The 45,660-nt window shown below is 73.2% G+C and carries 39 protein-coding genes; 17 read left to right on the top strand and 22 right to left on the bottom strand.

What is annotated here, in order from left to right; translation table 11 throughout:
• Positions 1–81 precede the first annotated feature (81 nt).
• From minC to MFF61_RS06290, 5 genes are all read right to left on the bottom strand, one after another.
• Complete coding sequence (minC, locus tag MFF61_RS06310) at positions 82–807, bottom strand: septum site-determining protein MinC (RefSeq protein ID WP_373324637.1); 726 nt, start codon at positions 805–807, stop codon at positions 82–84.
• A 70-nt stretch (positions 808–877) separates the two neighbouring features.
• Complete coding sequence (locus MFF61_RS06305) at positions 878–1,708, bottom strand: tellurite resistance TerB family protein (RefSeq protein ID WP_238234224.1); 831 nt, start codon at positions 1,706–1,708, stop codon at positions 878–880.
• Positions 1,709–1,806: 98 nt separating this feature from the next.
• Positions 1,807–3,636 carry a DEAD/DEAH box helicase gene (locus tag MFF61_RS06300; RefSeq protein ID WP_238234223.1) on the bottom strand — a complete coding sequence of 610 codons (1,830 nt, stop codon included), beginning with the start codon at positions 3,634–3,636 and terminating at the stop codon, positions 1,807–1,809.
• An 87-nt stretch (positions 3,637–3,723) separates the two neighbouring features.
• Complete coding sequence (locus MFF61_RS06295) at positions 3,724–4,338, bottom strand: OmpA family protein (protein WP_238234222.1); 615 nt, start codon at positions 4,336–4,338, stop codon at positions 3,724–3,726.
• Positions 4,339–4,747: 409 nt separating this feature from the next.
• The gene (locus MFF61_RS06290; protein ID WP_238234221.1) at positions 4,748–5,152 is read right to left on the bottom strand and encodes a helix-turn-helix domain-containing protein; all 405 of its coding nucleotides are present in this window, start codon (positions 5,150–5,152) and stop codon (positions 4,748–4,750) included.
• A 432-nt stretch (positions 5,153–5,584) separates the two neighbouring features.
• Between MFF61_RS06290 and hmuQ the strand changes: the two genes are divergently transcribed.
• Entirely contained in the window at positions 5,585–5,914 is a 330-nt protein-coding gene (gene hmuQ / locus MFF61_RS06285) for a heme-degrading protein HmuQ (protein ID WP_238234220.1), read from the top strand.
• A 28-nt stretch (positions 5,915–5,942) separates the two neighbouring features.
• Here hmuQ and MFF61_RS06280 read toward each other — a convergent pair whose 3' ends face one another.
• Positions 5,943–7,181: an MFS transporter gene (locus MFF61_RS06280; protein WP_283205972.1), complete on the bottom strand. Its 1,239-nt coding sequence runs from the start codon at positions 7,179–7,181 to the stop codon at positions 5,943–5,945.
• A 217-nt stretch (positions 7,182–7,398) separates the two neighbouring features.
• Here MFF61_RS06280 and MFF61_RS06275 point away from each other — a divergent pair, with 217 nt between their 5' ends.
• Together MFF61_RS06275 and MFF61_RS06270 are read left to right on the top strand one after the other, a co-directional pair.
• Positions 7,399–8,895 carry an undecaprenyl-phosphate glucose phosphotransferase gene (locus MFF61_RS06275; protein WP_238234219.1) on the top strand — a complete coding sequence of 499 codons (1,497 nt, stop codon included), beginning with the start codon at positions 7,399–7,401 and terminating at the stop codon, positions 8,893–8,895.
• Between the two features lie 75 nt (positions 8,896–8,970).
• Positions 8,971–10,734, top strand: coding sequence for a calcineurin-like phosphoesterase C-terminal domain-containing protein (locus tag MFF61_RS06270; protein ID WP_238234218.1), 1,764 nt, complete (start codon positions 8,971–8,973; stop codon positions 10,732–10,734).
• Positions 10,735–10,768: 34 nt separating this feature from the next.
• On the opposite strand, the gene MFF61_RS06265 is transcribed toward MFF61_RS06270, so the two are convergent.
• Positions 10,769–11,599, bottom strand: a complete 831-nt coding sequence (locus MFF61_RS06265; RefSeq protein WP_238234217.1) for a chemotaxis protein CheA — start codon at positions 11,597–11,599, stop codon at positions 10,769–10,771.
• Between the two features lie 181 nt (positions 11,600–11,780).
• On the opposite strand from MFF61_RS06265, the gene recO reads away from it, so the two are divergent.
• Together recO and parC are read left to right on the top strand one after the other, a co-directional pair.
• On the top strand, positions 11,781–12,521 hold the full coding sequence (gene recO / locus MFF61_RS06260; protein WP_238234216.1) for a DNA repair protein RecO: 741 nt from the start codon (positions 11,781–11,783) through the stop codon (positions 12,519–12,521).
• A 54-nt stretch (positions 12,522–12,575) separates the two neighbouring features.
• Positions 12,576–14,822, top strand: a complete 2,247-nt coding sequence (gene parC / locus MFF61_RS06255) for a DNA topoisomerase IV subunit A (RefSeq protein ID WP_238234215.1) — start codon at positions 12,576–12,578, stop codon at positions 14,820–14,822.
• Positions 14,823–14,861: 39 nt separating this feature from the next.
• On the opposite strand, the gene rpe is transcribed toward parC, so the two are convergent.
• From rpe to MFF61_RS06210, 9 genes are all read right to left on the bottom strand, one after another.
• The gene (gene rpe / locus MFF61_RS06250) at positions 14,862–15,545 is read right to left on the bottom strand and encodes a ribulose-phosphate 3-epimerase (protein ID WP_238234214.1); all 684 of its coding nucleotides are present in this window, start codon (positions 15,543–15,545) and stop codon (positions 14,862–14,864) included.
• 75 nt (positions 15,546–15,620) lie between these two features.
• The gene (infA, locus tag MFF61_RS06245; RefSeq protein WP_012335131.1) at positions 15,621–15,899 is read right to left on the bottom strand and encodes a translation initiation factor IF-1; all 279 of its coding nucleotides are present in this window, start codon (positions 15,897–15,899) and stop codon (positions 15,621–15,623) included.
• A gap of 422 nt (positions 15,900–16,321) precedes the next feature.
• Complete coding sequence (locus tag MFF61_RS06240; protein ID WP_238234213.1) at positions 16,322–17,452, bottom strand: branched-chain amino acid ABC transporter substrate-binding protein; 1,131 nt, start codon at positions 17,450–17,452, stop codon at positions 16,322–16,324.
• Between the two features lie 129 nt (positions 17,453–17,581).
• Positions 17,582–17,935: a DUF6867 family protein gene (locus MFF61_RS06235; protein WP_238234212.1), complete on the bottom strand. Its 354-nt coding sequence runs from the start codon at positions 17,933–17,935 to the stop codon at positions 17,582–17,584.
• Positions 17,936–17,963: 28 nt separating this feature from the next.
• Entirely contained in the window at positions 17,964–18,740 is a 777-nt protein-coding gene (locus tag MFF61_RS06230) for an ABC transporter ATP-binding protein (protein ID WP_238234211.1), read from the bottom strand.
• Complete coding sequence (locus tag MFF61_RS06225; protein WP_238234210.1) at positions 18,737–19,351, bottom strand: LysE family translocator; 615 nt, start codon at positions 19,349–19,351, stop codon at positions 18,737–18,739. Before MFF61_RS06225 ends, MFF61_RS06230 begins: the two co-directional genes overlap by 4 nt.
• On the bottom strand, positions 19,348–20,199 hold the full coding sequence (locus MFF61_RS06220; protein WP_238234209.1) for an ABC transporter ATP-binding protein: 852 nt from the start codon (positions 20,197–20,199) through the stop codon (positions 19,348–19,350). Before MFF61_RS06220 ends, MFF61_RS06225 begins: the two co-directional genes overlap by 4 nt.
• Positions 20,199–21,614: a high-affinity branched-chain amino acid ABC transporter permease LivM gene (gene livM / locus MFF61_RS06215; RefSeq protein WP_238234208.1), complete on the bottom strand. Its 1,416-nt coding sequence runs from the start codon at positions 21,612–21,614 to the stop codon at positions 20,199–20,201. The genes MFF61_RS06220 and livM overlap by 1 nt, the downstream gene beginning before the upstream one ends.
• Positions 21,614–22,531, bottom strand: coding sequence for a branched-chain amino acid ABC transporter permease (locus MFF61_RS06210; protein ID WP_238234207.1), 918 nt, complete (start codon positions 22,529–22,531; stop codon positions 21,614–21,616). Before MFF61_RS06210 ends, livM begins: the two co-directional genes overlap by 1 nt.
• Positions 22,532–22,732: 201 nt before the next feature.
• Here MFF61_RS06210 and MFF61_RS06205 point away from each other — a divergent pair, with 201 nt between their 5' ends.
• Positions 22,733–23,185 carry an SRPBCC family protein gene (locus MFF61_RS06205; protein ID WP_238234206.1) on the top strand — a complete coding sequence of 151 codons (453 nt, stop codon included), beginning with the start codon at positions 22,733–22,735 and terminating at the stop codon, positions 23,183–23,185.
• Positions 23,186–23,225: 40 nt separating this feature from the next.
• Here the strand turns inward: MFF61_RS06205 and MFF61_RS06200 are convergent, their stop codons facing one another.
• From MFF61_RS06200 to MFF61_RS06190, 3 genes are read right to left on the bottom strand one after another with little or no spacing between them, the layout of a single operon-like run.
• Entirely contained in the window at positions 23,226–24,119 is an 894-nt protein-coding gene (locus tag MFF61_RS06200) for a transglutaminase family protein (protein ID WP_238234205.1), read from the bottom strand.
• A complete protein-coding gene (locus tag MFF61_RS06195) occupies positions 24,116–26,647 on the bottom strand; it encodes a circularly permuted type 2 ATP-grasp protein (RefSeq protein WP_238234204.1) in 2,532 nt (843 codons plus the stop codon). Before MFF61_RS06195 ends, MFF61_RS06200 begins: the two co-directional genes overlap by 4 nt.
• Complete coding sequence (locus MFF61_RS06190) at positions 26,644–29,889, bottom strand: transglutaminase family protein (RefSeq protein WP_238234203.1); 3,246 nt, start codon at positions 29,887–29,889, stop codon at positions 26,644–26,646. The genes MFF61_RS06195 and MFF61_RS06190 overlap by 4 nt, the downstream gene beginning before the upstream one ends.
• A gap of 271 nt (positions 29,890–30,160) precedes the next feature.
• Between MFF61_RS06190 and MFF61_RS06185 the strand changes: the two genes are divergently transcribed.
• The 3 genes from MFF61_RS06185 (at position 30,161) to MFF61_RS06175 (ending at position 34,299) form a co-directional block, all read left to right on the top strand.
• Entirely contained in the window at positions 30,161–31,294 is a 1,134-nt protein-coding gene (locus tag MFF61_RS06185) for a zinc-binding metallopeptidase family protein (protein WP_238234202.1), read from the top strand.
• Between the two features lie 415 nt (positions 31,295–31,709).
• Entirely contained in the window at positions 31,710–33,443 is a 1,734-nt protein-coding gene (gene ilvD, locus MFF61_RS06180; protein ID WP_238234201.1) for a dihydroxy-acid dehydratase, read from the top strand.
• The gene (locus MFF61_RS06175) at positions 33,430–34,299 is read left to right on the top strand and encodes a tetratricopeptide repeat protein (protein WP_238234200.1); all 870 of its coding nucleotides are present in this window, start codon (positions 33,430–33,432) and stop codon (positions 34,297–34,299) included. The genes ilvD and MFF61_RS06175 overlap by 14 nt, the downstream gene beginning before the upstream one ends.
• Before the next feature lie 64 nt (positions 34,300–34,363).
• On the opposite strand, the gene MFF61_RS06170 is transcribed toward MFF61_RS06175, so the two are convergent.
• On the bottom strand, positions 34,364–34,987 hold the full coding sequence (locus tag MFF61_RS06170) for a glutathione S-transferase family protein (RefSeq protein ID WP_238234199.1): 624 nt from the start codon (positions 34,985–34,987) through the stop codon (positions 34,364–34,366).
• Positions 34,988–35,230: 243 nt separating this feature from the next.
• On the opposite strand from MFF61_RS06170, the gene fliF reads away from it, so the two are divergent.
• The 6 genes from fliF to MFF61_RS06140 are packed head-to-tail and all read left to right on the top strand — an operon-like array spanning position 35,231 to position 42,747.
• Positions 35,231–36,952, top strand: coding sequence for a flagellar basal-body MS-ring/collar protein FliF (gene fliF, locus MFF61_RS06165; RefSeq protein WP_238234198.1), 1,722 nt, complete (start codon positions 35,231–35,233; stop codon positions 36,950–36,952).
• Positions 36,952–37,620 (top strand): hypothetical protein, encoded by a 669-nt coding sequence (locus MFF61_RS06160; RefSeq protein WP_238234197.1) that lies wholly within the window; start codon positions 36,952–36,954, stop codon positions 37,618–37,620. Before fliF ends, MFF61_RS06160 begins: the two co-directional genes overlap by 1 nt.
• A gap of 1 nt (position 37,621) precedes the next feature.
• Positions 37,622–38,932 (top strand): MotB family protein, encoded by a 1,311-nt coding sequence (locus tag MFF61_RS06155; RefSeq protein ID WP_238234196.1) that lies wholly within the window; start codon positions 37,622–37,624, stop codon positions 38,930–38,932.
• Entirely contained in the window at positions 38,929–40,182 is a 1,254-nt protein-coding gene (locus tag MFF61_RS06150) for a MotC family chemotaxis protein (protein ID WP_373324628.1), read from the top strand. Before MFF61_RS06155 ends, MFF61_RS06150 begins: the two co-directional genes overlap by 4 nt.
• A 2-nt stretch (positions 40,183–40,184) precedes the next feature.
• Positions 40,185–42,239 carry a flagellar hook-length control protein FliK gene (fliK, locus tag MFF61_RS06145; protein WP_238234227.1) on the top strand — a complete coding sequence of 685 codons (2,055 nt, stop codon included), beginning with the start codon at positions 40,185–40,187 and terminating at the stop codon, positions 42,237–42,239.
• Positions 42,190–42,747, top strand: a complete 558-nt coding sequence (locus MFF61_RS06140) for a transglycosylase SLT domain-containing protein (protein WP_238234195.1) — start codon at positions 42,190–42,192, stop codon at positions 42,745–42,747. Before fliK ends, MFF61_RS06140 begins: the two co-directional genes overlap by 50 nt.
• 41 nt (positions 42,748–42,788) lie before the next feature.
• On the opposite strand, the gene MFF61_RS06135 is transcribed toward MFF61_RS06140, so the two are convergent.
• Positions 42,789–43,466, bottom strand: coding sequence for a response regulator transcription factor (locus tag MFF61_RS06135; RefSeq protein ID WP_238234194.1), 678 nt, complete (start codon positions 43,464–43,466; stop codon positions 42,789–42,791).
• A gap of 275 nt (positions 43,467–43,741) precedes the next feature.
• Positions 43,742–43,951 (bottom strand): hypothetical protein, encoded by a 210-nt coding sequence (locus MFF61_RS06130; protein WP_238234193.1) that lies wholly within the window; start codon positions 43,949–43,951, stop codon positions 43,742–43,744.
• A gap of 99 nt (positions 43,952–44,050) precedes the next feature.
• Here MFF61_RS06130 and MFF61_RS06125 point away from each other — a divergent pair, with 99 nt between their 5' ends.
• Positions 44,051–45,313 carry a hypothetical protein gene (locus tag MFF61_RS06125; protein WP_238234192.1) on the top strand — a complete coding sequence of 421 codons (1,263 nt, stop codon included), beginning with the start codon at positions 44,051–44,053 and terminating at the stop codon, positions 45,311–45,313.
• Between the two features lie 201 nt (positions 45,314–45,514).
• A partial coding sequence (locus tag MFF61_RS06120; protein ID WP_306423381.1) for a DUF4865 family protein occupies positions 45,515–45,660 on the top strand: 146 nt, incomplete at its 3' end.

Below are 45,660 nucleotides of genomic sequence, written 5' to 3'. Positions count from 1 at the left end.
ACTACCAGTACCTTCGCCATTCGACACCTCGTTCGCGTTGGGGGCGGTCCTTCTCGGCCGCCTTCTGTCGGTTCGCCCCAGTCAGTCCAGGATCGCGGTCTTCATCGCGTCGCCGTCGAGCCAGACGTGCACGGGCTTGCCGCGCAGGGTGGGATCGATGTCGTCGGCGATGCGGTACAGGCCGTCGATGGCGAGCAGCTCCGGCTCGAAGCGGCTGCACACGATGCGGGCGTTCGGGCTGCCGGCGGCGCCCGCGATGGCCCGGCCGCGCAGCGCGCCGTAGACGTGGATCGACCCGCCCGCGACGATCTCGGCGCCCGAGGCCACCGAGCCCATCACGGTGACGTCGCCCTCCGGAAACAGGATCGCCTGGCCCGAGCGCACCGGCGTGTCGAGCACGAGCGAGCCCAGGGTGGTCGGGCGCTCGGGCTGGGCCGCCGTCGCCGGCGCCGCAGCCGCGCCGGCCTCCGGCGGCGCGATCTCGGCGCCGGGACGGCCGCCGCTCAAGGGCGGCGGCAGGCCGGCGCCCTGGCCGGCCGCGCCCGCGCCTTCGAGCCCCATGACCGGGATCTCGCGGGCGGCGAGTTCGCCCAGGAGGGCGAGCAGCTCCTCGCGGCCCGGCGCGAGCGCCGTGACGTCGAGGATGATGGCGCGCCCGGCGAAGAAGGCCGGGGAGCGCCGCACCAGGGCGTCGAGGTCTGACAGCCAGACCTCGACGGGCGCCTCGGGGGCGAGCACCACGGCCAGGAACGAGCGGCCGCGGAAGCGGATCGGCGGTCGGGAGTGATTCGGGTTCGGCACGGGTATACGATTCGTTACCGTCCCATTCCGCGCCCGCGATGGTTAGCGATTGGTTAAGATGGCACGAATTCGTTCATCATTCCCTAACGGCATGAATCACGGTCGCGTCGAGGTGGCGGACGAGTCCGGGATCGAGCCCGAGGCGGCGGGCGAGGTGGTCGAGATAGGCGCGCTCCTGGGGCGTATCGACGTCGATGGCCATCAGGGAGGCGGCGTAGATCTCGGCCGCCTCCTCCGGCGTGCGGGCGAGCCGCGCCACCGCCTCGACGTCGAGCGGCGCGCGCAGGGCGTCCATCAGGAAGGCCTTGTCGTCCGCATCCAGGGCGTGACGGTCCATCTCGCCGAAGATCCGGGCCTGCTCGGCGGCGTCGATGTGGCCGTCCGCCTTGGCGGCGGCGATCATGGCGGTGAGGAGCGCGCGGCTCACCGCCTGCTCGTCCGCCGGGGAGGCCGGCTGGAAGCGGGTGCCGTGCAGCATCGCGGCGGCCTCCTCGGCGGAGGGCAGGAAGCCGCCGGTGCGGCCGGGCCGAGAAGCGGCGCCGACCGGCGCGGCGCCGAACGGCGCGGCGCCCGCGGGCGATCCGGCCGCGCGGGCGGGCTGGCTCGCCTGCCATTGCTGGTAGGCCTGGTAGGCGAGGGAGGCGACCATCGCGAGGCCGCCGATGCGCCCGGCATGGCCGAAGGCGCCGTGCCCCGCCCGGTGTCCCTTGCGCGACCCGAGCACCAGGGAGGCGAGGCCGCCGAGCATGGCGGCCTTCGAGCCCGAGCCGCCGACCGAGCGGGCGATCTGCTCCAGCGGCGAGCCGCCCGGGGCCTGTCCGAAGCCGCCCGAAGGGTGCCCGTAGCCGCCGCGCCCCTGCGCGGGGCCACCGAGGAACTGGTCGAGGAGGCGCTTGGCATCGAACATCGCGGTCGGGCTCCGGCTCGGGCGTGCGGGAGGTTCCAACGTGGGAAGCCGGGGCGCCCGGACAAGGGCGGCCGTCCGGAGCGAAGGCCCGCGGCCGGTCAGCGGCCGGCCGCCCGGCGCTCCCCGGCCCAGCGGCGCCGGGCCGTCCAGGCGTAGCGCGCGTCGCCGTCGAGGAGGTGCAGATGGTCGCCGAGCCGGTTGCGCTCCAGCCACGCCAGTGCGGCTTCGAGATCCTCGGCCGTCATCGCGGCCCGCGCCTTGTTGCCGAGGATCCGCTTGAGCACGGCGTTGTAGCGGTGGGCGAGGCGCCCGCCCGCCGGTGCGCGCAGCTCCGCCTCGTCCTCCACCGCCTGGGCGGTCACCATCGCGGCGACGCGGGCGCGCAGCTGCCGCTCGACCGCGGACGGGGGCAGGGCGGGGGCGGGCACGGCCTCGGGGCGCACCAGCGCCAGAGCCGGGCCGGGCCGCAGCATGGCGTAGCGCAGGCCGAGCGCGTTCGATTCGAGCGGCACGATGCCCTCGTCGCCGTCGGGCATCGGGCGAGGCTCACGCGCGGCCGCCGGGCGCTCGGCCTTCGGGCGGCGCAGGGCGGTGAGCTGCTCGGCCTCGATCCTGTCGCGGAAGCGCGCGAACAGGGGATCGTCCGGGTGGAAGACCAGCGCGTGCTGGTCCTCGTAGGGGCCGGCCTGCGGATCGACGCGGGTCGCCCGCGCGATCATCTGTTCGAGCCAGGGCCGGCTGCGGATGTGGGTGAGGGCCGCCACCACAGCGACCTCGGGGGCGTCGAGCCCCTCGTAGGCCATCGCCACGGTGACGAGCACGGCAGGCTCGGGCGTCAGACGGAAGGCCGCCAGCGCCGCCGCGGCGTCGGGCTCGGAGGAGACGGCGAGGCGCACGTCGCGCTCCGCCTGGGCGCCCGGCATCCAGCCCCGCAGCATCGCGCAGTAGCGCTGGGCGCTCGCTTGGTCGGGCGCGACGACGAGGAGCTTGCCGAGGCCGCGCGCCGGCTCGGCGGCGGGCAGCCCCCGGGCGAGGCGGCGGGCGGCGCGCAGCCGGCGGGTGGCGAGGAAGGCCTCGTGCAGGAGGTCGCGGGCGAACCCCGTGCGCAGGGCGGTGAACAGGGCCGGGCGCGTGGTCGGGCCGGGGGCGGGGCCCGAGAGGCGGTGGGGGCCGACCCGCGCCTGCCCGTCCGCCCGGCCGCCCTCCAGCCAGCTCGCCTCGCCGTCGAGCGCGCCGAAATTGACCGGCAGCACCGCCCGCTCGGCGAGCGCCTGCGCCCGCGAATAGCCGATCACCGCCCAGCCCGGGGCGGCGATGTCCGGCACGGGCGCCCGCCCCGGCTCGTCCCGGTAGGGAAGCCAGAGGATGCGCCGGCCGTCGGCCCGCTCCAGGGTGCCGGAGAGGAGGAGGCGCAGGCGCGCATGGCGCAGCAGGGGCGCGAGCGCCCGGCTCCAGGCCGCCGCCTCGCTCGCCGGATCGCCCTCCGCCAGCGCCGGAAGATGGTGGATCTCGTCCACGACGAGGAGCGTGCGGTGCCGGGTGATCTCGGCGAGGTGGAGCGCGGGTGCGGCGGCCACCGCCTGGTAGGTGGTGACGTAGCCGGCCAGTCCCCGGGCGGGATCGGGCGCGTTGTCGGCGGCCCGCACCGCGAGGGCGTGGCCGAGGGCGGACCGCCAGAGCGGATCCGCGAAAGCTTCCTCGGCCTGGAGGCGCAGCGAATCGCGCGGCACCACCCAGACCACGCGCTCGACCGCACCCGCCGCGACGAGCCGCGCAGCCGCGATCACCGGCAGCAGCGACTTGCCGCCGCCCGGGGTGACGGCGGCCAGGATGTCGGCGATGCCGCCGGCCTCGCCCCGCGCCATCGCGGCCACGAGTTCGGCGAGGCTGCGCTGGTGGCTGCGCAGGGGACGGGACGGGGCGCTCACGGCGCGGGGACGCGATTCATCCCCGCCAGCATGGCCGAGCCCGCCGCGCTTGTGAATCCCGGAGCCCGCTCGCCGCGCCCGCGGCGCTCACTCGCGCGAGGCGGACTTGACGCTCGACAGGTTCACGGCGACGACCCGGCGGTTCTTGGCCGCCAGCGGGTCGGCCGGATCCTTCGGCCGGCTCTTGCCGTAGCCGATGCTGATCAGGTTCGCGGCGGGCACGCCGTAATTCTCGACGATGTAGCGCTTGACCGCGAGCGCACGGCGCTCGGACAGGACTTGGTTGCCCCGATCCGAGCCTTTGCCGTCGGTGTGGCCGGCGATCAGGATGGTGTGGCCGGCCAGTTCGCGCCGGGCGAGGGTGGCCCCCAGCATCTTGACCACCGGCAGCGCCTTGGCGTCGAGGCGGGACGAGTTGAACGCGAACGGCACGTCGAGATCGATGTGGGGCCGGCCGTCGGAGACGGCGGCGAGCTGCTCGCGTTCGAGCGCCGAGAACGAGGTCCGGTTGCGGAACGCCTCGAGCCGCGGCTCGTCGGCGCCGTTGCGGATGGCCGTGGACAGGCTGCGGGTCGGCGCCGGGGGCAGCAGCGCGCGCAGGATGTCCTCTTCGGTGACGGACTGAGCCCGCGCGCCCAGGGCGGAGCCGGTCAGGGCCGCGCAGGCCACGATCAGGCCCAGCAGCACGCGGGGGGTATGCACGCGAGGGATCGGCAGGCCGGTGGATCCAGACACGGAACGCTCCTGTGCAGAACCGGCGGCGCGGACGCGACACCGCGTCCACCCTTCCACTATGCCACAGGCCGCGCGGCGCGCATGTGCGTCAGCGCACGCACAAGCGGACAAGGCCGGCGGCCGGCTTCGCCCGGGTCCGCTCAGCACCCGCCCTTGCATTGGACCCGCGCCTCGGCCGGCACCGGCGCGCCCATCAGGGCGGTGCCGGCCCCGAGGCCGAGCAGCACGAGGACGAAGAGGAGACGGACACGACGCATGACCAGGGCCTCCCAGGCGCGGAGCGGGTCGGCCCAGCGCCGACGGCATGCCCGCCAGTAAGCCCGGCCTCGGCCCGGCCGGCAGTGCGTCCCCGCACGCGGCGGCGCCCGCCGCCCCGCTACTCGATCGCCGCGACGCCGGAGCCCTGCGGCCGGCTGAGCCGCGCGGCGGACCGCACGATCGCCAGCACCTCGCGGCGCAGTTGGTCGTCCTCGATCTGCACGTAGGCGCGCAGGACGTCGATGGCACCCTGCGTGCTGAGGAAGCCGAAGACATTGTCGTCGCGGGCGGAGGCGTCGCCCGGCTCCTCGAAGAATGCCGAGACCGGCACCTCCAGCAGGCGGGCGATCTCGCGCAGGCGGCCCGCCCCGACGCGGTTCTGGCCCTTCTCGTACTTCTGGACCTGCTGGAACGTCACGCCCACGGCATTGCCGAGGGCGGTCTGGCTCAAGCCCTTCGCCTTGCGCAATGCGGTGATGCGGATGCCGACGAGGCGATCGACCTCGGTAGTCTGCTTAGGCATAGAAACCCGACACCCTGTCCCACAGACCGCACGGCACAGCCGCCGGCCTCCCCGAAACTCTGCCGCGCCTGAACGGATCCCGCCAGCCGGCGCCGGACCATCGGTCCCGCGCCGCTGCCGGACCGGGTCGCCGCTCCGGCTCCGCCGCGACCCGTTGCCGCCCGCACGGTCGGGGATTTCCGCCCGACGTGCCAAGCTCCGCCTCGATGGATCTGCCATGCAACCTAGCCTCCGTCTACACGCGACGGATGAATTCCCAAGAGGAATACTCCCGAAAAACTACCGAGGCGGCGCAGGCCAGTCGAGTCAGCCTTGACGGGGGTGGTCCCGGACCCGGCGAGCCGCCCGCTTGATTGACCGCGCGGAATGGCCTTGAGTCGCGCGTACCCGGGAGGCGGCCGTCGGGCGACGCTCCCGCCAAGGAGACTCGCGATGTTCTTCGCCATGAACCGGTTCAAGGTCTACAAGGATGCCACGGCGGAGTTCGAGCAGGTCTGGCTCGGCCGCGACAGCCATCTGGGCGAGATGCAGGGTTTCGTGGAGTTCCACCTGCTGCGCGGGCCGGAGCACGATGACCACGTGCTCTACGCCTCGCACACGGTCTGGGCCTCGCGCGCCGATTTCGAGGCCTGGACCCGCTCCGAGCAGTTCCGCAAGGCGCACAGCAAGGCGCCGGGCACCAAGCCGCTCTACCTCTCGCATCCGCAATTCGAAGGGTTCGAGGCAGTGCAGACCCTCGGCCGCGCCGAGGCGGCCGAGTAGACCGCGCCGCCGCGGATCCCGGCTCCGCTCAGCCGATCCGCGGCGGCGCGATCCGCGGCAGGAAGACCGCCAGGAGGCCGATGGCCGGCAGGAAGGCGCAGAGCGCGTAGACCTGCTCGATGCCGGTGCGGTCCGCGAGTTCGCCGAGCAGCGCCGCGCCGAGGCCGCCCATCCCGAAGGCGAAGCCGAAGAACAGCCCGCCCACCAGCCCGACCCGGCCGGGCAGCAGCTCCTGGGCGTAGACCAGGATCGCCGGCATGGCCGAGGCGAGGATCAGGCCGATCGGCACCGTGAGCAGCACGGTCCCGAGCAGGGTGGCGTGCGGCAGCGCCAGCGTGAAGGGCAGCACGCCGACGATCGAGCCCCAGATCACCACCTTGCGTCCGAAGCGGTCGCCGACCGGCCCGCCGAGGACGGTGCCGGTCGCCACGGACCCCAGGAAGACGAACAGATAGACCTGCGCCTCCTGCACCGACACGCCGAAGCGGTGCAGCAGGTAGAACGTGTAGTACGACGTGAAGCTCGCCATGTAGAAGTATTTCGAGAAGATCAGCACAAGCAGGATCGCCACCGTGCCGACGATCCGGCCGCGCGACAGCACGGCCGGGGCGACCGGCCCGCCCCTGCGCCCGCGCGCGGCGCCGCGGGCGAGGCGGCCGCGGTACCAGCGCCCGACCAGGCTCAGCACCACGAAGCCGGCCAGCGCCGCGAGGGCGAAGAGCGCGATGCTGCGCTGGCCGTGCGGCACCACGATGAAGGCCGCCAGCAGCGGGCCGGCCGCCGTCCCGGCATTGCCCCCGACCTGGAACACCGACTGCGCGAGGCCGTAGCGCCCGCCCGCGGCGAGCCGGGCCACCCGCGAGGCCTCGGGATGGAAGATCGCCGAGCCGGTGCCGACCAGGGCCGCCGCCGCGAGCAGGACCGGGAAGCTCGACGCGACGGACAGGAGCAGCAGCCCCGAGAGCGAGACCAGCATGCCGCAGGCGAGCGAGAACGGCAGCGGACGCCGGTCCGTGAGCAGCCCGACCACCGGCTGGAGCAGCGAGGAGGTGAGCTGGAAGCCGAGCGTCAGCAGGCCGATCTGACCGAAATCGAGGGCGTAGGCCTGCTTGAGCAGCGGATAGATCGCCGGTAGCAGCGACTGGATCAGGTCGTTGAGGAGATGCGACAGGCTCAGTCCCGCGAGCACGGCTGCGGCCGGTCCGGCCGCTCCCGCCGGCGCCCGCACCTCTCCGGGCATCCCGTCCCGGCTCGCCCGCGCGTCCATCCGCCGGCCGCTCCTCGTCGCTGCGTCCCCGTCCTCTCTACACCGGCTGTGCTCGCCGGCCTCTGCCGGCTTCCGCAGGGCAGGGTTGCCCGCTCCGGCACACCCGTCCCGGCCCCGCGCTTGCCCCGGTGATCCCGCCCGGCCGGCGCGGACCGCGACAGCGTCCCGTTCCGGCACGGGCGGCCCGGAGCGGCACAGCAGGCAGACGACGCGGCGCATGCGACACGAGCGGTTCCCCCCCATCGTCACACCCGGCCCGGCCGGGCCGGAGCGGCGCGCCATCTGGACCGCGCTGCTGCCGCGCCGCCGCCGGGGGGCCAAGCGGCTCGCCATCGGCACCGCCGCGGCGCTGGCCGACCTCGCGGCGATCGTCGGGACGGGCCTCGCCGCCCATCTCCTCTACCACTTCCCGTTCGCGCAGGGGACGGTCCCGCTCGCCGCGACCCTGCAGGCCGCGCTGCTCCTCGGGCTGTTTGTCCTCGTGCCGAACGTGGCGCGCGGGGAGTACAGCATCGAGACGTGCCTGTCGGGCCAGCCGCACCTGCGCCGCACCGCGACGCTCTGGCTCGTCGCCTGGACGCTGGTGCTGCTCGTCGGGTTCCTCACCAAGACCAGCGGCCAGTTCTCGCGGGTGGTGGCGGTGGCCTACTTCCTGGCCGGGCTGCCGCTGCTGCTCGGCACGCGGATCCTGACCCTGCGCCTCGTGCAGCGCCTCGTCACGCCGCGCTCGGACACGGCCCGCCGCGTCCACCTGATCGGCTACGAGGCCGACATCGCGAGCTTCTACGCGACGCATGACAGCGAGGCGCTCGGCCTGCGGGTGATCGGGGCGAGCTACCTGCGCGCGCCGCCCGCCGGCGCGGACGAGGACGCGCGCCGCCGCCAGTTCGGCGAGGATCTCGACCTCGCGGTCTCGGTGGTGCGCTTCCTGCGCCCCGACGACATCTTCGTTCTCGTGCCCTGGAGCGATGCCGAGGACGTGGAACGGTGCGTGGACGCCTTCCTGCGGGTCCCGGCCGCCCTGCACCTGCGGCCCGGGCGGGTGATGGACCGGTTCGAGGACCTGCGCCTCGCACGCGTCGGGCGGCTCAGCGGCATCAATGTCGGGGGCGCCCCCTTGAGCCCGCTCGAGGTCGCGCTCAAGCGCGCCTTCGACCTCGTGCTCGCGGGCCTCGGCCTGGTGCTGCTGTCGCCGCTCCTCGTGCTGATCGCGATCCTGATCCGGCTCGACAGCCCCGGCCCCTGCCTCTTCCGCCAGAAGCGCTACGGCTTCAACCAGGAGGCGTTCTCGGTCTTCAAGTTCCGCAGCATGCGGGTGGAGGCGGGCGCGACCTTCCGGCAGGCGACCCGCGGCGACGACCGCATCACCCGGGTCGGGCGCTTCCTGCGCCGCTCCAACCTCGACGAGCTGCCCCAGCTCCTCAACGTGATCCGGGGCGACATGTCCCTCGTCGGCCCGCGGCCCCACGCGCTCGCCCACGACCGCAGCTTCGAGCGGCGCATCGCACTCTACGCCCGGCGCCACAACGTGCGCCCCGGCATCACCGGCTGGGCGCAGGTCAACGGGCTGCGCGGCGAGACCCTGACCGATGCCGACATGCGGCGCCGGGTCGAGCACGACCTCTACTACATCGACAATTGGTCGATCTGGTTCGACATCCAGATCATCGCGATGACGGTCTTCGCCCGCAGCGCCTTCCGCAACGCCTACTGAGCCGGCGTCACGGGACGGTCAAGGACCTCTGGTTCATACTGCGTCCCAACCGTGGGCAGAACCGGGGGACAGGCCATGGTCGATCGGACGACCCTGACGCGACGCGAGACCGTCGCGGGCGCCGCGGCGCTCGCGCTGCTGCCGCAGGCCGCGGCCGGCCAGGGCGGGGCGCCCGCAAAGGGCGAGGCGCCCGGAGCGGGTGAGGCGCCCGGAGCGGGCGCCGGGCAGGTCACAGGCGTCGTCTACGAGGATCGCGGCGGCCTCGGCCGGCGGGGGCCGGGCGATCCCGGCATTCCGGACGTGCTGGTGTCGAACGGGCGCGACGTGGCGCGCACCGATGCCGACGGGCGCTACACGCTGCCGGTCGGGGACGAGACGGTGATCTTCGTCATCAAGCCGACCGGCTACGCCCTGCCGCGCGACGCCGACAACATCCCGCGCTTCTCCTACATCCACCAGCCGGCGGGCAGCCCGGCCGGGCTGAACCTGCGCTACGCCGGCCTCGCACCGACCGGGCCGCTGCCGGCCTCGGTCGATTTCGGCCTCACGCGCAGCGAGGAGCGCGGCGATTTCGAGGTGATCCTGTTCACCGACCCTCAGCCGGAGAGCCATGCCGAACTCGGCTTCGTGCGCGACACCGCCGTCACGAGGGCGCTCGGCCTCGGCGCGGCCTTCGGCATGACCACCGGGGACGTGCTGTTCGACGACCTCTCCCTCTACCCGCGTCAGAACCGCATCATCGGACGGGTCGGCATCCCGTGGTTCCACATCGGCGGCAACCACGACCTCAACTTCGAGGCGCCGGATGCCCGCCACAGCCGCGAGACCTTCAAGCGGATCTACGGCGCGCCGTCCTATGCCTTTCACTATGGCGGCGTGCTCTTCCTGATGCTCGACAACGTGCATTATCTCGGCGCCGCCACCGGCACGCCGGCGCGGGGCGGGCGCTACGAGGGCCGCATCGGCGAGCGCCAGCTCGCCTTCGTGGAGGCGGTGCTGCGCGAAACGCCCCGCGACCGGCTCGTCGTGGTGGCCATGCACGTGCCTCTCCTCACGGACCTCGATCCCGACAGCCCCGGGATCAACACCGTGGACCGGGAGGCGTTGCTGCGGCTGCTGGCCGGCCGGCCGAGCCTCAGCGTGGCGGGTCACACCCACACCACCGAGCATCACTATCTCGATGCGTCGGGCCGGCGCGTCGCCGAGGGGGCGGAGGGGCATCACCACCACGTGCTCACCGCCGTGTCCGGCTCGTGGTGGAGCGGGCCGCCGGACCGGCGCGGCATCGCCACGGCGGACAGCCGCGACGGCACCCCGCACGGCTTCCACGTCCTCAGCATCAAGGGGGCGGCGACCTACACCACCCGCTACGTGCCGGCGAGCGACGATGCGGGGCGCCAGATGCGGATCCTGCTGGAGAGCCAGTTCCGCACGGAGGACCTCGCGCGGCTGCCCGACACGCGGCTCGCCGACCTGTTCGGCTCGCCCGTGCCGGCCGAGAGCGTGGGCGGCACCGACCTCGTCGTGAACCTCTTCGACGGCGGCCCGCGCAGCCGGGTGCGGTACCGGATCGGCGACGGCCCCTGGCAGGCGATGGCGCGGGTGCGCCGGCCCGACCCGTTCGTCGCGGCGCTCTACGCGCGGTTCGCGGCGACCAAGAAATCCTGGGTGAAGGCCGAGCCGTCCTCCCACATCTGGACCGCCCGCCTGCCCGCCGGCGTCGCGCCGGGCTGCCACCGCCTCAGCGTGGAGGCCACCGACGAGTACGGCCGCCTCCACCGCGACGGGATAGTGCTGGAGGTGCTGGGTGGGGAGAGCGCGCCGGGCCGCCGGATCTGACGGCGGGCCGGTTCGCTCAGACGCATTTGGGGAATCAGAGGCGCTTGGGGAAGTTGATCACCGCGTCGCCGACCGCGTCCACCGTCTCCTTGATGGCGCGCCCGGCCGGCGCGAGGTCGGGGACCGGGAGGCCCAGGAAGGTCTTGGGCTCCGGCTCGGCCGGCGCGGCGGGCTCGGCGGCGGCGGTCTTGGTGGGCTCGGGCGCTGGCTTCTCGCGGCGCGCGACCGGCTTCGGCGCGGGTTTCGGGGCAGGCTTCGGGTCGGCCTTGGCCACCGGCTTCACGGGCTTGGCGGGCGGCTCGGCTGCGGCCGTCGCCGCGGGTCTGGCCGGGGGAGGCTCGGGGGCCGCCACGGCAGGCGGGACCGGAGGCGCCGCAACGGGCGCGATGGCGGCGGCTTTGACGGCCGGGGCGGGCGGCGGGGCGGCCTCGCTGCGCACCACGGGCGGCGCGGGCGGCGCCTTGAGCACCACGGGCTCGGGCTTGGGCGGAGCGACGGTGCCGGTCACGAGGCCGTCCGGCTGGCCTGCCGGGGCAGGCGGCGCAGCGGCGGGAGCGGGCGGCGGGGCCGCCGCGGCGGGCGTCGCGGGCGGGATCGCCACCACCCGCACCGGAACCGGGGTTTCAGCCTTGAGGGCGGGCAGCCCGTCCTTGATCTCGGGCATGTCGGCGACAGGCCCGACGCGGATGCCGGTGCTCGGCGGTGCCAGCAGGGTCTGGACCTTGGGGTAGGCGGCGAGCGCCAGCCCCCCGCAGGCGGCGAGGCCCAGCCCGGCCGCGGCCGCGAGCAGCGCAGGGCGGCGCGACACGGGCCGCTGCGCCGCCTGCGCGCGCCGCTCCGACGGATCGATCTCGACGGACATCATGCTCCGCTCCCGTAGCTCGCCCTCCGCACCGAAGAAAGGCGCGGCGAATCAGGCGCGAATTTGTCAAGAAGCGCCCGATTGTCGGGAAATAGCCGTGACAACTCACGAATTCGTTAGCGTTCGCGCGTGACCTCAGCACCCGGGCGTTCAATCCGGGCCCGTCCGCGCCTATCTTCGGCGCATGCAATGGACGGACGAGGGCCTCGTGCTCGGGGCGCGGCGGCACGGGGAGACGAGCGTCGTCCTCGAACTGATGACGGCCGGGCACGGCCGGCATCTCGGCCTCGTGCATGGCGGGCGCTCGCGCCGGATGCAGCCGGTGCTGCAGCCCGGCAACCTCGTGCGGGCGGTGTGGCGCGCGCGCCTGGATGACAGCCTGGGCCACTTCACCGTCGAGCCGCTGGAGAGCGCGGCCGGGCGGCTGATGGGGTCGCGGCTCGCCCTCTACGGCCTGTCCCACGCGGCGGGGCTGCTACGGCTCTTGCCCGAGCGCGACCCGCATCCGGGCCTGTTCGCGGCGGCCCGCATCCTGATCGCCCATCTGCACGATCCCGGCATCGCCCCGCCCCTGATGGTGCGGTTCGAACTCGCCGTGCTGGCCGAACTCGGCTACGGGCTCGACCTCTCGGCCTGCGCCGCCACCGGCTCCAACGCCTACCTCGCCTACGTCTCGCCCAGGAGCGGGCGGGCGGTGAGCGCCGCGGCGGGCGAGCCCTGGCGCGACCGGCTCCTCGCGCTCCCCGACTTCCTGGTCGACCGCTCGGCGGGCGGCACCGGGGCGACGCCGACGCCGCGCGACGTTCGTCAGGGGTTTACCTTGACGGGATATTTCCTCGACCAGCACGTCTGGCATCCGCGCGGCCTCGCGGCTCCGGAGGAGCGGGAGCGATTCGTCGCACTCGGGACCGCGGATGCCGGCTGATGTTCGTGTTATGTTCCGGCCTTCTGGCCGACCACTGACGAGTAGACGGGTTTCATGGGCAAGCCGTTCGAGCCGCCATCCGACCGCGACGGGATCGAGAACGTCGCGCTGAAGGCGGCGCTGGAGGAGCGCTACCTCGCCTACGCGCTCTCCACGATCATGCACCGCGCGCTGCCGGACGCGCGCGACGGGCTCAAGCCCGTGCACCGGCGCATCCTGTACGGGATGCGCCTCCTGCGCCTCGATCCCACCGCCGCATTCAAGAAATGCGCGAAGATCGTCGGCGACGTGATGGGCGACTTCCACCCGCACGGCGACCAGGCGATCTACGACGCGCTGGTCCGCCTGTCGCAGGATTTCGCGCAGCGCTACCCGCTCGTGGACGGGCAAGGCAATTTCGGCAACATCGACGGGGACGGCCCGGCCGCCTACCGCTACACCGAGGCCCGCCTCACCGAAGTGGCGCGGCTCCTGCTCGACGGCATCGACGAGGACACGGTCGATTTCCGCCCGAGCTACAACGGCGAGAAGGAGGAGCCGGTCGTCCTGCCGGCGGCCTTCCCGAACCTGCTCGCCAACGGCTCGCAGGGCATCGCGGTCGGCATGGCGACCTCGATCCCGCCCCACAACGCGGCGGAACTCTGCGACGCGGCCCTCTACCTCATCACGCACCCGGCCGCGACCTCCGAGCAGCTCAACACCTTCGTGAAGGGGCCGGACTTCCCGACCGGCGGCATCGTGGTGGATTCGGCCGCATCGATCGCCGAGGCCTACCGCACCGGCCGCGGCTCCTTCCGGGTGCGGGCGCGCTGGACCCGCGAGGATCTCGGCCGCGGCGCCTGGACCATCATCGTCACCGAGATTCCCTACGGGGTGCCCAAGGCGCGGCTCATCGAGAAGATGGCCGAATTGCTCACCGAGAAGAAGCTGCCGCTGCTCGCCGACGTGCGGGACGAATCCGCCGAGGACGTGCGCGTGGTGCTGGAGCCGCGCTCGCGCACGGTCGATCCCGTGGTGCTGATGGAATCGCTCTTTCGGCTCACCGAGCTGGAGAGCCGCTTCTCCCTCAACATGAACGTGCTGATGAACGGGCAGGTGCCCCGGGTCGTCGGCTTGGCGGAGGTGCTGCGCGAGTGGCTCGACCACCGCCGCACGGTGCTGCAGCGGCGCTCGCGCTTCCGCCTCGGCCAGATCGAGCGGCGGCTGGAGATCCTGGGCGGGCTCCTGATCGTCTATCTGGACCTCGACCGGGTGATCCAGATCATCCGCGAGGAGGACGAGCCGAAGGCCGAGCTGATGCGGGTCTTCTCCCTCACGGAGCTGCAGGCCAACGCCATCCTCGACACGCGGCTGCGCTCCCTGCGCAAGCTGGAGGAGATGGAGCTGAAGCGCGAGCACGCGGCGCTGACGGCCGAGAAGGCGGAGATCGACGCGCTGCTCGGCTCCGACGCGCTGCAGTGGAAGGCGATCACCGCGCAGGTCCGGGCGGTGCGCAAGACCTTCGGCCCCGAGACCGCGCTCGGGCGCCGCCGCACGACGCTGGAGAACCCGCCCGACACCTCGGACATCGACCTCGCCGAGGCGATGATCGAGCGCGAGCCGATCACCGTGATCGTCTCGCAGAAGGGCTGGATCCGGGCGCTCAAGGGGCACGTCGCCGACCTGTCGGGCGTGCAGTTCAAGGGCGACGACGGGCTGAAGCTGAGCTTCCCGACCGAGACCACGGCCAAGATCCTGGTCCTGTCCTCGAACGGCAAGGTGTTCACGCTCGATGCCGCCAAGCTCCCGGGGGGACGCGGCTTCGGCGACCCGATCCGGCTGATGGCCGACCTCGACGAGGACGCCGAGATCGTGACCGCGTGGCCCTACCGGGCCGGAGCCAAGCTGCTCATCGGCACGAGCGACGGACGCGGCTTCACCACCGCCTCGGACGGGCTCGTGGCCAACACCCGCAAGGGCAAGCAGGTCGTGGCCCTCGACGGCGCCGCGGTCACCACCCATTGCGTCGAGGTGGGCGAGGGGGACCACGTCGTGGCCTGCGGCGAGAACCGCCTGCTGGTGGTCTTTCCGCTCACCGAGATCCCCGAGATGGCCCGCGGCAAGGGCGTGCGCCTGCAGCGCTACCGCGAGAGCAGCCTCGCCTACCTGCAGGTGATCAAGCTCGCCGAGGGCCTGACGTGGCCCGACAGCGCCGGGCGCACCCGCAGCGTGGTCGGCGACGAACTGGCGAAGTGGGTCGGCCACCGCGGCACGATCGGCGCCATGGCGCCGCGCGGCTTCCCGCGCAGCAACCGGCCGTAGGGCCGGTCGCCCGGCTCGTCCCCGATCGCGCGCGGTCCGTCAGACCCAGACGCCGCGCGCATCCTCCGCGGCCTGGCGGATCGCCGCGATGTTCGGTGCGTAGGCGGCGGGGCCGCCCTTGAAGGTGGCGGAGCCCGCCACCAGGGCGTTGGCGCCGGCCCGCACCACCGCCGGCGCGGTCTCGGCCGTCACGCCGCCGTCGACCTCGATGTCGATGTCGCGCCCGCCCACCATGGCGCGCACCCGCGCCACCGTTTCGCAGACCGACGGGATGAAGCTCTGGCCGCCGAAGCCCGGATTGACCGTCATGCACAGCACGAGATCGACCATGTCGAGCACAGGCTCGACGAGGCTCGCGGGCGAGCCGGGGTTGATCGCCACGCCCGCCCGCTTGCCCAGCGCCCGGATGGTCTGGAGCGAGCGGTGAAGGTGGGGGCCCGCCTCCGCATGGACCGTGATGATGTCGGCGCCGGCCTGCGCGAAGGCGTCGAGGTAGGGGTCCGCCGGCGCGATCATCAGGTGCACGTCGAAGACCGCCTCGGTGTGCGGGCGCAGGGCCTTCACGATCGCCGGCCCGATGGTGATGTTGGGCACGAAATGCCCGTCCATCACGTCGACGTGGATCCAGTCGGCGCCGGCCGCGACCACGTCGCGGACCTCCTCGCCGAGCCGCGCGAAATCGGCCGAGAGGATCGAGGGGGCGATGACGAGGGGACGTGGCATGGCGAAGGCCTCGGCAACGCCGATAGGCCGGGCTCGGCCCGTCCCGGCCCGGCGGATCGGCGCGGAACGGTCAGGTCAGCGGCGGCGGAACTGGCTGCCGCCGCGGAACGGCGGGCGCGGGCCGGACGAGCGCTCGTCCTTGTGACGGAACACGAGCCGCCCCTTCTCGAGGTCGTAGGGAGACATCTCGACGGTGACGCGGTCGCCGGCCAGAGTCTTGATGCGGTTCTTCTTCATCTTGCCGGCCGTGTAGGCCACGATCTCGTGACCCTGGTCGAGTTGCACGCGGTAGCGCGCGTCCGGCAGGATCTCGAGCACGAGACCCTCGAACTGCATCAGCTCTTCCTTCGCCATCCATACTCTCCACCCGGCGGCCGTCGCGTGCGGCGCTCCGGGAGCAATTCATCGAAATCCAGCGCGAAGCGGTCGAGGCGAAGAGCACGGCACGGACGAGCCGGAGGCTGGAGGCCTGCGAACGCGACTGTGCATGTAAGGTGGGGCGCAGGGTCGCGCAAGCCGTGCCGGTGACGCATCCGGCCGACTGTCAACACCTGCCGTGCGCCGTGGGCGGCGCGGCATCCCCTCTCCCGCGCGGGAGAGGGGAGCGGAGGCGTGCGGCTCTCCCAACGGTCATGACCCATGAGCGTTGGTTCCGCTCTCGCAATGTCGCCGAGCCCTCGGCTTGATGTCGACACTTCGAGATGGTTCGACGGCCCTGTCGATCCCGGGCTTGCCCGGGATCGAGATCGATGCGTCAGCATCCTGGGCCGTCGGGTTTACTGGGTCGGGATCTCGTTGCCCGTGTAGTCGATGCGGCCGTCGCTGCCCTTCTTCCACATGTACATCACGTAGTCGGGACGGGTGATGTCGCCCTTCTTGTCGTACGAGATGTCGCCGATCACGGTCTTGAACGGCTTGCCGGCGTGCAATTGCTCGGCGACCTTCTTGCCGTCGGTGGACTTTGCGGCCTCCATCGCCTGCTTGAGGATCTGCACGGCGGCGTAGGAGTAGAGCGTGTAGGCCTCGGGGTCGTAGTTGCGGGCCTTGAAGGCCGCGACCACGTCCTTGGCGTTGGGGTTCTTGCGCGCGTCGGGCGAGAAGGTCATCAGCGTGCCGTCCGAGCCCGGACCGGCGATCTGCGCGAATTCCTTGTCGGTGATGCCGTCGCCGCTCATCAGCGGGGCGTTGAGGCCCTGGTCGCGCATCTGGCGCACGATCAGGCCGGCCTCGGTATGCAGGCCGCCGAAATAGACCACGTCCGCCTTGGCCTGCTTCAGCTTCGAGACCAGCGCCGAGTAGTCCTTCTCGCCCGGGTTGATGCCCTCGAACAGAACATCCTTGCCGCCCTTGGCCTTGAGCGCCTTCAGGGTCTCGTCGGCGAGGCCGCGGCCGTAGGGCGTCTTGTCGTGCACGAAGGCGATGTTCTTGCCCTTGAAGTTCTGGGCGAGGTAGCCGCCCGCCACCGCGCCCTGCTGGTCGTCGCGGCCGCAGGTGCGGAAGGTGTTCCAGAGCTTGCGCTCGGTGAATTTCGGGTTGGTCGAGGCCGGGGTGATCTGGACGATGCCGGATTCGGCATAGATCTCGGAGGCCGGGATCGACACGCCCGAGTTGAAGTGGCCGACCACCGCCTTGACGCCCTCGGCCGCGAACTTGTTGGCCACCGAGACGCCCTGCTTGGGGTCGGCCGCGTCGTCGGCGACCACGAGCGTGATCTTCTGCCCGTTGATGCCGCCGGCCTTGTTGATGTCGGCCACCGCCTGCTCGGCGCCGTTCTTGAGCTGCGCGCCGAAGGCGGCGCTGGAACCGGTCAGCGGACCGGCGACCCCGATCTTGATCTGCGCCTGAGCCGTGCCCGCCCAGGCAAGGCCGGCCGCCAGGGCGAGACCGGGCAACAGCGTGCGTTTCATCGGTATACTCCTCTGGATCAGACGTCTCGGTCTTGGTGGGCCGTCTCGCGGCCGTTTGCCCGGGGTTTGCCCCGGAACTCGTGAACTCTCGCGCGCCGCAAGCCCGAAGTCACGGCGGAAATCGGCGTTTCAGGCGGAGGCGCGCGGGCGCCAGCCGAACAGGCCGGCGCGTTCGTAGAGCCAGCGGTACTGCGTGGTCATCTGGCGGGCGCGGGTGGCGCGGAAGCCCGCCGAGCCGATCAGGAGCAGCACCACCGTGTCGACCGCGTAGAAGTGCGGCGACAGGAAGGTGCCCTCGAACAGGGCGAAGTGGATGAAGCGCACCGCCACCCCGAGCAGCAGCAGCGCCAGCACGCATTGCCAGTAGGGCCGCCAGCCGAGCGCGATGCCGCGCGCCGTCATCCAGGCGGCCCAGCCCCCCATCACCACCGTGACGAGGAGGAAGAGCCAGATCGTGCTCTCCTCGTAGAGAATGCCCTGCACGGTACTCACCCTGCTGCGGATGCGAGGCTCAATGGCGACCGCCTTCGAGGTAGGCGGCCTTCACGGAGGGATCGTCGAGGAGCTGGCGCCCGGTGCCGCTCATGGTGATCGTGCCGGTCACCATCACGTAGCCGCGATGCGCGAGCTTGAGCGCGTGATAGGCGTTCTGCTCGACGAGGAAGACCGTCATGCCGTCGCGCTCGTTGAGGTCCTTGATCACCGAGAAGATCTGCTTGACCACCAGCGGCGCGAGGCCGAGCGAGGGCTCATCGAGCAGCAGCAGCCGCGGCCGGCTCATCAGCGCGCGGGCGATGGCGAGCATCTGCTGCTCGCCGCCCGACATGGTGCCGCCGCGCTGGTGCAGGCGCTCCTTGAGGCGGGGGAAGAGGGCGCAGACCCGCTCCAGATCCTGCGCGAAATGCGCGCCGCCGTTCACGGCGGCCCCCATCTGCAGGTTCTCGTAGACGGTCATGCGCGGGAAGATCCGCCGCCCTTCCGGCGATTGCGCGAGGTTGAGGCGGGCGATCTCGTGGGTCGGCATCCGGGTGATGTCCCGGCCCGCATAGGTGATGCTGCCCTCGCGCGCCCGCGGATTGCCGAAGATCGTCATCATCAGGGTCGACTTGCCGGCCCCGTTCGCCCCGATCAGGGTGACGATCTCGCCCTCGTTCACGTCGAGGTCGACGCCCTTGAGGGCGATGATGTTGCCGTAGAAGGTCTTCACGCCCCGCACGCTCAGGAGCGGGGTGCGGCCAGTGGCGGCGAAGGCGGGCCGGTCGGCCGGAAGCGGGGTGGCGGCGCTCACGGGGCGGACCTCGCGGTGGCGAGGCCGGCGCCGATCAGCAGGCTGCCGCCGAGCCGGTTGAACAGCCGCACCCGCTCCGCCCGGCCGAACAGGCCGCGGGCGCGCCCCGCCAGCAGCGCGTAGGCGAGGGCATTGAGGCTGGCGATGACCAGGAAGGTCGCCTCGAACACCGCCATCTGGGACACGAGATCGCTCCGCGGATCGAGGAACTGGGGCAGGAAGGCGACGAAGAAGGTCAGGCTCTTGGGGTTGAGCGCCGTCACCAGCCAGACATGGGCGGCCATGCGCAGGGTAGGACCGCTCTCCCGCGGGGGCGCCTCCAGCCGGCCGCCGGCCCGCCAGAGCCGGAGGCCGAGCCAGACGAGGTAGGCCCCGCCGAGCCACTTCAGCCCCGTGAACAGGGTCGCGGAGGCGGCGAGCAGCGCGCCGAGACCGAGCATCGAGAGCGTCATGGCGGTGGCGTCGCCGAGCGCGACCCCGACGACGGCCGGCAGGGCCGCGCGCCAGCCGCGCCCGAGCGCGTAGGACACCACGAGCAGGATCGTCGGCCCGGGGATCATCACCAGGATGGCCGAGGCCGCCGCGAAGGCGAGCCACGTCTCGATGCTCATACGCCCACCTCGGCCTCGACGGCCTCCACCTCCTCGTCCTCGACGCCGAGATAGGCGGCGATGACGCTCTGGTCGCTCTGCACCTCGGCGGGTGTGCCGTCCGCGATCTTGGTGCCGTAGTCGAGCACCACGACGTGATCAGAGATCTCCATCACCACCGACATGTCGTGCTCGATCAGCAGCACCGAGGTGTCGTCGTCGTCCCGGATCGACCGCAGCAGGTCGTTGAGCTGCGCCGATTCGCGCGGGTTGAGGCCGGCGGCGGGCTCGTCGAGGCAGAGCAGCACCGGGTCGGTGCACATGGCCCGGGCGATCTCCAGCCGGCGCTGGTCGCCGTAGGGCAGGTCGCCCGCCGGGTCGTCGGCCCGATGCAGCAGGTTGATGCGGGTGAGCCACGCCACGGCCTTCTCGACCGCAGCTCCTTGCGCCCGGCGGAAGCCCGGCAGGCCGACGAGCCCCGCCAGCGTGTAGCCGGAGGCCAGCATCAGCGGGTTGTGCTGCGCGACGAGCAGGTTCTCCAGCACCGTCATGCCGGTGAACAGCCGGATGTTCTGGAAGGTGCGGGCCACCCGGGCGCGGCGGTTCACCTGGAAGCCCGGCAGGCGCTCCAAGAGGTATTCCGCCCCGTCGCGGTGGCGGAGCGTCATCATGCCCTCGGTCGGCTTGTAGAAGCCGGTGATGCAGTTGAAGACCGTGGTCTTGCCGGCGCCGTTGGGGCCGATCAGCCCGGTGATGTCGCCGCGCCCGACCCGGAACGAGAGGTCGTTGACGGCGACGAGGCCGCCGAAGCGCATGGTGAGGTGGTCGACGCTCAGCACCGGGTCGGCGAGGCGGGGAGAGGCGCTCATCAGCCGTGCCCCTCCTTCACGAGCGAGCCCGAGATGGCCTTGCGCTCCTTGAGCACCACCGAGGGCGAGCGCTCGGAGATCAGGCCGCGCGGGCGCCAGATCATCATCACCACCATGGCGAGGCCGAACAGGAGCAGCCGGTACTCGTTGGGGTCGAAGTGCTCGCCGAAGACGGGCTTGAGGAAGTCGAGGTTGCGCAGCAGTTCCGGCCCGCCGACCATCGCGACCGCGGCGATCGCCACGCCGATCTGGCTGCCCATGCCGCCGAGCACCACAATGGCGAGGATGATCGCACTCTCCAGGAAGTTGAAGCTCTCCGGGCTGACGAAGCTCTGGCGCACCGCGAAGAACGAGCCGGCGAAGCCGCCGAACATCGCGCCGAGCGCGAAGGCCGTGAGCTTGGTGTTGGTGGTGTTGATGCCCAGCGACCGGCAGGCGATCTCGTCCTCGCGCAGGGCCTCCCAGGCCCGGCCGATCGGCAGGCGGCGCAGGCGCAGGGTCACGAGGTTGGTGATCAGGGCCAGCACGAGGATGAGGTAGTAGAGGAAGACCACCCGGTGCATCGGGCTGAACGGGATGCCGAGGGAGGCGGCGAACCCGTCCTCGTCCGCCGTGAAGGGCAGGCCGAAGAAGGTGATGCGCGGGATCGACGAGATGCCGGCCGCGCCGCCCGAGAAATCCGACCAGTTGATGAGGACGAGGCGGATGATCTCGCCGAAGGCGAGCGTCACGATGGCGAGGTAGTCGCCGCGCAGCCGCAGGACCGGGAAGCCGAGGATCATGCCCCAGAGCGCCGCGAACAGCCCGGCGAGGGGCAGGCAGATCCAGAACGACAGGCCGAAGGTGGTGGAGAGCAGCGCGTACGAGTAGGCGCCCACCGCGTAGAAGGCGACGTAGCCGAGGTCGAGGAGGCCGGCGAGGCCCACCACGATGTTCAGGCCCCAGCCCAGCATCACGTAGGTGAGGATCAGGATGCCGAGATCGATCCAGTAGCGCGACTCGCTCAGGCCGCCGGTGCCGAGCGCGGCGAGCAGCGGGAAGGTCAGCGCCACGCCGAGGAAGAGCGGCAGGCCGAAGCGGGAGACGGATTGGGCGGCGTTCGGCGTCGCGTCGACCGCCTCGGTGGCCTGCCGGGGCGAGGGGGTCAGCGCCCGGCGCGCGTCGCGGCTCGCCAGGATCAGGCGCTGCGCGAGGCGGGCGAGGAAGACGAGGCCGCACAGGATCGCCACCAGCCCCCAGCGCGGGGTGAGGTCGAGGGCGCTCGTGCTGCTCAGATCCGTGCGGTAGGCCACCACGGGCACGCAGAGCCCGAAGGTGACGAGGGCGAAGAGCAGGGCGTCCTTGAGGATGGCCTGGAGATCGAGGGCCGGGCGGGCGGCGGGAGCCGCCGCGAGGGCGGGGGCCGGGGCGCTCATCAGACCTTCTCGACCTCGGGCCGGCCGAGGATGCCGGAGGGCATGAAGATCAGCACGATGGCGAGGATCGAGAACGCCGCCACGTCCTTGTACTCGATGGAGAAATAGGCCGACCAGAAGGTCTCCACGAGGCCGATGATCAGCCCGCCGAGCACGGCGCCCGGCAGGCTGCCGATGCCGCCGAGCACCGCCGCCGTGAAGGCCTTCACGCCGGGCACGAACCCGTCCGAGAAGGACACCACGCCGTAGTAGAGGAGGTAGAGGGTGCCGGCGACGGCGGCGAGGGCGGCGCCGAGCACGAAGGTGAGCGAGATGGTGCGGTCGACGTCGATGCCGAGGAGCGCGGCCATCTTGCGGTCCTGCTCGCAGGCGCGCTGCGCGCGGCCGAGCGGCGTGTGCTGGACGAGGTACCAGAAGCCCGCGAGCAGCACGGCCGTCGTCACCATGATGACGATCTGCCGGTAGGAGAGGGCGACCGCGTAGCCGTTGCGCTCGAACAGCACGATCACCTCCCGCATCATCGGCGGGGTCGGCTTGTTGCGGGCGCCCTGAACCACCTGCACGAAGTTCGACAGGAAGATCGAGACGCCGATGGCCGAGATCAGCGGCGCCAGGCGGAAGGAGCCGCGCAGGGGGCGGTAGGCGATGCGCTCGATCGACCAGCCCCAGAGCGCGGTGAGCGCCATGGCGATGATCATCACCAGGATCAGCGCCACCACCACGGAGGCGATGCCCAGGAACGAGGTCAGGATCAGGAAGGCGATCAGCGCGATGAAGGCCGAGAGCATGAACACGTCGCCGTGCGCGAAGTTGATCATGCCGATGATGCCGAACACCATCGTGTACCCGATGGCGATGAGGCCGTAGATCGACCCGAGCGTCAGCCCGTTGATGAGCTGCTGCGCGAAGACCTCCATGCGGATACACGCTCCCGTCCGGTCCGCCGCAGCGAACACGCCTCCCGAGACCCTGGACCCCCGTTATCGGGTGGCCGGCGTCGCCTTGGGGAAATCCTTAGCAAGGGTCGCACCACTCCACAATGAGGCGGAGGCGCGGCGGCTGGCCCGCTCCCGGCGGCTTCGCTATCGTCGTCGCGACGCCCTTGGGGGAGACGCGCGATGGCGATGACGATGAACGGCGAGGTGGTGCTGCCCGCCGACCAGCAGACGGTGTGGGAGAAGCTGAACGATCCCGAGGTGCTCAAGCGCTGCATCCCGGGCTGCGAGAGCCTGGAGAAGGTCGGCGACAACGAGCTCCAGGCCTCGGCCAAGATCGCGGTCGGCCCGGTCAAGGCGACCTTCAAGGGCAAGGTCACGCTCTCGGAGATCGACGCGCCGAACGGCTACCGCATCTCGGGCGAGGGGCAGGGGGGCGTGGCGGGTTTCGCCAAGGGCGGCGCGGCGGTGCGGCTGGAGCCGGCCGAGGGCGGCCAGACCAAGATGACCTACGACGTGGATGCCAGCGTCGGCGGCAAGCTCGCCCAGCTCGGCGGCCGGCTGATCAACGGCGTGGCCAAGAAGTACGCGGACAATTTCTTCGAGACCTTCGCCAAGGAGGTGCAGGGGGGCTGAGCGGAACCCGCAAACCCCGTCGCGGCCGGCAGCCCCGCCATCAGCCCGCCGCCGCGGCCTCCTCGTCCTCCGGCACCACGTCCACCGCCACCTGCAGCGTCTGCGCGCCCGACCCGGCGATGATGCCCGCCACCGGGGCGACGTCGGCGTAGTCGCGCCCGCGGGCAACCACCACGTGGTCGTCCTCGACGCCGATGGCGTTGGTGGGGTCGAGGCCGTGCCAGCCGTCGCCGCACCACACCGAGACCCAGGCGTGGCTGGCATCCGCACCTTCGAGGCGGGCCATGCCGGGCGGGGGGCGGGTGCGCAGGTAGCCGCTGACATAGGCCGCCGGCAGGCCGAGCCCGCGCAAGCCCGCGATCATGATGTGCGCGAAATCCTGGCAGACGCCGCGCCGGTGGGCGAAGGCGTCGGCGAGGGGCGTCGCCACCTCGGTGGCGGTGGCGTCGAAGGCGAAATCCGCCCGGATCCGCCGCATCAGGTCGACCGCCCCCGCATAGGCGCCCCCGCCCGGCGGGAAGCTCGCCCGCGCGTAGTCCGTCACCTCCGCCACCACCGGCACGCGCCGGCTCGGGCTGGTGAAATGCACCGGCGCGTCCGGGCCGAGGCTCGGGACCGCGAGCGCCCGCTCGCGCACCTCCTCCCACGACAGGCCGGAGGCGAGGTCCGGCAGCTGCATGCGCTCCACCTCGACGCGCGAGAGCGCCTCGATGCGGAAGGCGCGGTGGGGCGTCTCCACGGTGAGGGCCAGCGTGGCGTTGCCGAAGAAGTCGCGACCGCTCTCGCGCCGGTGCGGGAGCGGGTCGACGCCGATCCGGTGGGACAGCACGCGCTGCCCGTCCCCCTCCGCGGGGGTCAGCCGCAGGAGGCAGCGGGCCTGCGTCACCGGGTTGCGGTAGGCGTAGGCCGTGACGTGGCGCAGGAGGTAGATCACGCGAGGGCCACCAGTCGCTCGGGCCGGGCGGCCTCCGAGCCGCCGGGGAAGTAGCGGGTTTCCACCGCCTCGGCGATGGCCCACAGGCGCTCCTCCCAGGCGGCCGCCACGTCCGGGGTGAGCGCCGCGGCCTCGGTGCCGGCGATCTCGCCGGTGAGGCTGCGCACCAGCCGGGTCTGGGGCTCGGGCAGCCCGTCCTGGCGCAGGGCCGGCAGCCCGGCGAAATGCTCGGCGAGGCGCTCGACCTGGAAGGCCACCGAGCGCGGGTTGTAGGGGTCGAGCAGCACCATGTCGCGCACGGGGGAGAGGGCGACGCCGAGCAGGTAGCGGGCGCCGTAGGAGATGCGCGAATCGGCGAGCTGCAGCAGCAGGCCGAGATCGTCCGCGGTGGCGGCCTCCGCCGCGAAGAGCCCGGCGAAGCGGCAGGTGTTGATCGCCCGCTCGATGCGCCGGCCGATATCGACGAAGGGCCAGCCGCCGGCCCGGTTCATGTTCTCCTGCGCGAGCCCCGAGAGGGCGGCGCCGAGTCCGAGCGCCCGCTCGGCCCGGTCGAGCCACTGCGCCTCGGAGCCCGTGCCCCCGGGCCGGTCCAGCACGTCGAGGAGCGCGCTCAGGGAGCGCCACATCTCGACCGAGAGGCGCTCGCGCAGGGAGGCGGCGTTGCGCCGCGCCGCCAGCACGTGCGTGCGCGCCGAACCCCAGGCCTCGCGGCCCGAGAGGGCGTGGGCGGCGAGCGCGGCGGCCGGCCCGACCACCGTGGGCACCGCCCCCCAGGCGTGCAGCAGGCCGCGCAGCCGCCGGGCCGTGCCCTCGTCGGCCTCCGAGAGCGGCACCGCCCCGGCGCCGCTGAGCAGGCAGATGGTGAGGCGCACCATCGCCTCCGCGCGCTCCAGGTAACGCCCGAGCCAGAACAGGTTGTCGGCGGCCCGGCTCGGCAGCAGGCCGGAGACGCGGCGCACCGGGGCCTGCTCCAGACGCGGCATCGGCGCGGCGGCCGGGTCGGCCGGGGCGTCCGCCAGCACCCAGACGTCGGCGGCGCGCACGCCCGTGCCCATCGCCACCGGCTGGACGTCCGGCTGCTCGGAGACCCGGCAGAACCCCCCCGGCATCACCGCCCAGCCGCCCGGCGTCGCGGCGGCGAAGACCCGCAGCACGAAGGGGCGCGGCACGAGGCCGGGCCCGTCCCAGGCGGGCGCGGTGGAGAGCTGCACCGGCTCCTGGGCCACGAGGTCCCCCGGCCGGTCGCGCAGGATGGCGAAGAGTCGCCCGGTCTCCTCGGGGTCGCGCAGGCCGAAGGCCCGGGTGGTGAAGGCGCCCTGCGCCGGCGCGCTCGCGGGGCGCAGCGTCAGCGTGTCGGCCCGCGCCAGCACGGCGTCGCGCTGGGCGGGATCGCCGCACCACCAGGTGGGAAGACCCGGCAGGCGCAAGGGCTCGCCGAACAGGTGCTCGGCGAGCGCCGGCAGGCAGGAGGCGAGCCAGCCGCCCTCGACGAGGCCGGCGCCGGGCATGTTGCCCATCACGCAGGCACCGGCCTGCAGCGCCTCGACGAGGCCCGGGACGCCGAGCCGCGAGGCCGGGTTGAGGGAGAGCGGGTCGACGAAGTCGCCGTCGACGCGCCGCCACAGCACGTCGGCGCGCTTCAGCCCGGCCACGGTGCGGATGAAGAGCCGGCCGTCCTGCACCGTGAGGTCGTCGCCCTCGACCAGCGCGAAGCCGAGATAGCGGGCGAGCACCGCCTGCTCGACGTAGGTGTCGCCGTAGGGGCCGGAGGTGAGGAGCGCGATGCGCGGCTCCGCCCGCTCGGCCGCCGCCGCGAGCCCGTCCCGGAAGGCCTGGAAGAAGGGGGCGAGCGGGCGCACCGCCAGCGCCCCGTGCACCTCCGGCAGGGCGCGGGCGAGCACCATCCGGTTCTCCAGTGCGTAGCCGGTGCCGGACGGGGCCTGGGTGCGGTCGGCCAGCACGCGCCAGCGCCCGTCCGGCCCGCGCGACAGGTCGGCGGCGTAGAGGTGGAGCTGGCGCCCGCCCCCGGGCTGGCGCACCCCGTGCAGGGGCCGCAGGAATTCGGGGCTCGCCGCCACCGCGGCGGCCGGGATCAGGCCGGCGGCGACCAGGTGGGCCTCCCCGTAGAGGTCGGCGAGCACGGTCTCCATGAGGCTCGCGCGCTGCGCCACGCCGGCGGCGATCTCGGCCCATTCCGCCCCCTCGATCAGGAGCGGCAGCACGCCGAGCGGCCAGTCGCGCTCGGCGGCCTCGCCGTAGACCCGGTAGGCCATGCCGGAATTGTGGATGTGGCGCGCCGCCGCCGCGAAGCGGGCCGAGACCTCGTCCTCGGCGAGGTCCGCGAGCCGGTCGAGGAACCGGTCCCAGGCCGGGCGGATCGCGCCGTCCGGGCCGATCATCTCGTCGGGCACGCCGGGCCGCGGCCGGTAATCCGCGCACCAGCGCGCGCGCCGCTCCCGCCGCGTCGCCTCGGCCTCGCTCGTCTCCCCGCCGGCCTCCCGGACGGCGAGGGGCGCGGCGGCGCTCATCGCGGCGCAGGCGTGCGCAGGTCGAGCGTGAGGGGAAATTCCCGTCGCGGCTCCTCCGGCGCCAGCGTGACCCGGCCGGGAGTGTGGCCGTGGTCCTGGAAGCGGGCGAGGCGGCGCCCCTCGGCCTCGTAGGTGTTGACCGGGAAGGTCTCGTAGTTGCGCCCGCCCGGATGGGCCACGTGGTAGGTGCAGCCGCCGATCGCCCGCCCGCTCCAGGTATCGACGATGTCGAAGGTGAGGGGCGAGTGCACCGGGATGGTGGGGTGCAGGGCGGAGGCCGGCTGCCACGCCTTGAAGCGCAGGCCCGCCACCGCCTCGCCGGAGCGGCCGGTCTCGGTGAGCGGCAGGCGCCGCCCGTTGCAGGTGACCACGTGCCGGCTCGGCACGAAGCCCTCGACGCGCACCTGCAGGCGCTCCACCGACGAATCGACGTAGCGCACGGTGCCGCCCGCGCCGCCCTCCTCGCCGAGCACGTGCCAGGGTTCGAGCGCCTGGCGCAGTTCGAGCGTCACGCCGCCATGCGCCACCGAGCCGTAGCGCGGGAAGCGGAACTCGGCCTGCGCCTCGTACCATGCCGGATCGAAGGCGTAGCCCGCCCCGCGCAGATCCTCGATGACGCCCAGGAAGTCCTGCCAGAGATAGTGGGGCAGCATGAAGCGGTCGTGGAGCGCCGTCCCCCAGCGCACGAACCCGCCCTCCTGCGGCTCGCGCCACAGCCACGCGACGATGGCGCGCAGGAGCAGCTGCTGGGCGAGGCTCATGCGCGGATCGGGGGGCATCTCGAAGGAGCGGAATTCGAGCAGCCCGAGGCGACCCGTGGGCCCGTCCGGGGAGTAGAGCTTGTCGATGCAGATCTCGGCCCGGTGGGTGTTGCCCGTCACGTCGACGAGGACGTTGCGGAAGAGCCGGTCCACCAGCCAGAGCGGCACCTCCGGCGCGCCCGGCGCGGGCACCTGCGCCAGCGCGATCTCCAGCTCGTAGAGCCCGTCGTGGCGCGCCTCGTCCATGCGCGGCGCCTGGCTCGTCGGGCCGATGTAGAGGCCCGCGAACAGGTAGGACAGCGCGGGGTGGCGCTGCCAGTAGAGCACGAGGCTCTTGAGCAGGTCGGGCCGGCGCAGGAAGGGCGAGTCGGTCGGGCTGGCGCCGCCCAGCACCACGTGGTTGCCGCCGCCCGTGCCGGTGTGGCGGCCGTCGATCATGAACTTCTGGGCGCCGAGCCGGGTCTCGCGGGCGTCCTGGTAGAGGCCCGTGGTGATCTCCACCGCCTCGCGCCACGTCCGCGCCGGATGGACGTTGACCTCGATCACCCCCGGATCCGGGGTGACCTTGATCACGCCGAGGCGCGGATCGTAGGGCGGCTCGTAGCCCTCGACGTGAATCGGGGTGCCGGCCTCGGCGGCGGCCTCCTCCAGCGCGGACAGGAGCTGCACGTACTCGTCCGCGCGCTCCAGCGGCGGCATGAACACGCAGATCGCGCCGTCGCGCGGCTCGACCGTGAGGGCAGTGCGCACGGCGACGCCGGTCGGGCGCCGTGCGGTGCGCTGCGGCCCGGCCTCCGAGAGCGGCGGGCGCTCGTCCAGCGGGTCCTGCGGCACGTAGTAGGGATAGGATTCCGGCGGGACGTAGGGCAGCGAGCCGAGCGGCAGACGGAAGCCCGCGGGGGAATCGCCCGGCACGAGGTGGAGCGCCCCGCGCCGCGTCTCCCAGGCCTCCGAGACCCAGTGGCGCTCCGAGCCCACCGCGAGGTTGGCGAGCGGCAGCACGTAGGCCACCGGCGTGCCGAGGCCGCGGGTGAAGACCCGGGCCATGCGCGCCTGGGACTCGGCATCGCCCACCTTCGGCTGCAGCGGCGAGACATTGACGGGAAGCTCCGCCTCCTTGCGCTCCCAGTATTCGGGATCCTCGAAGGCGGGCTGCACGAAGCCGTCGAGGGCCAGGCGCCGGGCGAGCCCGCGGGCCAGCGCCTCGGCCTGCGCGATCGAGACCTCGCGCGGTCCCGCCTCGCGGGCGATCAGCTCGGCGTCGCGCCAGATCGGCTGCCCGTCCTTGCGCCAGTAGAGCGCGAAGGCCCAGCGCGGCAGGCTCTCGCCCGGGTACCACTTGCCCTGCCCGTAATGCAGCAGGCCGCCGGCCCCGAAGCGCGCGCGCAGGCGCCGGATGAGCTGGTCGGCGAGGCTGCGCTTCGTCGGCCCGACCGCGGCGGTGTTCCACTCGGGCGACTCGAAATCGTCCACCGACACGAAGGTCGGCTCGCCGCCCATGGTCAGGCGCACGTCCTGGGCGGCGAGGTCGCGGTCGATGCGGTCGCCGAGCGCGTCCATGGCGCCCCAGGCCTCGTCCGAGAACGGCTTGGTCACCCGCGGCGCCTCGGCCACGCGCGAGACCTGCATGGTGAAGCCGAAATCGACCTCGGCCGGGTCGGCGAAGCCGGAGATCGGCGCGGCCGAGCGGTAATGCGGCGTGGCGGCCAGCGGGATGTGGCCCTCGCCGCAGAGGAGGCCCGAGGTGGCGTCGAGACCGATCCAGCCCGCGCCCGGCACGTAGACCTCGGCCCAGGCGTGCAGGTCGGTGAAGTCCTTCGCGGTGCCGGCGGGGCCGTCCACCGCCGTCGTGTCGGGGACGAGCTGGATCAGGTAGCCGGAGACGAACCGGGCCGCGAGGCTGAGGCGGCGCAGCACCTGCACGAGCAGCCACGCGGAGTCGCGGCAGGAGCCGCTGGCATTCTCCAGGGTCTCGTCGGGCGTCTGCACGCCCGGCTCCATGCGCACCACGTAGGCCACGCTGTCGCGCACGAGCTGGTTGAGCGCGACGAGGAACATCACGGTGTTCGTCTCGGCGGGCAGGCGCTCCATGAAGGCGTCGAGGCGCCCGCTCCCCTCGCTCGGCACGAGGTAGGGCGCGAGTTCCTCCTGCAGCTCCGGCGGATAGGCGAAGGGCAGCGTCTGCGCGTAGTCCTCGACGAAAAAGTCGAACGGGTTGATGACCGCCATGTCGGCGGTGATGTCGACCTCGATCCGGAACTGCGTGGTCTTCTCGGGAAAGACGAACCGCGCCAGCCAGTTGCCGCTCGGATCCTGCTGCCAGTTCACGAAGTGGTTCCCCGGCGTCACCTTGAGCGAATAGCTCAGGATCCGGGTGCGCGTGTGCGGCGCCGGGCGCAGGCGCACGATCTGCGGGCCGAGGGAGATCGGCCTGTCGTAGGCGTAGGAGGTGACGTGGTGCAGGGCGGCCTTGATCGACACGGTCTCTCCGGATGTCTTGCTGCGGCACGGCCTCGTCGGATCGACGACAACGCTCCGGCGGCGGTTTGTACACGGCCCGGGCCGGACCGTCAGCCGCGCCGCGGCAGGACCGCTCCGCCCGGACGTCGCCCCGGGCTCGGGCGATCGCCGTCTGCCTACCTTTGAGGCAAGTCCCATGCCGCCCGGAACTCCGGACCGTCTCGCCCCTTAGGGAGCAGGGCCGACCGTGCGGACATCGGGACCGCGCGGTGCCCGGGCGGCGAATCGAGCGATGAAGATCTTCCAGTGCCAGGCCTGCGGGCAGCCGCTGCATTTCGAGCACGCCCGCTGCGAGAGCTGCGGGCGGCGGGCCGGCTACGACCCGCAGGCCGGCACCATCACGGCCCTGACGGAGATGGAGGGCGCCTGGGCCGGGTTCGGCGCCCCGGAGCGGCGCTACCGCTTCTGCGCCAACGCGGCCTTCGACGCCTGCAACTGGCTGGTTCCGGCCGAGTCGCCCGAGACCTTCTGCGTCGCCTGCCGCCACAACCGCACGGTGCCGGACCTCTCGGTGCCCTGGAACCTCACCCGCTGGCGCCAGATCGAGATCGCCAAGCGACGCCTGTTCTACTCGCTGCTGCGGATGCGGCTGCCGCTCGGCCTGCGCCCCGACGATCCCGAGGGCCTCGCCTTCGACTTCCTGGTCGATCCGGCCGAGGCGCAGGTCTGGGGCCCGGCGGTCCTGACCGGGCATCACCACGGCCTCATCACGCTCAACATCGCGGAGGCCGACGACGTCGAGCGCGAGCGGCGGCGCACGCAGTTCGGCGAGCCCTACCGCACCCTGCTCGGCCATTTCCGGCACGAGGTCGGCCACTACTACTGGAACGTGCTGGTGCGCCACGACGCGAGCCTCGCGGTCTTCCGGGCGATCTTCGGCGACGAGCGCGACGATTACGGCGACGCGCTCGCCCGCCACTACGCCGAGGGACCGCCGGAGGGCTGGCAGGAGCATTTCGTCTCGGCCTACGCCACCTCCCACCCGTGGGAGGACTTCGCCGAGACCTGGGCGCATTACCTGCACATCGTCGACACGCTGGAGACCGCGAGCAGCTTCGGCCTGCGGGTGCGCCCGCAGGCCCTCGACCTCGCCGCCACGATGGATTTCGACCCCCACCACGCCCCCGACCTCGGGCGCCTGATCGAGGCGTGGCTCCCGCTGACCTTCGCGATGAACTCGCTCAACCGCAGCATGGGGCAGGCGGACCTCTACCCGTTCCGCCTGACCCCCACGGTGATCGGGAAGCTGTCCTTCGTGCATGAGCGCATCCACGCGGGCGGCGACGCGCGGGGCTCCACGGCGGCGACCCTGAAGGCGGTGATCGCCGGGCTGCGCCTGCCCGTCGCCGCACCGCATCCGGGCTGAGCCCGACGATCCCGCGGGCCGGCGGCGCCGGCTTGGCTGACGGGCTCGGCGAGCCCGCCGGACGGGCTCACGGAGCCCGGCAGACGGACTCGCCGAGCCCGTCCCGCAAGCTTAGCTGTGGCGGGGTCGCAACACCGCGAAACCATCCCAGCTTTGCCCCGAACCGCCCCCTGTGCCGCCCCGATCCCGCCATAAACCAACAGCACTTCAACGGCCACGTTAAGCGACTGTCCCCACAACGATTTACCGCGACGAACCGGGATCCCTCGGGGGAGCGCGGGCGACGCTGGCGGGTTATCCGCCAGGGGTGTCGTTCAGCGTCGTCGTTCGGCCTCCAAAAGGGCGCACGGCGCGAGGATCACCTTGAAGTCGGACGAACCGACCGATCCGCCGAGAGTGAGTACGGGACAGGCCCATGGACGCGCGTCACACCATCGACAAGTCGAAGCTGCCCAGCCGCCACGTGACGGAAGGCCCCGCCCGGGCGCCGCACCGCTCGTACCTCTATGCCATGGGCCTGACGCGCGAGCAGATCCACCAGCCGCTGGTGGGCGTCGCCTCGTGCTGGAACGAGGCCGCCCCCTGCAACATCTCGCTGATGCGCCAGGCGCAGGCGGTGAAGAAGGGCGTCGCCGCCGCCGCCGGCACGCCGCGGGAATTCTGCACCATCACGGTGACGGACGGCATCGCGATGGGCCACCGCGGCATGCGCGCCTCGCTGCCCTCCCGCGAGGTCATCGCCGATTCGGTCGAGCTGACCATGCGCGGCCACGCCTATGACGCGCTCGTGGGGCTCGCCGGCTGCGACAAGTCCCTGCCCGGCATGATGATGGCGATGGTGCGCCTCAACGTGCCGTCGATCTTCATCTACGGCGGCTCGATCCTGCCCGGCACCTTCCGGGGCAAGCCCGTCACCGTGCAGGACCTGTTCGAGGCGGTGGGCAAGCACTCGGTCGGCGCCATGAGCGACGACGATCTCGACGAGCTGGAGCAGGTCGCCTGCCCCTCCGCCGGCGCCTGCGGGGCGCAGTTCACCGCCAACACGATGGCGACCGTCTCGGAGGCGATCGGCCTCGCGCTGCCCTACTCGGCCGGCGCGCCCGCGCCCTACGAGATCCGCGACAAGTTCTGCGCCGCCGCCGGCGAAATGGTGATGGACCTGCTCGCCAAGCAGATCCGCCCGCGCGACATCGTCACCCGCAAGGCGCTCGAGAACGCCGCCACCGTGGTGGCGGCCTCGGGCGGCTCCACCAACGCGGCGCTGCACCTGCCGGCGATCGCCCACGAGGCGGGCATCGCCTTCGACCTGTTCGACGTCGCCGAGATCTTCCGGCGCACGCCCTACATCGCCGACCTCAAGCCCGGCGGGCGCTACGTCGCCAAGGACCTGTTCGAGGTCGGCGGCATCCCGCTCCTGATGAAGACGCTGCTCGACCACGGCTTCCTGCACGGCGACTGCATGACCGTGACCGGCCGCACCATCGCCGAGAATCTCGCCAAGGTGGCCTGGAACGACGACCAGGACGTGGTGCGGCAGGCCAACGCGCCCATCACCCCGACCGGGGGCGTGGTGGGCCTCAAGGGCAACCTCGCGCCGGAGGGCGCGATCGTGAAGGTCGCCGGCATGCCCGCCGAGAAGCAGGTCTTCTTGGGTCCCGCCCGCGTCTTCGACAACGAGGAGGCCTGCTTCGAGGCGGTGACCAACCGCCGCTATCAGGAGGGCGACGTCCTCGTGATCCGCTACGAGGGGCCGAAGGGCGGCCCCGGCATGCGCGAGATGCTGGCGACCACCGCGGCCCTCTACGGGCAGGGGATGGGCGACAAGGTCGCGCTCATCACCGACGGGCGCTTCTCGGGCGCCACCCGCGGCTTCTGCGTCGGCCATGTCGGCCCCGAAGCCGCGGTGGGCGGTCCGATCGGCCTCCTCAAGGACGGCGACATCATCCGGCTCGACGCCATCCAGGGCACGCTCACGGTCGACCTGTCGGACGAGGAGCTCGCCGAGCGCCGCAAGGCCTGGGCGCCGCGCGGCAACGAGGCCACCTCCGGCTATCTCTGGAAATACGCGCAGACCGTCGGCCCGGCCGTGACGGGCGCCGTGACCCACCCGGGCGGCGCCCAGGAGACGCTCTCCTATGCGGACATCTAGGGACGACCCGCCCTCCCGGGCGGGCCTCCGGCGCCTCGCGGGCGCGCTCCTCCTCGGGGGGGCGCTGCTGGGAGCGGCGCTCCCGGCGGGCAGCCCCGCGGCGGCGCTCGATGCCGCCGTGCGCACGCCGGTGCCGGCGAGTGGGTACCGCAACGCCCGCGAGGCGGTGCGCTCGGGCGTGCGCGATTACAACGCGGGCGACAAGGAGGGCGCCGCCCGCGCCCTCGAATACGCGGCGGGCCAGGGCCACGCCCTGGCGCTGTGGAAGCTCGGCCGCATGTACGCGGAGGGCGACGGGGTTCCGCACGACGATCTCAAGGCGTTCGAGTTCTTCTCGAAGATCGCCGACGAGAACGCCGACGAGGGTCCCGATTCCGCCAACGCCACCGTGGTGGCGAGCGCCTTCACGGCGCTCGGCCGCTACTTCCTCGACGGGATCAAGGGCTCCTACGTGCGCCCGAACGTCGAGCGCGCCTACGAGATGTTCAACTACGCGGCCTCCTACTACGGGGACCCGAACGCGCAGTACAACCTCGCCCGGCTCTACCTCGACGGGACGGGCGTGACGCAGGACGTCCGGCAGGCGGCGCGCTGGTTCAACCTCGCGGCCGAGAAGGGCCATCCGGCCGCGCAGGCGCTGCTCGGCCAGATGCTGATCAACGGCCAGGGCGTGCCGACCCAGCGGGCGCGCGGCCTCGCGTGGCTGACACTCGCGCGCGACGCCGCGGAGGGGCCGAAGGACCAGTGGATCGTGAGCCTGCAGGAGCAGGCGCTCGCCGCGGCGAGCGAGCGCGACCGCGCCGAGGCCCAGGCCCAGGTGGACGGCTTCTACCGCCGCAGCGCCCGGGCGCGCTGACGCCCGGGCCGACAGGCCGATCCGGGACCGGATCGGCCCCACTCCGAGGCACCTTTTTGCCGGGTCAGCCCTTGGGGGCGGCGATCGCCGCCCTGAACGAGGGCCGCTCCAGCGTGCTCTCGACCCAGCCGGCGAGCTTCGGCCAGCGTCCGGAATCCACCCCCTCCTTGGCGAAGCGCAGGTTCACGAACCCTGTCGCCACCGCGACGTCCGCGAGGCAGAAGGCCTCGCCGACGAGGTAGGGGCCGGCGATCTGCGCCTCCAGATAGGTGAAGAGCCGCGGCAGCTCCTCGGTGAGCGCCTTCTGCACCACCGCCTCGTCGCAGGGCAGGTTGAGGACGCGGGGGCGCAGGATCCGGTGCACGAAGGGCCGCAGCAGCGGACCCATCAGCTCGGTGTCGGCGAACTTGTCGAACCAGACCGCGCGTCCCGCCTGACGCGGATCGGGCGGGAGCAGGGCCGGCTCGGGATGCTTGCGGTCGAGGTAGTGCACGATCGCCGAGGAATCGGCGAGGCGGAAATCCCCGTCGCGCAGGGCCGGGATCTTGCCGAGCGGGCTCGCCGCCTGGAAGTCGCGGTCGGGGTCGTGGAAGCGCAGCGGCACGTGCTCGAACGCCACCTCCTTCTCGGCCAGCGCGACCAAGACCTTGCGGACGAAGGGCGACAGGCTGCTGCCGTAGAGCTTCATGGACGGATCTCTCCCTCTGATGCGGGCCGGCGATGCGGTGTCCGGGCCGCGCATCATCGGCCCGCGCGGCGCCCGCGCGAAGCCGAAATCCGCATCGCGCGGCCATCGATCGGATCCGCATAAGTCCGCCCGGCGGGGCCACCGCAACCGCGGCGCGCGGCCCCGCAATCTCCGCGCAAGGCTCGCCGGCAACATGGCACCCGGACGGGCCCCCCGTCGCCATTCGTGGAGAGCGCTCCCCCGATGTCCGGTCGCGAGCACGCCGAGAGGCTCTGGAGCAACATCGTCGAGCTGGGCACCCGCCGCCTCGCGGCCCTGGGGGTCATCGGCCTGACCGTGTTCCTGGCGGTGGGACTCGGCGCCTACTATCTCAGCCGGCCCGCGCAGGAGACGCTCTATACGGGTCTCAACCGCGAGGACATCGGCCGCATCGGCGCTGTGCTCAAGGACGCCAACGTCCCGTTCGACGTCAGCTCCGACGGCACGGCGGTGCTGGTCGCCTACGGCCACACCGCCCAGGCGCGCATGCTGCTGGCCGAGAAGGGCCTGCCGCAGAGCTCGAAGTCCGGCTACGAGCTGTTCAACGACCTCGGCTCGCTCGGCCTCACCTCCTTCATGCAGGAGGTGACGCGGGTGCGGGCCCTGGAGGGCGAGATCGCCCGCACCATCCAGACCATGAAGGGGGTGCGCGCGGCGCGCGTCCACATCGTGCTGCCCGACCGCGGCTCGTTCCGGCGCGAGCAGCAGCCGCCCTCGGCCTCCGTGGTGGTGCGCACCGAGCCCGCCGACGACGCGAGCGGCGCCCAGGCGATCCGCCACCTCGTCGCCTCGGCGATCCCCGGCATGAAGCCCGAGCGCGTCACCGTGATCGGCACCGACGGGACCCTGCTCCTGTCGGGCGACGAAGGCGCCAACGCCCCCACGGGCAAGATGGCGAGCCTGGAAAAGCTCGTGAACCGCGAGATCCAGGACAACATCCGCCGGACCCTGACCCCCTATCTCGGCATCGGCAACTTCGAGATCAGCGTCGCGGCCCGCCTCAACACCGACAAGACCAGCACCAACGAGACGATCTTCAACCCCGATCAACGGGTCGAGCGCTCGGTGCGGGCGGTGCGCGAGACCGAGAACGCGCAGAACCGGGCCGCCCAGCGCCCGACGAGCGCGCAGCAGAACCTGCCCGACCAGCGCACCCGCTCGGACGGCAACGACACGTCGAGCAGCGAATCGCAGAAGCGCGAGGACCTGACCAACTACGAGATCTCCTCCAAGACGATCCAGACGGTCAGCGACGGCTACGGCATCAAGCACATCTCGGTGGCGGTGCTGGTCAACCGCTCGCGGCTCGCCGCCCTGGCGGGACCCGACGCGAAGGGGGCGGGAATCGACGGGCAGATCGCCGAGATCGAGCAGCTCGTCGGCTCGGCGGCCGGCTTCAGCAAGGAGCGGGGCGACCACGTCAAGGTGGCGGCGGTGGGCTTCGTCAACGACGGCCAGCCGCTGGAGCCGGTGCCGCCGCTGAGCCTCAGCGAGGTGCTGATGCGCCAGTCCGCGACGCTCATCAACGCCGCCACCATCCTGGTGGTCGCCGGGCTGCTGATCTGGTTCGGCCTGCGGCCGGCCCTGCGGGCGATCCTCGACGTGCCGGGCGCGGAGCAGGAGGAGACGGCGCAGCTCGCCGGCCCGGCCGCGGCGCTCACGGCCGGCGCGGAGGGTGCGCCCGCCCTCGAAGGCCCGGTCGGCGCGGCAGCGGCGGCGGCCGCTGCCGCCGGATTGCTCCCCGGCGCTTCCGGCGCCCCCGGCACCCCGGCGGTCGGCACGCCCGTGATGGCGAGCCTGATCGACGACCTCACCGACCGGATGAATCGCTCGCCGCAGAAGAAGCTGGAGCAGATGATCGAGTTCGACGAGGAGCAGGCGGCCACGATCCTCAAGCGCTGGCTCATGCGTGAGGAGCCGGCCTGATGGCTCCGGTCTTCGCCCGGCACCTGCCGGATTTCTCGGCCGAGGCGCCCGCCGCCGCGGCGCCCGAGCCCCTGGCGGTGCTGCTGCGCTCGGCCCGGCGCTCCGCCGAGCCGCCGCCGCCCGCCCCCGCGCCGGTCCAGGAGGATCGGGCGGCGCTGCTGCGCGAGGCCGAGGAGCGGGGGCGCCTGCTCGGCCGCGCCGAGGCGGCCGCCGAGACCGCCGCGGCGCTGGAGGCGGCCCTCGCGCAGGCCGAGGCCGCCGCCGAGGAGCGCCTGAACCTCGCGCGCGCCGAATGGGCCCGTGCCGAAGCCGCGATCCTGGCTGAGGGCCTTGCGGCCGCGCTGCGGGGCCTGGAGGAGCGCCTCACCGACCGGGCGGCGCGGGTGCTGCTGCCGCTGCTGGACGAGCGGCTGCGCGCCCAGGCGGTGGACGAGCTGAGGGCGGCGCTGGTGCGGCTGACCGCCGACGGCGCCAAGCCGGCGATTCGCGCGAGCGGCCCGCAGGACCTGCTCGCCGCGCTCGCGCGCGCGCTCGGCCCCCTCGCGGACGGGATCGCCTTCGCGCCGGACGAGACGCCGGAGGTGCGGGTGACGGCGGACGAGACCGTGATCGAGACGCAGCTCGCGGCCTGGGGCCGGAGCCTGCTCGCCGCCGTCGAGGGCGCCTGAGATGGCCGACCAGCCCCACGAGATCATCATCGTGCGCCGCCACGGCGACCACGAGGACGGCCACCACGGCGGCGCCTGGAAGATCGCGCTCGCCGACTTCATGACCGCCATGATGGCGCTGTTCCTCGTGATGTGGCTCATCAACGCCACCAGCAAGGAGACCAAGACCGCCGTCGCGACCTACTTCAATCCGCTGAAGCTCGCCGAGATGAGCCCGACCAAGAAGGGCCTGCGCGACCCGCAGACCGCCGACCCCTCGGAGGAGGCCCGCGCCGAGCCCAAGCCCCAGGACAGCAAGGGGGACGGCAAGGGAGCCGGCAAGGGCGAGGCGGCGTCCGGCGCCCCGGGCGCGGCGAGCCGCGCCCGCGAGGCCGCCCTGTTCCAGGATCCCTATGCGGTGCTGGCCCGCCTCGCCGCCGAGGCGGAACCCGAGCGCCCGGGCGAGGCGGCGACGCCGGACGATCTGCGCCTGGAGGCCGGCCAGCCCGGCCTCAGCGGAGGCGATGCGGCGCGCGATCCCTTCGACCCGCTCTACTGGCAGGTGGCGCCCCTGCCCAAGCCACGCTCGGAGAATCCCGGCCCGGCCAATACCGTGACGCCGCTGCCGCGCGAGGGCCGCATCGACGCGCGGGCCTCGATCGCCCGGGAGCCGAAGCCCGCCAGGGAGCCGGTCAAGGAGCCGGTCAAGGCCGACGCGCCGAAGGCCGCCGGGCTGCCGCCCAAGGCCGAGCCCGCCAAGGCCGAGCCCGCCAAGGCCGAGCCCGCCAAGGCCGAACCGGCTCAGCCGGAGGCCGCGAAGGCGGAGCCGCCGAAGGGCGAGGCCTCCGCCGCGGAGGCCGCCGAGACCGCCGCCGCGGCCGACCTCAAGGCCGAGATCGCCCGGGCGGTGCAGCCCCTCGCGACCGGCGCTCCCGCCCCGAAGGTGGAGGTGCGGCGCACCGGGGAGGGGGTGCTCATCAGCATCACGGACGAACTGAACTTCAGCATGTTCGGCGTCGGCTCGGCCGAGCCGCAGGCGAAGGTCGTCAAGGCGCTGGAGCGCGTCGCCAAGATCCTCAGCACGCGGCCCGGCCGCATCGTGATCCGCGGCCACACGGACGGGCGCCCGTTCCGCTCCGAGACCTACGACAACTGGCGCCTGTCCTCGGCGCGGGCGCAGATGGCCTCCTACATGCTGATCCGCGGCGGCGTCGAGGAGGCGCGCATCGAGCGGATCGAGGGCCACGCCGACCGGCAGCCGCGCAACCCCGCCGACCCGAAGGCGGCCGAGAACCGGCGCATCGAGATCCTGCTGCGGGGGCGGACGGAGTGACGGGACGGAAGTTCCGCTGCGCGGCGCGCCTCGCACCCCGGCTCGGGCTCGCGGGCCTCATCTGGCTCGCGGGAATGGCCGGGCCGGCCCTGGCCGCCGGCTCGAAATCTGCCGAGCCCGCGGCGCCAATCGAGCCGCTGCCGGTGGCCAAGCGCGGCCTGCCGGTCGAGCTCTTGCGCACCCTGCAGCTCCTCCAGGACCGGATCGCCCGGGGCGGCACCCAGGCGCACCTCGCCCAGCGCCCGCTGCTGGGGCACATCGAGGGACGGCTCACCGCGCTCGAACCCGAGGCCTGGGGCGAGGCCGCGAATGTGCGCGCGGCGGTGGCCTTCGCGCTCGCGGGCGGCGGGCCGGCGCTGCTGCGCCTCGTGGCGGAGACGGGCCGCGTCCCCGAGGCGGAGGTGCCGCTCGTCCAGGGCGCGCTGGCCTATCTCGGCGGACAGGAGGGGGAGGCGCGGCGGCTCCTGGCCAAGATCGACGCCCAGGCGGTGCCGCCGAGCCTCGGCGGGCAGCTCGCCCTGGTGCAGGCGACGCTGGTGGTGCGGGACGATCCGACCCAGGCGGTCCGGCTGCTCGACCTCGCGCGGCTGATCGCCCCCGGGACGCTGGTGGAGGAGGGGGCGCTGCGCCGCGAGGTGTTCGTGCTGGCGCAGATGGGCGACATCGCCCGCTTCGAGGCCCTGTCGATCCAGTACCTGCGCCGCTTCCGGCACTCGGTCTATGCGGGAAATTTCCGTCAGCGCTTCGCGGCGGCGCTGACGCGGTTGGAATTCGGCAACGACCGCGCCCGCTTCGCGCGGCTGGAGGCGATGCTGAAGGAGATCGAGCCCGAGGGGCGCCGCGACCTCTACCTGCTGGTGGCCCGGGCGGCCCTGGACCAGGGCCGGACCGGCGCGGCGATCTTCGCGGCCGACCAAGCCGAAATCCTGGCGCCGGGCGGCTCCGTCGAGGCCGCCCGGGCGAAACTCTACCGGGCCGCCGCCGGGATCGTCGCGCCCGAGCGCTTCGCGGGGGCGCTCGCTGCCCTGCGCGGCACCGACCGGGCCGCCCTGCCGGACACGGACGCCGCGCTCCTCGACGCGGCGCTCGCGGCCGCCCGCCAGATCCGCGGCGACCCTCCGCCCGCGCCCGCGGCCCCGCCCGAGGCGCCCGCGGACACCAAGCGGGCACTGCCGCCCGCTCCCGCCATCGCCCGCGCGCAGGAGGCGATCGGGCGGATTGACGCGATGATGCAGGGAGCCCGCCGGTGAGCATGCTCGACCCCTTGCCGCTGCTGGCGCCGCGCCCCCCGGAGGCGCCCGCCGGCCGGACCGTGCAGGACGACGCCGACGCCTTCGGGGCAGTGCTCGACGCCTTCACCGCCCGCGACGGTGCGCGCCCGGCCCCGGGGCAGGCGGAGGCATGGCCACAGCCGGAGGCGGCGTCCGCCGAGCCGGACCGCGACCCGTCCGCGGCACACCCGGCCCGTCCGGCCGGCGGCGAGGCGCCCGCCGCCTCCATCGCGGCGCTGCTCGCGGCGAGCGCCGGGTTCGCGGCGCCGCCGGCTCCCGGCCCGGCGACCTCCGACGATGCACGCCCGGCCGGCACCACGGTCGGCATGAGCCCGCCGGTGCGGCCGGAGACCGAGCCGCCCGGCCTCATCCCGCGCATCACCGTGCTCGCCCGCGAGACGCATTTCGCGCCGGTGATGCCGGTCGGCGCGAAGGCGCCGGAGGTGCACGAGACCGGCGCGGCCGTGCCCGATCGCCCGTCCGCGACGCTGGGTGATCCGCCATCGGCACCGCAGGTTCCGCCGGCGGCGCCCGCCACCTCCCAAGCGACGCCACCGGCCGTGCGGAAGGCTGGTGTCGCGGTGCCGCATGCGCAGGCCAACGAGGCGGGGGCGGCCATGCTGTCCGCGCCCTTGCGGGCATTCGAGCGCGCCGCGGCAGCACCGGTCGCCCTTCGCCCGTTGCAGGAGACGCCGGCGGCGTGGAGCCCGCCGCAGGCGGCAGGCGAGTCGCCGCTGGCGGCACCGAAGGCTCCGTCGGGCGCGCCGGAAACGCCCACGGAAGCGCCCTTGGCGGCGCTCGACCAAGCGCCGGCGGCACGGGGCTCTTCACGGCCGGCAACGACTGCTCCGCCACCGGCGGTGCCGAAAGTCCCGTCAGCGGCACCCGACGCGCCGTCTCCGGCGCCCATGGCTGCCGCAGAGGAATCCGGGCCGGCGCACCATCCCGCTTCTCCGGACTCCGGCCTTGTGACCCCGCACGGGCAAGCGCTCTCGCAGGCGGCCACGGCTGTCGCGCGCCCTGCCGCCGCGGCGGCGGAAACGGCCGCACGACCCGCGCCGGGATCGGGCGGCGCGGGATCCGCGGCGTCTCCTGCCCCCCGGGCCGAACCGGCCGCCTTGCCAGCGACGGGTGCGACGCCCGACAAGACGGCCGAGGCAACACCCGCCGAGAGGCCGATCCGTCCCGGCGACGCGTCGGCGTCGGAGGGCAGCGGATCCACGCCGCCGGCGCGCGCGGTTCCAACCGAACCGCGCGGCGGTCCGGGCCAGCCCTCGTCGCCCGTGGCGGCCGCCGCGGCGCCCCCACGGTCGATCGGCGAGCCGCTGCCGCAGGCTGGCCTTCCGCCTCCGGCCGCATCGCCGCACTCGCCACAGGAGGGGAGCAGCCCGGCGCACGCAGCCGGTCGATCCGTCTCGGGCGCCGTCCCGACTGAGCGCGAATCGCCGCGCGGCCGGGAGGCGGCCGGCGAGGCAGGCCCGCCCGCACCCGCTCCGCTGCCCGAGGCGGCGCAGGCCGGCACGCCTCCGGCCCCGCCCGCCCGTCCGGCCGAGCCGGCGCTCGCCTCCGCGACTCTGCCGGCCCTGGTCCGCTCGCTCGCGGCGCAGATGCCGCCCACCGGCCTCGTCCCGGGCGCCGGGCCGCTGCGGATCCTCACGCTTCAGCTCCACCCGGCCGATCTCGGTGCGGTCACGGTGCGGATGCGCCTGCGCGACGGCGACCTGGAGATGAACCTCGGCGCGAGCCGGGCCGAGACCGCGGAACTGCTGCGCAAGGATGCGGGCGTGCTCACCGACCTGCTGCGCGGCTCGGGCTACCGCCCGGAGATCCTGACGATCCAGGCCGAGCCGCGGGCGGAGGCGGGCACCCGCACCCCGGCCTTCGCGGACGCGCCGCCTCAGGGCGGGAGCGGCGCCGACCACCCGGCCCGGCGCGGCCCGCAGGACCATGCGGGCGAGCGCACCCCCTCCTCACGAGACACGTCCGATGACCCGGCACCCTCTCTCGCTCCTCGCAGCAGCGGCGTTTACCTCTAGCCTCGCGCTGCCCGCGGCGGCGACCGTCTGCGAGCGGGAGATGTCGCGGGCGGCCGCCAAGCACGGCGTGCCGCTCGGGATGCTCTACGCGGTGGGGCTCACCGAGAGCGGCAAGCGCGGCTCGCTGCAGCCCTTCGCCATGAACATCGAGGGCAAGGCCTATTTCGGCAGCAGCGTCGCAGATGTGCGCGCACGCTTCGACGAGGCGCGGCGCGGGGGCAAGCGGCTGATCGACCTCGGCTGCATGCAGATCAACCACCATTACCACGGGGCGAAGTTCGCCTCGCTGGAGCGCATGGTCGATCCGGCCGCGAACGTCGAGTACGCGACGCAGTTCCTGAAGGAGCTGAAGGCCCGGGAGGGCTCCTGGACGCTCGCCGTGGCGCGCTACCATGCCGGTCCCAACAACAACCCGGCTCAGAAGCAATACGTCTGCCGGGTCATCACCAACATGGTGGCGACCGGTTTCGGCGCCTGGACGCCGGGCGCCAAGTCGTTCTGCCAATAGGGTCGTTCTGCCAGTCGAGTCGATCGGCCGGCGGCGCGGCGTCAGCCCACGAAGGTGTAGCCGATGTAGCGCTTCGCCTCGATCGGGTCATAGCCGAGCCGGCCGCGCAGCTTCTTGCGCAGCTTGCTGACGTGCCCCTCGACCACGCTCTCCTCGACGTCGTTGCTGTAGACGCCGTAGATCGCGTTGAAGATCTGCGCCTTGGTCATGCGGCGCCCGCGGTTGCGCACGAGATATTCGAGGATGTGGCGCTCGCGCCGGGGCAGCGGCAGGGTCTCGCCGTCGACCTCCGGGTCGCGCCCGTCGAAATGGACCTTGAGGCGCTCCGAGGCCTTGGCCGCGGCCGGGCCGGCCTCGCCGTTCACCCGGCGCCAGATCGCCTCCGAGCGGGCCAGGATCTCCCGGACGTGGACGGGCTTGCCCAGGACGTCGTCGATGCCGGCGGTGAGGAGCTGCAGCGTCGCTTCGAGCGAGCGCACCTCGGAGAGGGCGATGATCGGCGCCCGGGAATTCCGGCGGATCAGGCCCGCGCAGCCGATGCGATCCTCGAAATCGCCCAGCAGGAAGCCCTGCACGGCGTCGAGATCCCCGGGCGAGGCCGCCTTGAACCACGTCCTGAACTCATCCGCCACGAGGCCGAGCGAGGACACGCCCTCGCGCTCGAATCCCGCCGCGTAGCCGCTCGTCACCGTCGGCCGGTCGTCGACGAAGATATACATTCCGGTGGACCCCCAAGACGCCGTCTGCGCGGACATTCTTGATCGCATCGCTCCCCCAGCAGCCGCATCGCATCGCGACCCTGCCGCGTGGGCCGGGCCGTCGCCGTGATGCTGCCTGTCGGGGGATCGTGTTGCTTTGTGTGACAACCGCAATGGGTTGTTCACGACTGTGTCGGGAGAGGGTGATTCGGTCAATGGCGGAGATGCAACACCAGGACGAACTTACCACACTCCGTTCGCGCGGAGCGCCGGGTTGCGTCGTCGGCGAGGGTGGCTCAGAGCATCCCGCGCGCCCGCAGGTCCCGCAGCCGGGCCGCACCCGCGCGGCCTTCGGGCTGGAGGGGCGTCAGGCGCCGCTCAATGCCGTCGAGCGCACGGATCTGGAGGCGCATGGCCTGCCGCAGCGCCTCGATGCGGGCGTGAAGCGCCCGAGCATCCGCCAGGGGATCGTAGGTCTCGGCGGGGGAGGGGGCGTCGTGCGGCATGGCGCCATTCCGTCCGCTCGTGGTTAATCTGACGTAAAGCGCGTGCCGTCGCGCCGGCGGGCGTGCGGCGGTGCCAAAGCCTTCCCATCTGTTGACCGAATGTCGCATCACGATCCCTCGCCGAACGCCCTGCCGACGTCGTGCCTGCGTCCTGGGGCCTTCCGGTCCGTCCTGCGCCACCGCGTCGCCGCGGGCCTGCTGCTCGCCGCCGTCGCGGCCGGGCTGACGGCGGCGGCGCCGGCGGTGCTGCCCGGCGCGTGGCAGGCCTGGCGGCTGAGGCAGGCGGCGGACGATCCGGCGGCGCTGGCCGCGCTGCAGCTGCCGGCCGCCGCGACCGAGGCGCGCATGGGGGCGGAGATCGACGCGGCGCTCGCCGCCAAGGATGCGGAGCTCGGGCACAGCCTCGTGGCGCTGGCGCAGGCCGAGGGCGTGCCGGTGGCGCCGGAGCGGCGGGCGGCGCTCGCCGCCCTGGACGAAGGATCGACGGCGCGCGGTGTCGCGGACGCGGCGCGCGGCTTCGCCACCGGCCGGGGCGAGGGGCTGCCGGGCCTCGCGGGCGCCGTCGCCGCCGACCTGACGGGCTACGGCGACCTGCGCGACCTCTGGACCGAGGGCGGCAAGCTCCTGCGGCGCGAGCCGTACGACGAGGTGCTGCTCGGCCTCTCGGCGGCGGGGCTCGCCCTCACGGGGGTCACCGTGGCCTCGTTCGGGACGGCGGCGGGGGCCAGCGTCCCGGCCCATGCCGGAGCCGCCGCCCTGAAGGTGGCGGCCCGCACCGGACGCCTGTCGAGGTCCCTGGGGGCGACGCTGGCGCGCACCACCCGCGGCCTCGTCGACGGCGATGCCGCGAAGGCCGCGCTCGCGGCGGCCGGCAGGCTCGACCTGGCGGCAGCCCGCCAGACCCTGCGCGGGGCGCTCCGGCCGGGGGCGGTCCGCACGCTCGGCGAACTCGGGACGGCGGCCGCCGGCCTCCAGGCGCGGCTCGGCACGCGGGGCGCCTTGCAGGCGCTGTCCGTCGCCGAGAATGCCGACGACCTGCGCCGGGCGGGCCGGCTCGCCCAGGGCTTCGGCGGGCGCACCCGCGCGGTGCTGGCGCTGCTCGGCCGCGGCGCCCTGGTCCTGGGCTCCGGCCTGCTGGCGCTTGCCCAGGGCCTCTGGCTCGGCCTCGCGTGGTTCCTGGCCGCCGCCCTGTTCTGCCGCCGCGCCGGCACCCTGATCGGCCGCCTGATCTGGCGGCGCCCCGGATCGCGGAAGGCCGCCCGCGGGGTGGAACCCCGCCGCGGTGACGCGCCCCGCTCCGCGGGCGCGGGGCTTCTCGGTGCGCGCCTGCAGCACCGCGTCGGAGACGGGCAGGTCGGGTAGCCCGGCGAGGTGTCCGGCAGGTCCGCCGCGGGTGAAGCGGACGAGATCGGCCACCAGCATGCAGGCGCGCACGGTGTCGCGGTCGAGGGAGCGCACCGGCATCATCACGCACCATTATGGCAGGTATATCCGGCAATATCTGTTCTTGATTACCCGACCGCGGCAAGGCTGCGGCACAGCCTCGATGCAGGAGAGAGCGTCATGCTGGTCATGCAGTACCGCCACCGGCTTCCGGCCGATTACGACATGGGCCGGATCCGCGCGCGCGTCGCCGCGCGCGGGGCCCTGTGGGACGCCACGCCGGGCCTCGGCTTCAAGGCCTTCGTGGCCCGCGAGCGCGGGCGCAG

Source organism: Methylobacterium isbiliense, from assembly GCF_022179325.1.
GTDB classification, from domain to species: Bacteria; Pseudomonadota; Alphaproteobacteria; order Rhizobiales; family Beijerinckiaceae; genus Methylobacterium; species Methylobacterium isbiliense.
The sequence above is the reverse complement of the archived record's forward strand: the minus strand, read 5'-3'. Positions and strand labels throughout refer to the sequence as shown.

Coding starts and splice junctions, on each gene's coding strand:
- MFF61_RS06275 (WP_238234219.1), top strand. CDS start 7,399: ATGCGACACGAGCGGTTCCCCCCCATCGTCACACCCGGCCCGGCCGGG.
- MFF61_RS06155 (WP_238234196.1), top strand. CDS start 37,622: ATGGCCGACCAGCCCCACGAGATCATCATCGTGCGCCGCCACGGCGAC.
- MFF61_RS06160 (WP_238234197.1), top strand. CDS start 36,952: ATGGCTCCGGTCTTCGCCCGGCACCTGCCGGATTTCTCGGCCGAGGCG.
- MFF61_RS06265 (WP_238234217.1), bottom strand. CDS start 11,599: ATGATGTCCGTCGAGATCGATCCGTCGGAGCGGCGCGCGCAGGCGGCG.
- MFF61_RS06280 (WP_283205972.1), bottom strand. CDS start 7,181: ATGGACGCGCGGGCGAGCCGGGACGGGATGCCCGGAGAGGTGCGGGCG.
- MFF61_RS06140 (WP_238234195.1), top strand. CDS start 42,190: ATGACCCGGCACCCTCTCTCGCTCCTCGCAGCAGCGGCGTTTACCTCT.
- livM (WP_238234208.1), bottom strand. CDS start 21,614: ATGAGCGCCCCGGCCCCCGCCCTCGCGGCGGCTCCCGCCGCCCGCCCG.
- MFF61_RS06240 (WP_238234213.1), bottom strand. CDS start 17,452: ATGAAACGCACGCTGTTGCCCGGTCTCGCCCTGGCGGCCGGCCTTGCC.
- MFF61_RS06125 (WP_238234192.1), top strand. CDS start 44,051: ATGTCGCATCACGATCCCTCGCCGAACGCCCTGCCGACGTCGTGCCTG.
- MFF61_RS06210 (WP_238234207.1), bottom strand. CDS start 22,531: ATGGAGGTCTTCGCGCAGCAGCTCATCAACGGGCTGACGCTCGGGTCG.
- MFF61_RS06225 (WP_238234210.1), bottom strand. CDS start 19,351: ATGAGCATCGAGACGTGGCTCGCCTTCGCGGCGGCCTCGGCCATCCTG.
- MFF61_RS06195 (WP_238234204.1), bottom strand. CDS start 26,647: ATGAGCGCCGCCGCGCCCCTCGCCGTCCGGGAGGCCGGCGGGGAGACG.
- MFF61_RS06175 (WP_238234200.1), top strand. CDS start 33,430: ATGCGGACATCTAGGGACGACCCGCCCTCCCGGGCGGGCCTCCGGCGC.
- ilvD (WP_238234201.1), top strand. CDS start 31,710: ATGGACGCGCGTCACACCATCGACAAGTCGAAGCTGCCCAGCCGCCAC.
- parC (WP_238234215.1), top strand. CDS start 12,576: ATGGGCAAGCCGTTCGAGCCGCCATCCGACCGCGACGGGATCGAGAAC.
- hmuQ (WP_238234220.1), top strand. CDS start 5,585: ATGTTCTTCGCCATGAACCGGTTCAAGGTCTACAAGGATGCCACGGCG.
- MFF61_RS06185 (WP_238234202.1), top strand. CDS start 30,161: ATGAAGATCTTCCAGTGCCAGGCCTGCGGGCAGCCGCTGCATTTCGAG.
- MFF61_RS06220 (WP_238234209.1), bottom strand. CDS start 20,199: ATGAGCGCCTCTCCCCGCCTCGCCGACCCGGTGCTGAGCGTCGACCAC.
- MFF61_RS06270 (WP_238234218.1), top strand. CDS start 8,971: ATGGTCGATCGGACGACCCTGACGCGACGCGAGACCGTCGCGGGCGCC.
- rpe (WP_238234214.1), bottom strand. CDS start 15,545: ATGCCACGTCCCCTCGTCATCGCCCCCTCGATCCTCTCGGCCGATTTC.
- MFF61_RS06305 (WP_238234224.1), bottom strand. CDS start 1,708: ATGTTCGATGCCAAGCGCCTCCTCGACCAGTTCCTCGGTGGCCCCGCG.
- MFF61_RS06130 (WP_238234193.1), bottom strand. CDS start 43,951: ATGCCGCACGACGCCCCCTCCCCCGCCGAGACCTACGATCCCCTGGCG.
- MFF61_RS06170 (WP_238234199.1), bottom strand. CDS start 34,987: ATGAAGCTCTACGGCAGCAGCCTGTCGCCCTTCGTCCGCAAGGTCTTG.
- MFF61_RS06205 (WP_238234206.1), top strand. CDS start 22,733: ATGGCGATGACGATGAACGGCGAGGTGGTGCTGCCCGCCGACCAGCAG.
- infA (WP_012335131.1), bottom strand. CDS start 15,899: ATGGCGAAGGAAGAGCTGATGCAGTTCGAGGGTCTCGTGCTCGAGATC.
- fliK (WP_238234227.1), top strand. CDS start 40,185: ATGCTCGACCCCTTGCCGCTGCTGGCGCCGCGCCCCCCGGAGGCGCCC.
- fliF (WP_238234198.1), top strand. CDS start 35,231: ATGTCCGGTCGCGAGCACGCCGAGAGGCTCTGGAGCAACATCGTCGAG.
- MFF61_RS06135 (WP_238234194.1), bottom strand. CDS start 43,466: ATGTATATCTTCGTCGACGACCGGCCGACGGTGACGAGCGGCTACGCG.
- MFF61_RS06290 (WP_238234221.1), bottom strand. CDS start 5,152: ATGCCTAAGCAGACTACCGAGGTCGATCGCCTCGTCGGCATCCGCATC.
- recO (WP_238234216.1), top strand. CDS start 11,781: ATGCAATGGACGGACGAGGGCCTCGTGCTCGGGGCGCGGCGGCACGGG.